This window comes from Paenibacillus sp. oral taxon 786 str. D14 (genome assembly GCF_000159955.1).
Taxonomy (GTDB): Bacteria; Bacillota; Bacilli; order Paenibacillales; family Paenibacillaceae; genus Fontibacillus; species Fontibacillus phoenicis.
Map to the genome: position 1 here is coordinate 1 of NZ_GG695988.1, position 51,508 is coordinate 51,508.

General features: G+C 55.2%; 45 protein-coding genes. 2 read left to right on the forward strand and 43 right to left on the reverse strand.

The window, feature by feature from the left end:
- Positions 1-108: 108 nt before the first annotated feature.
- The 33 genes from lysS to yabP all read right to left on the reverse strand — a co-directional run bounded on the left by lysS (position 109) and on the right by yabP (position 34,467).
- Positions 109-1,617: a lysine--tRNA ligase gene (gene lysS / locus POTG_RS18065; protein WP_009226296.1), complete on the reverse strand. Its 1,509-nt coding sequence runs from the start codon at positions 1,615-1,617 to the stop codon at positions 109-111.
- A 101-nt stretch (positions 1,618-1,718) separates the two neighbouring features.
- Positions 1,719-2,195 (reverse strand): transcription elongation factor GreA, encoded by a 477-nt coding sequence (gene greA, locus POTG_RS18070; RefSeq protein ID WP_009226297.1) that lies wholly within the window; start codon positions 2,193-2,195, stop codon positions 1,719-1,721.
- Between the two features lie 367 nt (positions 2,196-2,562).
- Positions 2,563-3,564 (reverse strand): tRNA dihydrouridine synthase DusB, encoded by a 1,002-nt coding sequence (gene dusB / locus POTG_RS18075; protein WP_009226298.1) that lies wholly within the window; start codon positions 3,562-3,564, stop codon positions 2,563-2,565.
- Positions 3,565-3,605: 41 nt separating this feature from the next.
- Positions 3,606-3,815, reverse strand: coding sequence for a helix-turn-helix domain-containing protein (locus POTG_RS23325; RefSeq protein WP_009226299.1), 210 nt, complete (start codon positions 3,813-3,815; stop codon positions 3,606-3,608).
- Positions 3,767-4,315 (reverse strand): 2-amino-4-hydroxy-6-hydroxymethyldihydropteridine diphosphokinase, encoded by a 549-nt coding sequence (gene folK / locus POTG_RS18085; protein ID WP_009226300.1) that lies wholly within the window; start codon positions 4,313-4,315, stop codon positions 3,767-3,769. Before folK ends, POTG_RS23325 begins: the two co-directional genes overlap by 49 nt.
- A 10-nt stretch (positions 4,316-4,325) precedes the next feature.
- The gene (gene folB, locus POTG_RS18090; protein ID WP_009226301.1) at positions 4,326-4,688 is read right to left on the reverse strand and encodes a dihydroneopterin aldolase; all 363 of its coding nucleotides are present in this window, start codon (positions 4,686-4,688) and stop codon (positions 4,326-4,328) included.
- A 30-nt stretch (positions 4,689-4,718) separates the two neighbouring features.
- Positions 4,719-5,555: a dihydropteroate synthase gene (gene folP / locus POTG_RS18095; RefSeq protein WP_036646185.1), complete on the reverse strand. Its 837-nt coding sequence runs from the start codon at positions 5,553-5,555 to the stop codon at positions 4,719-4,721.
- Positions 5,536-6,507 carry an aminotransferase class IV gene (locus POTG_RS18100; protein ID WP_009226303.1) on the reverse strand — a complete coding sequence of 324 codons (972 nt, stop codon included), beginning with the start codon at positions 6,505-6,507 and terminating at the stop codon, positions 5,536-5,538. The genes folP and POTG_RS18100 overlap by 20 nt, the downstream gene beginning before the upstream one ends.
- A complete protein-coding gene (gene pabA, locus POTG_RS18105; protein ID WP_009226304.1) occupies positions 6,504-7,085 on the reverse strand; it encodes an aminodeoxychorismate/anthranilate synthase component II in 582 nt (193 codons plus the stop codon). The genes POTG_RS18100 and pabA overlap by 4 nt, the downstream gene beginning before the upstream one ends.
- Before the next feature lie 51 nt (positions 7,086-7,136).
- The gene (locus POTG_RS18110; RefSeq protein WP_036646154.1) at positions 7,137-8,651 is read right to left on the reverse strand and encodes an anthranilate synthase component I family protein; all 1,515 of its coding nucleotides are present in this window, start codon (positions 8,649-8,651) and stop codon (positions 7,137-7,139) included.
- A gap of 168 nt (positions 8,652-8,819) precedes the next feature.
- Positions 8,820-9,758, reverse strand: a complete 939-nt coding sequence (gene cysK / locus POTG_RS18115) for a cysteine synthase A (protein ID WP_009226306.1) — start codon at positions 9,756-9,758, stop codon at positions 8,820-8,822.
- A gap of 286 nt (positions 9,759-10,044) precedes the next feature.
- Entirely contained in the window at positions 10,045-10,935 is an 891-nt protein-coding gene (hslO, locus tag POTG_RS18120; protein WP_009226307.1) for an Hsp33 family molecular chaperone HslO, read from the reverse strand.
- Between the two features lie 72 nt (positions 10,936-11,007).
- On the reverse strand, positions 11,008-11,772 hold the full coding sequence (locus POTG_RS18125) for a type III pantothenate kinase (RefSeq protein ID WP_009226308.1): 765 nt from the start codon (positions 11,770-11,772) through the stop codon (positions 11,008-11,010).
- Positions 11,773-11,779: 7 nt separating this feature from the next.
- Positions 11,780-12,646 carry a carboxylating nicotinate-nucleotide diphosphorylase gene (gene nadC / locus POTG_RS18130; protein ID WP_009226309.1) on the reverse strand — a complete coding sequence of 289 codons (867 nt, stop codon included), beginning with the start codon at positions 12,644-12,646 and terminating at the stop codon, positions 11,780-11,782.
- Positions 12,636-14,252 (reverse strand): L-aspartate oxidase, encoded by a 1,617-nt coding sequence (nadB, locus tag POTG_RS18135; RefSeq protein ID WP_036646156.1) that lies wholly within the window; start codon positions 14,250-14,252, stop codon positions 12,636-12,638. The genes nadC and nadB overlap by 11 nt, the downstream gene beginning before the upstream one ends.
- A gap of 36 nt (positions 14,253-14,288) precedes the next feature.
- Positions 14,289-15,227: a quinolinate synthase NadA gene (gene nadA, locus POTG_RS18140; RefSeq protein ID WP_009226311.1), complete on the reverse strand. Its 939-nt coding sequence runs from the start codon at positions 15,225-15,227 to the stop codon at positions 14,289-14,291.
- A 668-nt stretch (positions 15,228-15,895) separates the two neighbouring features.
- Entirely contained in the window at positions 15,896-18,025 is a 2,130-nt protein-coding gene (ftsH, locus tag POTG_RS18145; RefSeq protein ID WP_009226312.1) for an ATP-dependent zinc metalloprotease FtsH, read from the reverse strand.
- Between the two features lie 100 nt (positions 18,026-18,125).
- Entirely contained in the window at positions 18,126-18,665 is a 540-nt protein-coding gene (gene hpt / locus POTG_RS18150; protein WP_009226313.1) for a hypoxanthine phosphoribosyltransferase, read from the reverse strand.
- Positions 18,666-18,716: 51 nt separating this feature from the next.
- Complete coding sequence (tilS, locus tag POTG_RS18155; RefSeq protein ID WP_009226314.1) at positions 18,717-20,174, reverse strand: tRNA lysidine(34) synthetase TilS; 1,458 nt, start codon at positions 20,172-20,174, stop codon at positions 18,717-18,719.
- A 244-nt stretch (positions 20,175-20,418) separates the two neighbouring features.
- Positions 20,419-21,372, reverse strand: a complete 954-nt coding sequence (locus POTG_RS18160) for a serine/threonine protein kinase (RefSeq protein ID WP_009226315.1) — start codon at positions 21,370-21,372, stop codon at positions 20,419-20,421.
- Positions 21,344-22,087, reverse strand: a complete 744-nt coding sequence (locus tag POTG_RS18165) for a VWA domain-containing protein (protein WP_009226316.1) — start codon at positions 22,085-22,087, stop codon at positions 21,344-21,346. Before POTG_RS18165 ends, POTG_RS18160 begins: the two co-directional genes overlap by 29 nt.
- 151 nt (positions 22,088-22,238) lie before the next feature.
- Positions 22,239-22,721 carry a hypothetical protein gene (locus POTG_RS18170; protein WP_442852591.1) on the reverse strand — a complete coding sequence of 161 codons (483 nt, stop codon included), beginning with the start codon at positions 22,719-22,721 and terminating at the stop codon, positions 22,239-22,241.
- Between the two features lie 44 nt (positions 22,722-22,765).
- The gene (locus POTG_RS18175; RefSeq protein ID WP_009226318.1) at positions 22,766-23,731 is read right to left on the reverse strand and encodes an ABC transporter ATP-binding protein; all 966 of its coding nucleotides are present in this window, start codon (positions 23,729-23,731) and stop codon (positions 22,766-22,768) included.
- The gene (locus tag POTG_RS18180; RefSeq protein WP_009226319.1) at positions 23,724-24,707 is read right to left on the reverse strand and encodes an ABC transporter ATP-binding protein; all 984 of its coding nucleotides are present in this window, start codon (positions 24,705-24,707) and stop codon (positions 23,724-23,726) included. The genes POTG_RS18175 and POTG_RS18180 overlap by 8 nt, the downstream gene beginning before the upstream one ends.
- Positions 24,708-24,719: 12 nt before the next feature.
- Positions 24,720-25,655 (reverse strand): oligopeptide ABC transporter permease, encoded by a 936-nt coding sequence (gene opp4C / locus POTG_RS18185; RefSeq protein WP_009226320.1) that lies wholly within the window; start codon positions 25,653-25,655, stop codon positions 24,720-24,722.
- A gap of 17 nt (positions 25,656-25,672) precedes the next feature.
- Positions 25,673-26,626, reverse strand: a complete 954-nt coding sequence (locus POTG_RS18190; RefSeq protein WP_009226321.1) for an ABC transporter permease — start codon at positions 26,624-26,626, stop codon at positions 25,673-25,675.
- A gap of 81 nt (positions 26,627-26,707) precedes the next feature.
- On the reverse strand, positions 26,708-28,462 hold the full coding sequence (locus POTG_RS18195; protein ID WP_036646187.1) for an ABC transporter substrate-binding protein: 1,755 nt from the start codon (positions 28,460-28,462) through the stop codon (positions 26,708-26,710).
- A 239-nt stretch (positions 28,463-28,701) separates the two neighbouring features.
- Positions 28,702-29,613 (reverse strand): ArsR/SmtB family transcription factor, encoded by a 912-nt coding sequence (locus POTG_RS18200; protein WP_036646159.1) that lies wholly within the window; start codon positions 29,611-29,613, stop codon positions 28,702-28,704.
- Between the two features lie 112 nt (positions 29,614-29,725).
- On the reverse strand, positions 29,726-32,233 hold the full coding sequence (gene spoIIE, locus POTG_RS18205; RefSeq protein ID WP_009226324.1) for a stage II sporulation protein E: 2,508 nt from the start codon (positions 32,231-32,233) through the stop codon (positions 29,726-29,728).
- Between the two features lie 399 nt (positions 32,234-32,632).
- The gene (locus tag POTG_RS18215) at positions 32,633-33,103 is read right to left on the reverse strand and encodes a S1 domain-containing RNA-binding protein (protein WP_009226325.1); all 471 of its coding nucleotides are present in this window, start codon (positions 33,101-33,103) and stop codon (positions 32,633-32,635) included.
- 124 nt (positions 33,104-33,227) lie between these two features.
- A complete protein-coding gene (locus POTG_RS18220) occupies positions 33,228-33,584 on the reverse strand; it encodes an FtsB family cell division protein (RefSeq protein ID WP_009226326.1) in 357 nt (118 codons plus the stop codon).
- Between the two features lie 17 nt (positions 33,585-33,601).
- On the reverse strand, positions 33,602-34,189 hold the full coding sequence (yabQ, locus tag POTG_RS18225) for a spore cortex biosynthesis protein YabQ (RefSeq protein ID WP_009226327.1): 588 nt from the start codon (positions 34,187-34,189) through the stop codon (positions 33,602-33,604).
- Positions 34,186-34,467: a sporulation protein YabP gene (gene yabP, locus POTG_RS18230; protein ID WP_009226328.1), complete on the reverse strand. Its 282-nt coding sequence runs from the start codon at positions 34,465-34,467 to the stop codon at positions 34,186-34,188. The genes yabQ and yabP overlap by 4 nt, the downstream gene beginning before the upstream one ends.
- Positions 34,468-34,626: 159 nt before the next feature.
- Between yabP and POTG_RS18235 the strand changes: the two genes are divergently transcribed.
- Both POTG_RS18235 and hydF read left to right on the forward strand, forming a co-directional pair.
- The gene (locus tag POTG_RS18235) at positions 34,627-36,060 is read left to right on the forward strand and encodes an aspartate ammonia-lyase (protein WP_009226329.1); all 1,434 of its coding nucleotides are present in this window, start codon (positions 34,627-34,629) and stop codon (positions 36,058-36,060) included.
- Positions 36,061-36,075: 15 nt separating this feature from the next.
- On the forward strand, positions 36,076-37,338 hold the full coding sequence (gene hydF / locus POTG_RS18240) for a [FeFe] hydrogenase H-cluster maturation GTPase HydF (RefSeq protein ID WP_009226330.1): 1,263 nt from the start codon (positions 36,076-36,078) through the stop codon (positions 37,336-37,338).
- A gap of 1,218 nt (positions 37,339-38,556) precedes the next feature.
- On the opposite strand, the gene hydG is transcribed toward hydF, so the two are convergent.
- The 10 genes from hydG to mazG form a co-directional block, all read right to left on the reverse strand.
- Complete coding sequence (gene hydG / locus POTG_RS18245) at positions 38,557-39,993, reverse strand: [FeFe] hydrogenase H-cluster radical SAM maturase HydG (protein WP_009226331.1); 1,437 nt, start codon at positions 39,991-39,993, stop codon at positions 38,557-38,559.
- Positions 39,994-40,208: 215 nt separating this feature from the next.
- Entirely contained in the window at positions 40,209-41,957 is a 1,749-nt protein-coding gene (locus tag POTG_RS18250) for an NADH-dependent [FeFe] hydrogenase, group A6 (RefSeq protein ID WP_009226332.1), read from the reverse strand.
- An 18-nt stretch (positions 41,958-41,975) separates the two neighbouring features.
- Complete coding sequence (gene nuoF / locus POTG_RS18255; RefSeq protein ID WP_009226333.1) at positions 41,976-43,862, reverse strand: NADH-quinone oxidoreductase subunit NuoF; 1,887 nt, start codon at positions 43,860-43,862, stop codon at positions 41,976-41,978.
- Between the two features lie 16 nt (positions 43,863-43,878).
- Positions 43,879-44,382 carry an NADH-quinone oxidoreductase subunit NuoE gene (nuoE, locus tag POTG_RS18260; RefSeq protein WP_036646164.1) on the reverse strand — a complete coding sequence of 168 codons (504 nt, stop codon included), beginning with the start codon at positions 44,380-44,382 and terminating at the stop codon, positions 43,879-43,881.
- A gap of 37 nt (positions 44,383-44,419) precedes the next feature.
- The gene (locus tag POTG_RS18265; protein WP_009226335.1) at positions 44,420-46,711 is read right to left on the reverse strand and encodes a thiamine pyrophosphate-dependent enzyme; all 2,292 of its coding nucleotides are present in this window, start codon (positions 46,709-46,711) and stop codon (positions 44,420-44,422) included.
- Between the two features lie 63 nt (positions 46,712-46,774).
- A complete protein-coding gene (locus tag POTG_RS18270; RefSeq protein ID WP_036646166.1) occupies positions 46,775-47,767 on the reverse strand; it encodes a 2-oxoacid:acceptor oxidoreductase family protein in 993 nt (330 codons plus the stop codon).
- A gap of 100 nt (positions 47,768-47,867) precedes the next feature.
- The gene (gene hydE, locus POTG_RS18275; RefSeq protein WP_009226337.1) at positions 47,868-48,926 is read right to left on the reverse strand and encodes a [FeFe] hydrogenase H-cluster radical SAM maturase HydE; all 1,059 of its coding nucleotides are present in this window, start codon (positions 48,924-48,926) and stop codon (positions 47,868-47,870) included.
- 487 nt (positions 48,927-49,413) lie between these two features.
- A complete protein-coding gene (locus POTG_RS18280; RefSeq protein WP_009226338.1) occupies positions 49,414-49,695 on the reverse strand; it encodes an RNA-binding S4 domain-containing protein in 282 nt (93 codons plus the stop codon).
- Positions 49,695-49,967: an HU family DNA-binding protein gene (locus POTG_RS18285; RefSeq protein ID WP_009226339.1), complete on the reverse strand. Its 273-nt coding sequence runs from the start codon at positions 49,965-49,967 to the stop codon at positions 49,695-49,697. Before POTG_RS18285 ends, POTG_RS18280 begins: the two co-directional genes overlap by 1 nt.
- Before the next feature lie 195 nt (positions 49,968-50,162).
- The coding region (gene mazG / locus POTG_RS18290) for a nucleoside triphosphate pyrophosphohydrolase (RefSeq protein ID WP_083791527.1) at positions 50,163-51,508 on the reverse strand (1,346 nt) is incomplete at its 5' end.

Here is a 51,508-nt window from a genome sequence, read left to right on the forward strand (position 1 = left end):
TGGAAGTTTTTCTTGCGATATCAGGATGCCAATGCCCCGAAGTTTATACTTTCTGATATTATAAAAAACAAGCCCAGCCTATAGCCGGGCTTGTTCTATTCCAAACTCTTATTCCGCAGAACGCATATGCGGGAACAGCAGTACGTCACGGATAGAAGCCGAGTCGGTCAGCAGCATCACCAGGCGGTCCACCCCGATGCCCAAACCACCGGTCGGCGGCATCCCGTACTCGAGAGCACGGATGAAGTCCTCGTCCATTTCATGCGCTTCATCATTGCCTTGCTCACGCTCAAGCAGCTGTGCTTCGAAACGCTGACGTTGGTCGATCGGGTCGTTCAGCTCCGTAAAAGCGTTAGCATGCTCACGAGCTACGATAAACAACTCAAAACGATCCGTAAACCGCGGATCCTGCTCGTTCTTCTTCGCCAGCGGCGAGATCTCCACCGGATGTCCGTAAACGAACGTCGGTTGGATTAACGTCTCCTCCACAAATTGCTCAAAGAACGCGTTCAAAATATGACCGTACGTCATATGCGGCTCCACCGGAACATTATGCTCCTTAGCCAAACGATGCGCTTCTTCATTGCTCATTTGCACGCTGAAATCGACGCCGGTTACTTCTTTAACCGCATCAACCATAGACACGCGACGCCATTGCGGCTTCAAGTTAACCTCATGCCCTTGGTAGTGCACCACTTGAGTCCCCAGCACTTCCTGCGCGATATGGGAGATCAGATTTTCCGTGAGCGCCATAATATCTTTATAGTCGGCATACGCTTCATACAGCTCGATCATCGTAAATTCCGGGTTATGACGCGTCGAGATCCCCTCGTTCCGATAGACCCGGCCGATTTCATAGACTTTCTCCAAGCCGCCAACGATCAGGCGCTTCAAGTGAAGCTCGATCGCGATCCGCATATACAACTGCATGTCCAACGCATTGTGATGCGTAATAAACGGACGGGCGGCTGCACCGCCGGCAATGTTATGCAGCGTCGGCGTTTCCACTTCCAAATAGCCGAGGGAATCCAGGTAACGGCGCATCGATCGGATGATCTGCGAACGTTTGATAAACGTCTGCTGCACTTCAGGATTCACGATCAAGTCGACATACCGCTGGCGATAACGCAGCTCGACATCTTTCAAGCCGTGATATTTATCCGGTAACGGATACAGCGACTTCGACAGCACCTCTAGGTCCTTCACCTTGATCGTCGTTTCGCCGGTTTTGGTCTTGAACACCTCACCGGTTACCCCTACGATGTCCCCAAGGTCCAGAATGCTGAACGCCTGATACTTCACTTCAGGCACGCTGTCTTGACGGACATAAATCTGAATTTTGCCCGACAAGTCTTGCAGATGCGCAAAGCTGGCTTTACCCATGACCCGTTTAGCCATGATTCTTCCAGCGATGGTCACCTCGACGTGCTTCTCCTCCAATTCTTCCTTGGACAGCCCGTCATATTGCCGGAGAATGTCACCCGCCATATGGGTGCGTTCATATTTTTTGCCAAAAGGGTCGATCCCAAGCCCGCGCAGCTCGTCCAATTTATCACGGCGAATTTGCAGCAGCTCGCTGACCTCCATCGCTTCCTGGTTATTAATCTCTTCGCTCATTACCCTACTCCACTCCTTAATCCAGCTGAATTTGCTCGCCGACAAAAGAAACAGTGAAAGAAGCCTCCGCTGGGGAAGCTTCTTCTCTCGCTCATTCCGCCTTACTTCTTAATGTCCACGATTTTATATTGAATCACGCCTGCCGGAACGTTGACGTCCACGATGGCGCCTTTTTTCTTCCCAAGAATGGCTTTGCCGACAGGACTTTCATTCGAAATTTTGTTCTGCATCGGATCGGATTCCGCGGTCCCGACGATCGCATATTCCATCGTATCGCCGAATTCCAGATCTTCCACCGTCACGATCGAACCAATGCTTACCGTATCCGTGTCGATTTCATCGTTGTTGATGATCCGCGCGTTGCGCAGCATTTTCTCCAGAGTGATGATCCGTCCTTCAATAAATGCTTGCTCGTTCTTGGCGTCCTCATATTCCGAGTTCTCGCTGATATCCCCGTATCCGATGGCAACCTTGATCCGTTCCGCGACTTCACGGCGTTTCACGGATTTCAAGTTCTCCAATTCTTCTTCCAGTCTTTTCAGACCGTCTTGGGTAAGGATAACTTCTTTATCGCTCATCTCAACCGATTCTCCTGTCATGGAAAAAATTTTCGCACGGTACGTGCGGCACCTGAAAACTCCCCTGGAAAACGAACGATTCCCAAAAGGAATGGTTCCTTTGCCGTACCACTGCCGCCCAGGTGCATGGAAGCGCTCGCTTCCGGCCACAGTGATCACTTCGATTCTTGCTTGTTGTGTTAATTATATGCAATATGTGATAAGGGTCAGACCCTCATATGGGAGAGACTGGCACTTGAGGCGAATTTATATTGTGAAATTATAGGTGAACGATTCCGAAATGTCAATGACGCCCGATTTTACAAATGTAAACGTTTCATGTATAAGAGGTCCCCCCATGAGAGGACACCCCTCTCCACTTCAAACCTTAGGCGGACACCTCATCGCGCACCGTTCCCGCCGCCAAGTCGGCGACAAAATTCTCAAGAATCCGCACCATCTCATCCCGGTGGTTTTCTTCCATTATGAGGTCTTTGATGCGCGCCGCACCTTTCAACCCTTTCAAATACCAAGCCAAATGCTTGCGCATCTCGCGAACAGCAACAAGCTCGCCTTTCAGCGCCGCTAAACGGTCCATGTGCAGGATGGCAATGCGAATCTTCTCCTCCGCATCCGGCTCAGGAAGCAATACGCCTGTTTTCAAGTACTCGACGGTCCGGTACAGCATCCAAGGGTTGCCAAGCGCCCCGCGACCGATCATCACACCGTCGCAGCCGGTCTCATCCAACATCCGTTTCGCATCCTCGGGTGTCGCCACATCGCCGTTACCGATGACGGGAATCGACACCGCTTCCTTCACCTGGCGGATGTAACTCCAGTCCGCTTTACCGGTGTACAATTGCTCCCGAGTCCGGCCGTGAACGCTCACGGCTTTGCCGCCGGCTCGCTCAACCGCTTTGGCGTTGTCCACGACGTAGATGTGCTCCGCATCCCAACCAATGCGCATTTTCACCGTGACTGGCTTGCTTACCGCATCCACAACCGCCGCAACCATTTCGTATATTTTATTCGGGTCAAGCAGCCAGCGTGCGCCAGCGTCGCATTTCGTCACCTTCGGTACGGGGCAGCCCATATTAATATCGATGATATCGGCATTGGTTTCCTGATCGACGACTTTCGCCGCTTCTACGAGCGACGCGCGATCCCCGCCGAAAATTTGCAGGCTAAGCGGCTTTTCCCGCTCGTCCACAAAGAGCATTTCTCGAGTCCGCTTATTGCCGTGAAGGATTGCTTTATCGCTAACCATCTCAGCGCAGACAAGCCCTGTCCCAAATTCCTTGGCAATCAGACGGAAGGCCGGATTACATACGCCTGCCATCGGGGCAAGTACGACTTGGTTCTTCAATTCCACATCGCCAATCTTCAGCAAGATGGTTCCCTCCCATGCAATAAAATAGTTAAATCAGCGGTTCACTTCAGATCAGACTTTAGCTCCGCTAAGGATATTCCTAAACATTGTGCAATTTTAGTTAACATTTGATCATCTGCCCGGCGGTTCCCCCGTTCTACCGCGCCCAATAAGGCCAGGGATACGCCGGACTTCTCAGCCAGCTCTTGCTGGGTGAAGCCTTTTAGCTTTCGGAAAGCGCGGATGCGCTGTGCCAGTTGCATGTTTTCCAAAACCGGACGCCTTCCTTTCCATCTAAGTTGTCTAGGGCATTGTGAATCCGTTCAAACAGCCCGGAAGGCTCTCCTTCCGGCACGATGTCGGCCAAGGGAATGAGCACAAAAGCTCGCTCCATCATCCGCGGGTGCGGTAAGGTCAGAAGCGGTGTGTCCAACACCCTGCCGCCGGCCCATAACAAATCCAGGTCCACCGTCCGCGGCCCGAAGCGGATCGTACGCTCCCGTCCCAGCCGCAGTTCGATATCCAGCATGAAGGTCAGCAGCGCCTCAGGATCCAGCGACGTCCGGACAGCAACGGCCATATTCACAAAACAAGGCTGATCCAAATAACCTACCGGATCCGTCTCATATAGATTGGAGCAGCGCAATACCTCGATCTCAGGATGCTTCTGCAATTCCGAGATCGCCTGCATCAGGGTGGCCTCGCGGTCGCCCAGATTAGCCCCTAAAGCAATATAAGCCTCTGAAAGCTCAGAGGGAGATGTCGTAGTCATAAATATTAGCTCACTTTCTGGAACGATACAACTCGACCGTCACACCGTCAAAATGCACATCAAACGGCGGATGCGGCTTCGTAACTCGAACCGTTAACGCATCTACCCTAGTATAAGTGTCCAATACCGCAGATGCAATATGCTCCGCCAGGGCTTCGATGAGTTTGAAGCTTTTCTTCTCAACGATACCCTTGACCAGTTCATGCACTTCGGCATAATTTACCGTTTGAGTTAAGTCGTCGTTAACCCCGGCCTGCTGCAGATCCAGCGCGAGCTCCAAATCCACGTAAAAGCGCTGGCCGAGCTTACGCTCTTCCTCAAAAACACCATGGTACCCGTAATATTCCATGCGCCGCAGCACCATTTTATCCATTCATTTCAGCTCCCTTTACCGGCAAATGGGTCAAGCGTACACGATCGCATCACACATCTGCACGGTTTGCTTGATCTCCTTCACGTCATGAACGCGGACAATCTGACAGCCCTGCGCAATCCCCAGCGCCACGGTGGCCGCCGTTCCGAACACCACCTCATCGACCGGAAGGTCTAAGGCGGTACGAATAAATCGTTTACGGGACGTGCCAAGTAGCAGCGGGAACCCCAATGCCGCTAATTCGTCCAGCGCCTTCATCACGCGCAGATTCTCGAGATCGTCCTTGGCAAAACCGATGCCGGGGTCCAAAATGATATTTTCATCCTTAACGCCAGCCTTTCGAGCGATCTCCACACTCTCCCGCAAATCCGCAGCCACATCGGCAAGCAAATCGCGGTAATTGCGATCATGGCGGTTATGCATCAAAATCACCGGACAACCAAACTCCGCCGCCACTTCCGCCATCCGTGCCTCCGCCTTAAAGCCCCAGATATCATTAATGATATGCGCCCCGGCCTTCAACGCTTCGTACGCCACCTGCGCCTTGTACGTATCCACCGACAACGGAACGTGAGGAAGCTCGCGATGGAGTGCCTCGACGACAGGGATGACCCGTTCCAGCTCTTCCTGTTCACTTACGGGCACATGGCCCGGCCGCGTCGACTCCCCGCCGATATCAATGATATCCGCGCCCTCCGCAACCATCTCACGGGCATGCTGAACGGCAAGCTCCACATTATTGTAACGACCCCCATCGGAAAAAGAGTCCGGCGTCACATTCAAAATCCCCATCACCAGCGTGCGATCCCCTAATGTCAAAGAGGCCTCGCCCAGTTGGTAGCTTCGCTTATAAATGATCGGCTGCATCGCCACTCCTCGCTTTCTCCCTATATTTCCCCAACAACAGGCGCGTCATTGGTCCGATTTGCCCAGTCCCCACCGTGCGCCGCAACGTCCCTTGGCCGCCGGGCTGGCCGGGCTCTACCAGTTTCGTCACCGGCACGAGCTCCTGAATCGAATTCGTCAGGAAGACCTCGTCGGCCGCCAGCAGCTCGTCCCAAGTGTAGCGGCCTTCCTCCGCCGCAATCCCCTGCTCGGCCGCCAGCTCCAGCACCCTAGCGCGAGTAACGCCGGGGAGAATGCCGGTTTTCACATCCGGCGTATATAATCTACCATTTCGCACAAAAAATACATTGCTGACGATTCCCTCCGCCAGCCAGCCATCCGCCGTCAGCAACAGTCCCTCAGCGGGTGCAGCGGCAGGTCTACTCCCATGCGCATGCGCCGCAGGAGCATCCGCCGTGTGCTGTGCCTCGCGTTCCAACCGGGCGAGTTCGCGCTTCGCCAGCACGTTGTTCATATAATGCAGCGACTTGAAACGAACCTCGCCCTCCGGCGTATTCCGAGGCGTTGCCAGCCGCCACAACGGCTTCCCGTCCGTGTACAACGCCGCACTCGGCTCCGGCAGCGGCTTCACGTAGATCACGACCCTCGGCTTCTCGTAGTCGCCGGCAGGCAAGCCCAACGGCCCCTCGCCAGCCGTTACCGTATACCGAATGTAGCCTTCTTCCAATCCGTTCCGCTCGAGCAGCTCGGCAATTTCCGCTTCAACCCGGCCAAGATCAGCCTGGTACGCCATCCCGAGCGCCCTGCAGCCCGCCTCCAGCCGCTGTAGATGCCGATCCAGCAGGAACGGCCGCCCTCCGTACGTGCGGAATGTCTCGAATAACCCGATCCCGTACATAAAGCCGTGATCCATCACGGAGATCACGGCTTGATCGACCGGGGTCGGAACGCCATCCACCCCGATGTAATTCATGCTTTGGCTTCCGCCTTTCGGTTCAGGAAGTTACGGAGAATTTGGTGCCCATGCTGGGTAATGATCGATTCCGGGTGGAACTGCACGCCCTCGACGGCATACTCTTTGTGGCGCAGCCCCATGATCTCCCCTTCCGCCGTCTCTGCGGTAATCTCCAGGCAATCCGGCAGACTCTCGCGCTCCACAATCAGTGAATGGTACCGCGTAGCCGTGAAGGGCGACGGCAGGCCGGCAAACACCGATTCTCCCTGATGGTAAATGGGCGACGTCTTCCCATGCATCAGCCGCTCGGCACGGATCACCTTGCCGCCAAAGACTTGACCGATCGCCTGATGCCCCAGACAAACGCCAAAGATCGGGATAACCCCTTTAAAATGCTCAATCAAATCCAGCGTAATCCCGGCCTCATTGGGCGTACACGGGCCGGGGGATATTAAAATATGATCCGGCTGCAAAGCCTCAATACCCGCAAGATCGATCTCATCGTTGCGGCGGACAGTTACTTCCTCGCCTAACTCACCTAAATACTGCACCAGATTGTACGTGAAAGAATCATAGTTGTCGATCACTAAAATCATCTCATCTCATCTCCTGTCCTAGACTTTGTCCAGCTGGCTCTTCTTAAGTTCTTAAGTCTGTTGAACGGCCAGAGCAACGGCTCTGGCTTTGTTGAAGCATTCCCTGTACTCACGGTACGGGTCCGAATCGATGACGATGCCGGCACCCGTCTGCAAGTAGCCGACGCCGTCCTTCGCGACCAGCGTACGTATAATAATATTTAATTCGATATTCCCGGCATAGTCAATCCATCCCATCGCGCCGGTGTAGGGGCCTCTCGTAACAGGCTCCAGCTCCTCGATGATTTCCATCGTCCGCACTTTAGGCGCTCCGGTGATCGTTCCTCCGGGAAAAACAGCCGCAATCGCATCATAAACTGAATGATCCGAACTCAGCACCCCTTCAACCTCGGAGACCAAATGCATGACATGCGAGTACCGCTCCACGGCAAACAGCTCGCTGACCCGTACCGTCCCGTACTCCGCTACCCGGCCGATATCGTTGCGCAGGAGGTCGACCAGCATAATGTGCTCGGCCTGCTCTTTCTCGCTGGCAAGCAGCTCCGCCTCCATCTGCTGATCCTCCTCCGGCGTATGCCCCCGCCGTCTCGTCCCCGCAATCGGTCGGGTGCTGATCCGTCCTTGCTCCACCTTCACCAGCAGCTCCGGCGAAGCGGACACGAGCTGGAAGTCAGGGAACCGGAGCAGGCCCATATACGGCGAAGGATTCAACCTGCGCAGCTGCTCGTACACCCGCTCCGGCGAAGCGGCCAACGGAAAAGCCTGGCGCAGCGAAAGATTCACCTGGAATACGTCGCCGGCCGCGATATATTCCTGCACCCGAAGCACCGCCGCTTCAAACGCCTCCCGCGTCATTGAGACGGACATGCGGCGGCGTTCCATCTCCTCGTCGGTAAGCGAAGAAGGCTCTGCCGAACCTGCTGCGTCTACCGGGCCTGTCGCCGACGCATAAAAGCTCTTCCAACGGTCAGCCATTCGCATAGCCCGCGCTTCAGCGAGGTGATAGCTGTCACGCAGCTGATCCGGTGACGCCGACGCGATCGGGACATGGACGATGCAATACACGTCGCCTTCCGCTTGATCGATCACCCACAGCTCCTCCAACCGCATCCAGACGTAATCATCCAGGCCAAGATCGTCCTGCGCCAGGTTCGGCAGCCGCTCCAGCGATCGCGCTACGTCATAGGCGAGATAACCGACGGCCCCGCCGCTGAACTTGGGCAAACCCGGCCAACCTGGAGAACGGAACGGTTCCATCCAGTCCCGCAACAGGTCGAGCGGCTTGCCCGACACCACCGAAACTTCTCCTGAAGCGAGATCCTCCACCACGGCCTGATCGCCCTTGCCGCGAAGGACGGAGACCGGATTTAACCCCAAGAAGGTATAGCGTCCAACCTTGCCGCTTTCCAATACAAAGGCATACGGCCCGGCTTCCTCCCAAGCCCTGGACCAGTCCTCAGGCAAGCCGGCAGCCGCCAGCGGAATTTTGACCGCGAAGGGCAGCATCGTCCAGTTACCCGTGTCTGCCCATTCTTTCCATTGCTCCCAAGTCATTATCTTTTTCATCAAGCGCGCTGATCCCCCACATTTTCAGCCTGAAGAAGCTCTAGTCTTATTGGAAGCTAGTATACTAGAAGACGCCCTATAAGGAAAACACCTATCGCGAAAAATAAAAGACCCCAGACCGTTCGGTTGGAACGGCCGGGGGTTGTCATCGCTCTTACCGCGAAACGATTAAGCTTCGAAATTGTACAGCGGCGTGCTGAGATAGCGTTCGCCGTTACTTGGAATGACGGCAACGACACGTTTGCCTTTACCCAGTTGCTTCGCAACTTTTAATGCAGCAAATACGGCAGCGCCGGAAGAAATTCCGGACAGAATCCCTTCTTGTCTTGCTACAATACGCGCTTGCTCAAACGCTTCTTCGTTCTCGACATGAATGATTTCATCATAAATTTCACGGTTCAAAATTTCCGGAATGAAGTTCGCGCCAAGGCCTTGGATTTTGTGAGGACCTGGTCTACCGCCAGCCAAAATCGGCGATGCTGCCGGTTCAACTGCGTAAATTTTCAGATTCGGGAACCGTTTCTTCAATACTTCGCCTGCACCGGTAATCGTACCGCCTGTACCGATCCCTGCAACAAATGCATCCAGGCGTCCGTCCAGCGATTCGATGGCTTCAACGATTTCCGGCCCCGTCGTCTCGCGGTGGATCTTCACGTTCGCCTGAGTTCTAAATTGGTCTGCTAGGAAGTAATCCGGATTAGCGGCCAGCAGTTCTTCTGCTTTCTTCACCGCACCGTTCATACCTTCAGCCCCCGGCGTGAGGACAAGCTCTGCCCCATAAGCGCGCAGCAAGTTGCGGCGTTCCAAGCTCATCGTTTCCGGCATGACGATTACGGCTTTATAGCCTTTGGCTGCCGCCACCATCGCGAGGCCAATCCCTGTGTTACCGCTGGTTGCTTCGATAATCGTGCCGCCTGGTTTCAGCTTGCCGGCTTTTTCTGCTTCTTCTACAATGCTGATCGCAATCCGGTCCTTCACGCTGGAGCCTGGGTTTTGGTATTCCAGCTTCACGTAGATTTCGGCGCTGTCCTCCGGTACAACCCGGTTCAAACGGACCAGCGGCGTATCTCCGATCAATTCCGTAACATTGTTCACGACTTTTGCCATATCAAATATCCTCCCTTTGGATAAAAATAACCAAGTCGATCTGGCTGCCCACAAATGAAAGCTGAGATAATTTAGGATGCACGATTCATCGACTTTCATTTATTTCCGAGTAAATAAGTTGGTTTTCTAATTATAATCTTAACAACGCCGATCGGAGTTGTCAAGAAAAGTCACAAAAAATACTTTGCTTTCAAGGGACTTTTGCCCCCCGATCGCAAAGTATCTTGGACCTACCCAGCGGGTTAAGGGATACAGGCTCCCAGTATATATTTTTCTCTTGGCAATCTTATTTCTCGGTTTTGGCGATCAACTGGTCGATTTCCTCCGGCGTAAACAAGTACGGCTCATTGCAGAAATCGCACACAACCTCCGTCTCTTTTCCTTCATCCCGCAGCTCCTCCAGCTCCTGCTTGCCCAAGCTGATCAACGTGCGTTCAACCCGTTCCCGGGAACAGTTGCAGGAGAATACGATGTCCATCTCCTCCAGAACCTGCACATCCTTCACAATCCAACGAAGCATTTCGTCCAGCTCCAGCCCTTGGTCAAGCAAAGCCGTAACCGGCGGAAGCTGTCCAATAGCCTTTTCGATCGAATCAATCTCCGAATCGCTTAAGCCTGGCAGCAGTTGAATGATAAAGCCGCCGGCCACGATCACCGAGTTATCCACGTCCACCAAGACACCGAGTCCAACAGCGGATGGAGTTTGCTCCGATACGGCAAAATAATAGGTGAAATCCTCGCCCAGTTCACCGGAAATCAGTGGTACGCTCCCGCGATAAGGCTCCTTGAGCCCCAAATCCTTCGTGATATGGATAAACCCTTCGGTGCCGACTGCCCCGCGCACGTCCAGTTTCCCTTGGCTGTTGCTTGGCAAATGGACATGCGGGTTCTTGACGTAGCCGCGCACTTCGCCCTTGGCGTTCGCATCGGCAATGATTTGTCCGATCGGTCCGTCGCCCTTCACCTGAACGGTCAGCTTATCCTCGCCCTTGAGCATCGCACCCATCATGGCAGCAGCGGTCACCGTCCGCCCCAAAGCTGCGGTTGCCGTCGGATAGGTATCATGCCGGCGGCGCAGTTCCTCCACCAGCTGGGTCGTCCGCACCGCGAAGGCGCGCACTTTCCCGCCCATGGCGATCCCGCGGATTAACCGGTCTTGCTTATTGTTTTGGTCCATGTTGCGAAGGACCTCCTTTCATCCCTTAAAGGTCAATCAAACCCTTATTCTTCCCATGATCTATTATCCGCATTATTGATTGCGCTCGTAAATAATTCGAAGACCCTCCAAAGTCAATTGCGAGTTAACCTCCTCGATGGTGCGCGTTTCGCTGGCGATCAGCTCGGCTAACCCTCCGGTGGCAATAACCTTTGGTTTCGCGCCCATCTCCCGGGCAATCCGCTCAACAATGCCATCAACCTGGCCGGCATAGCCAAAAATAATCCCCGCCTGCATCGCATGCACCGTGTTGCGGCCGATCACCTTCTTCGGCTTCTCCAGTTCGATACGCGGCAGTTTGGAAGCGCGCTGATACAGCGCTTCGGTCGAGATGCCGATCCCCGGCACAATCGCGCCGCCAAGGTAATTGCCCGCAGCATCGATACAGTCAAACGTAGTGGCTGTGCCGAAGTCAACAACCACCAGCGGCCCGCCGTATTTCTCGATGGCAGCCACCGCGTTGACGATCCGGTCGGCACCAACCTCGCGTGGATTTTCGTAGCGCAGGTTTAGCCCGGTTTTGATGCCCGGACCCACGACCAGCGGCTTGTGATGCAAATATTTATCGCACAGCTCTTCCAGCACGTGCATTAACGGCGGAACAACCGAAGAGATGATCACGCCTTCCATCTCACTTGCCCGGATGCCCACCATATCAAACAGATTATGGATCAATACGCCGTACTCGTCCACCGTGGCTTGACGGTTCGTGCTGATGCGGAAATGATGGAGCAATTCCTTGCCCCGGTAAATCCCCAGCACGATATTCGTATTGCCTACATCGACTACAAGGAACATGCGCCTGTTAAGCCTCCTTTTTGCCGTTCAGGTCCAAACTGATATCCAGGCTTTCAAAAGAATACGTCAACCGTCCCACGGAAATGACGTCTACGCCGCTCTCAGCAATGCCGCGGATCGTTTCCAGCGACACGTTGCCCGACGCTTCCACCGTCACATGCGGCGCTTTCGCCTTGATTCGGCGCACCGCTTCCTTCATCAGATCGGGCGCCATGTTGTCAAGCATAATGATATCCGCTCCAGCTTGCAGCGCTTCCTCGACCTGCTCCAGGTTTTCCGTCTCCACCTCAATGGTCATCGTGTGCGGAATCTGAGCGCGGGCGCGGCTGACCGCTTGGGTGATCCCCCCGGCCCCTTTGATATGATTATCCTTGATCATCACCGCGTCATACAACCCGAAGCGGTGATTCGAACCTCCGCCGGTGCGGACAGCATACTTCTCCAGCATCCGATGTCCCGGCGTCGTCTTGCGCGTGTCCACCAAGCGGGTTGGCAGGCCGCCAAGCGCCTCGACGAACATGTTCGTCCGCGTAGCGATACCGGACAGACGCTGCAGCAAATTCAGCGCTAACCGCTCCCCGATTAATATGCTATGCGTGCTTCCTTCGACTTCAGCCAGAATCGTACCTTTCTCGATGCGTTCGCCGTCCTTCACGTGCGGCGTAAACGTCAGGCTCGGGTCCACGATCTCAAAGACGAGCTGAGCCACCGGCATTCCGGCAACGATGCCGCCCTGCTTGGCGTGAATGATCCCTTTGGATTCATGGCCGGCAGGGATCGTGACGGCGGTCGTCACGTCCCCGGAGCCTACGTCCTCCTTCAGCCAGCCGCGGATGGACTCCACGAGCCCTTCATGATATCCATTAAACATCATCGCTAATTTCCTCCAACATTCCTTGATCCCGCTGCCACAACAAATGCTTGCGCCACTTCGCGTCATTGCGTTCCGGGAAGTCCTCGCGGTAATGTCCGCCCCGGCTCTCCTCGCGGGCCAGCGCCGCTTTGGCCAGCAGTAGCGCGCAGGTCAACATATTGGCATACTCCCATTGGTCACGGGTATGCAGCGCCTGACTAAAAATCGCCTTGTGATTCTCCAGCTCCTCGATGCCCTTGGCAAGCCCCTCTGCCGTGCGGCGCAGGCCAATGCGGCGCACCATCGTCTTCTGCAGGTCGAGGCGGCGTTCCACCAGAGAGAACGGAGCAGGCGCCATGCGGCCGCCATGGTAAGCAACCGTCTCGCCCGTTCGAGTGCGCGGCGGCAGCTCCTGAATCCGCTGGATAATCCGGCGGCCGAACACAATCGCTTCCGACAACGAGTTGCTGGCGAGCCGATTGGCGCCGTGTACGCCGGTCGACGAAACCTCACCGCAGGCGAACAACCGTTGCACGCTCGTCTCGCCATAATGGTTGACGCGAACGCCTCCCATCATATAATGCGCTGCCGGAGCGACCGGAATCCAGTCACTTGTTAAATCGAGCCCATAACGCAGGCAGGTTTCGTAAATCGTTGGAAAACGGGCCTTGATCTTCTCCGGATCTTCATGCGTGATATCGAGATAAACGATACTTGCCCCCGCCGCTTCCATCTCGCTCACGATCGCCCGCGCTACGATATCCCGCGGCGCCAGCTCCAGCAGCTCATGGTATTTGCTCATGAACCGCTCGCCTTTAATATTCCGCAGCACGGCCCCTTCGCCGCGAACTGCCTCGGAAATGAGAAACCGCGGGGCGCCCGGGTAACATAACGAAGTCGGGTGAAATTGAATAAACTCCATATCACGCAGCACCGCTCCCGCCCGGTAAGCGATAGCAACACCGTCCCCCGTGGCTACCTCGGGATTGGTCGTATAGCGGTACAGCTGCCCGGCTCCGCCGGAGCATAAAATCGTAGCATTTCCGCGTAAGAACACACGCTGCCCGTCAGGCCGCTGCACGAGCGCCCCCAGGCATTCGTTCTCCTCCGTAATCAAATCGATCACATAATGATTGTCCCAAACCTCGATGTTAGGATGGGCGTCCGCCTGCTCGGACAGGGCTCGCACGATCTCATACCCCGTCGCGTCCCCATGCGCATGCAAGATGCGGCGATGGCTATGCGCTCCCTCTTTCGTCAGAGCCAGCTCCCCGTTTTCCAGATCGAAGGCCGTGCCCAGCTTCATCAGTTCTCTAACGCCTTCCGGCCCTTCATTTACGAGAATGTCAACCGCTTTGGAGGAGCATAATCCCGCGCCGGCCAGCAGCGTATCCTGACGGTGATAGGCCGGGGAATCGTCCTCAGAGATCACGGCGGCAATCCCGCCCTGCGCATACCGGGTATTGCTTTCCAGCATGGATTTCTTCGTGACTAGGATTACGCGATTCTTTTCACTTGCTTTGATAGCCGTAAAAAGACCAGCAATCCCCGAACCGATCACAATCACATCCGTATCCACGACCGTCAATCGGCTTGCCTCAAAATCAACCAAATATTGTGGAATCACGTTCGTCACCTATCTTGAACAAGAGAGTAGCGCATGCTACTTAACTTGTAACATGCGCTCTAAGGATAATCTGGCTTTGTCGGCAACGACGGGTGGTACGTAAATTTGCGGTTGCATCGTTTCCAGGCATTTCACCAGTTTCTTCAGGTTATTGACTTTCATGTTCGGGCATACCAGATATTTCGTGGCAAAATGGAACGTTTTGTCCGGGCTGTCTTTACGCAGCTGATACCCCGTTCCATCCTCCGTGCCCACGATAAACTCCTTCGCGGAGGAATTTTTGCAGTAATCGATGATCGCCGTGGTGCTGCCCACGAAATCGCCCATCGCCACCACTTCCGGACGGCATTCCGGATGCACGACAAACTCGGCGTTGGGATATTTCGCTTTCATCTCAACGACGTCTTTCACGGTCAGCATATCATGCGTGTTGCAGTAGCCTTCCCAAATAATCAGCTTCTTGTCAGTATGTTGCTGCACGTAATGGCCAAGGTTCTTATCCGGCACCCAGATAATTTCGTCCGCATCCACGGAGTTAATTACCTTCACCGCATTGGAGGAGGTGCAGCAGATGTCCGTTTCCGCTTTAATTTCTGCGGAAGAGTTAATATAGGTCACCACTTTGGCGTTCGGGTGTTGAGCCTTTAGCTTGCGCAAGCCTTCGACGTTCACCATATCGGCCATTGGGCAGCCCGCACGTTCGTCAGGAATAAGCACCGTCTTGTTCGGCGCCAAAATCTTAGCGCTTTCGCCCATGAAATGCACGCCGCAGAACACGATCGTATCCGCATCCGTCGAAGCGGCCTTCTGAGCGAGCAAAAAAGAATCGCCCCGGAAATCCGCTACCTCTTGAATTTCATCCCGCTGATAATAATGCGCCAGTATGATGGCATTGCGTTCTTTCTTGAGCTGAACCAGTCTTTCCCGCAATTCGCGGTTCATTTCGGCTTTACGCTCAAGCGCTAGAGCCTCCACTTGAATTCCTCCCCCATAAGCTCATGTATCGTCTGTTGCTGTATTAACCCCATCCTGGCTCTCTATCTCTTCGCGTCGTCCGGGATTCTTGCTGCGTTGTATGACAATCCTGCGTGAAACGGCAAGAACGTATTAAATTTCACACGGTGTTTACCAACTAATTTACACAAGGTGAAAGGCACTGTCAATGCGCCGTCCGGGTGCGTATAGCCCCAATAGCCTTTGATAATGCAGGAAAAATAAGGATTACCGAGGGGATACGCGCGTTCAGGAATAACTAAAATTTTAAGAAAAAGACCTTTGATTTCTCGTCCCCATCAATGTATTCGATTTTTCGCATACAAAATACGGCTTACGCCAATATTCCCGGATTCTATTCGGTTTTTCATACAGAATTTAGGTATACCTCAGCTTATGGTGCAAATATATACGAAATTTCATATAGATTCCGTTAAAATCACCAGATCCGCCAAACTGTATTCGATTTTTCGCATACATCTGAACGTAAGAAAAACGTCTATCGACGTACATTCAATGTAGCCAGACCGCGTTTAGCGGAAGTTTTTCTTGCGATATCAGGATGCCGATCCCCCGAAGTTTATACTTTCTGATATCTAAAAAAATCCGGGAAACTTGAGGTTTCCCGGATTAGGTCTTTGCTGGTATGGTTACACGGTTGGCGTGCTGCCACCATTGTTTGGATCCTTGCCTTCGTCCGCCGAATCGGCTTGACCAGGCGTATCGCTGACGGTACCTTGCGGTGCGTCAACAACCGGATCGTTCGTCCGATCGCTGGCGGTGCCGCCCGGAACGTCATTTGGGATATCCCCGACCGGAGCAGCAGGCGCCGAATCCTCGGTTTTGCCTTGAATGCGAACGCGAACGTCACCCACGCTGTCGATCGACGGCTCACCCGGCTCGGAGGAACCGCTGCCGCCATCTTGGCCGTCTTTCTTCAAGCCGTCCAGCGTACCGGTTTCGATCAGCGACTTGATTTGCTCGAGCTCCAAGGTTTCCACTTCAAGCAGCGTTTCCGCAATGAGGTGAACTTCCTTGGCGTGCTCGGTCAGCAGCTGCTTACAACGTTCATAACATTCGTTGATGAACCGCTGCATTTCCTGATCGATCTCGTAAGCGATTTGATCACTGTAGTTCTGCTCGTGCCCGATATCGCGGCCCAGGAACACTTGGCCTTGCGATGTGCCGAACTGCATCGGACCGAGCTTCTCGCTCATCCCGTATTCAATGATCATGCTGCGCACGATGTTGGTCGCTTGCTGGAAGTCGCTGTATGCGCCGGTTCCGATCTCGCCGATAAACAGCTCCTCGGATACGCGGCCGCCAAGCAGACCGGTTACCCGATCCAGCAGCTCGTTCTTCGTGGCCAGCATACGGTCTTCCTTCGGTAACATAATGACATACCCGCCGGCGCGGCCGCGTGGAATGATCGTTACCTTGTGCACCATGTCGGCATGCTCCAAGAAGTAACCCACAATCGTATGGCCCGCTTCGTGGTAAGCCACGATGCGCTTCTCGCGGTCGCTGATAACGCGGCTGCGTTTCTCAGTACCGACAATAACGCGGTCGATCGCTTCGTCTACTTCCGTCATGGAAATATCTTTGCGGTTCCGCCGTGCTGCCAGGAGGGCCGCTTCGTTCAGCAGGTTCTCCAGGTCAGCGCCGGTAAAGCCCGTCGTACGCTTCGCGATCACGTCCAACTTGACGTCTTTAGTCAGCGGCTTGTTGCGCGCATGCACTTTCAAGACCGCTTCGCGGCCCTTCACATCCGGACGGTCCACCGTGATTTGACGGTCAAAACGTCCCGGACGCAGCAAGGCTGGGTCCAGAATATCTGCACGGTTCGTCGCAGCGATGATGATAATGCCCTCGTTGCCGCTGAAGCCGTCCATTTCTACGAGCAATTGGTTAAGCGTTTGTTCGCGTTCATCATGACCGCCGCCAAGTCCAGCGCCCCGCTGACGACCTACGGCGTCAATTTCGTCGATAAAGATGATACAAGGCGCATTCTTCTTCGCGTTCTCGAACAAATCCCGCACGCGGGAAGCGCCGACCCCAACGAACATTTCCACGAAGTCAGAACCGGAAATGCTGAAGAACGGAACCCCTGCTTCACCGGCAACAGCGCGGGCAAGCAAGGTTTTACCGGTACCCGGAGGGCCTACAAGCAGAACGCCTTTCGGAATTCTTGCCCCCACGGCCGAGAACTTCCGCGGATCTTTCAGAAACTCAACGACTTCGACAAGCTCCTGCTTCTCTTCATCGGCACCTGCGACATCCTCAAACGTAACTTTCTTCTTCTCTTCATTATAGAGGCGCGCCCGGCTCTTGCCGAAGTTCATCACTTTGCCGCCGCCGCCCTGCGCTTGATTAAACAAGAAGAAGAACAGAATGAACATGATCGCAAGCGGAACGATCGAAGTTAGGAAGGTGAGCCAGATGCTTTCGCCCTGCATCTTCTTCCATTCTAAACTAAAACCGTTCTGTTCGCTGTATGCGATGATCTCTTTAACGACATTCTCGTCAAAAGGCACATACAAAGAGAAATTCTTCGTCTTGTCGTTTCCGACAGCTTCCTTATACTTACCGGTTACCAGATAAGCGTAACCGTCAAATTTAACGGTTAGATCAGCAACATTATTATCCTTCAGTTCCTGACGTAAGTCCGAATACTTAGGGGTGACGGTTGCTTCTTGTCCGCCATTGAGGAATTGGACGATGCCCACCACGACTAAGAAAAGTATTAAATAAAAACCAGAATTCCGGATGAACCGATTCATCCCCTACCTCCTCTCAAGACCTTAAGTTATTTTACCATAGCCAATCTCGCCATTTCAAAATTCCGGCAAGGGTGGTCCTTCGTCCAAGCGGACGACGAAATCAACTGGTGTAAATCTCCGGCTTCAGAACTCCGATGAATGGGAGGTTACGGTATTTCTCGGCATAATCCAGACCGTATCCGACAACGAAAGCGTCCGGAAGAACGAACCCTGACAGGTCCGCTTGCAAATCCACCGTACGCCGCGCCGGTTTGTCAAACAGCGTAACGATTTTAACCGATTTGACCTTGCGCCGTTCAAGCACATCAATCAAATAGCTGAGCGTCAGCCCGCTATCGATAATGTCCTCCACGATCAAGATATCGCGGCCTTCCACGGAGGTATCCAAATCCTTGATGATCTTCACTTCCCCGGAAGAACGGGTTCCCGCTCCATAACTGGAGACAGCCATAAAGTCGAGCTCGATCGGTACCGTAATTTCCTTCACCAGATCGGCCATAAAAATAAAAGCGCCTTTCAAGATACAGATCACGAGCGGGTTACGCCCTTCGTATTCCGCACTCAGCTGTTTGCCCAACTCAGCAACCTTCTCTTGAATTTGTTCCCGCGTAATCAAAATTTCCTGGATATCGTTTAGCAAAATGAGTGAACCTCCTACGTTATTCTATGAATGCCGATCTTTCGCTAATCCTCAAGGTGTGCGCCCCGGATCTGGACGCGGCGTTAGAACCATATGCACAACTGTGGTCGTGCGCGGGTTCACCGCAGCAACTGCGGAACGGCGAACGCCGGGAATCCACAGGATCCGGCCTGCGGCATCCGTGACCATCGGGATGCGGGAGCGGAGGGATGGCGGTATTTTCGCATCGATGAAAATATCTTTTACCTTTTTGCTGCCGTTTAATCCCATAACTTTCATCACGTCTCCCGGTAATCGGGAACGCACGGTAAGCGGATAGACCAGCTCATCCGCATCAAATTTCGCTTCGTTATTTCCTTCTGCCTTAACGTGAAGCTCCCTGCCGGCGCCATACCGCGTGATTCGCAAGCTCTGGCTCAGGCCCTCGATCGGCACCTCTGCCGGAAATTGTTCCACCAAATATGTATAATGAGGAATCCGACTTTCTACTGCCGGGGGGATAAAGCGTATCCTGTCATATTCGCGTACGCACTTGACGCCGCCGCCGAGATCTAAGCTCCACGTCGTGGGCCGATCTTGAATCGTCCCTTGACGAATTGCCTCGACCTTGACAAAATCGCGATCCTCCGTACTTAAAGGCAGATAATTTAATATTAGTTTAATCAACCTCCGTTGTAAAGCAACATGTAAACCGGAGAAAAGAGGGGCTTCAAACGAGAGAATCCCGTCCTCCGTCCGCACAAGCTCAGCGTACAACCTCATCGCTTCCTGATGCAGGTAATCGTCTTCTGCTGCAGTCAGCACCGCCAACCGGTTCAGCGATTCCGGCAACTGACCATTATATTGCCCTAAAAATGGCAACACATCCAGCCGAATCGAATTTCGCGTCATCTCTTTATCCAGGTTGCTGCTGTCTTCGACGTAAGCCAGCCCGGATTCGCGGCACGCCTGGAGCAAATCCGTCTTGTATATACGGAGCAAGGGGCGGATAAGTTCCACATTTTTTTCGCGGCGTTTGGGTCGCATTCCGGCTAATCCGGAGGGCCCGCTGCCCCGCAGCAGCCGCATCAGCACCGTCTCGGCCTGGTCATCGGCATGATGGGCAAGCGCGATGGACGATGCCCCATAACGCTCGGCCACCTGATGCAAATATTCGTACCGCTTCTCCCGAGCCGCCAGCTCCAGGCTTTGCCCCGTTTCCTTCATATAAGCACGCACATCCGCGTACCCCAATTCAAAGGGGATACCAAGCCGCTCGGCGAGCTCACGGACAAATTCCGCATCCCGATCCGCCTCGTCGCCGCGTAAGCCGTGATGCAGGTGCGCGCAGATCAGTTGGAGTCCCAGCGCCTTGTCCCCGGCGATTTCCTTCATTATATGCAGCAGCACCGTAGAATCGACCCCGCCGGACACCGCCACAACGATAACATCTCCGGGCAACCATAACTGTTCCTGCCTGCCAAAACGGCGAACCTGCTCCGTTAATCGGTACAGTGTGGTTTCTTTCATCGGATACCCCCTCTCCCTTCCCTCAAAAATGAGTTCGTAAACGTAACGGACTGGAAGGACTCTATTTGCCCATTTCCCGGCAATTTCCCAACCTAACGGACCCCAGTGACCTTAAGTGGCCTTTTAATGGACCAGATTGCCGCTGTTATCCGAAATAAGGTCTCCTCAGTCCGTTAGAATCGGAGGAAGTCCAATCGCAAGCGAATAGCGTCTCTGGTGTCCGTTAGCTTCGGAAGCCCACCGCCTAAAACCTAAAAGTCAAATAAAGCGCACAGGCAAGCAACGTCAGCGATACCGCAAACGCCCCGACGATCCATCCCGGGGTCGTAGACCGCGTCCGGCGCCGCGGAGTGAAACGGCGGGTGACCATCTCCTTCCACAACCGGCACGCTTCCGCCGTATCCCGGAACTCCCCATGGAGAGCCCGCTTCAACCAGGCGCGGTACGGCGCCAACGTCTCATACCCGTCGACGATGGCGATAAGATCGCTGCGGCTGCGCGTTTGCGGCAGCTGAGTCGCCGCTTTCTTTAACGCACTCTCAGCAAGCAAATGAATGCAGACAACCGCGAAGGAGAACCAGTCATACGCGGGATCCGCTGTACGGCTTCCCGCCCCCCAGAAACCGCGGTCGTACCACTCCGTAAACTGCTTTACGCTGTGCCCTTCACTTGTTACTCCGCCGTAATCGATCAGCTCGACTTCGCCATAAGCCCCTACGAGCACGTTCTCCGGCTTAAGGTCACCAAACACCCAGCCGGAATGGTGCAGCCGTCCGAGCTGTTGCAGCAGCTGAAGGCCAGCCACGTCCAGCCAGCGCGGCCCCCGCCGGGCCAAAAAGGCGCGCAGCGGCTCCCCTTGCACATAGCGCATAACGTAGAAAGGAATCTCCCTTCCCTGGTAAGTGAAGTCGTCCACCTCCACCAGGTAATTGAGATCCCGTTCCGCCGCACCCCGCCGCCGGCCTTGACGCTGCAGCGCTTTCAGCACATTGATTTCCGATTGAATATCCAGCGTATCGAAGCCCAGCTTCAGAGCGTATAATTTTCCGTTTTTCTCCCGTTTCACCAGGAATACAACGCCGTTAGCCCCTTGCCCGAGCAAACGCTGGATCACATACCGACCGCCGTTCCAGCGTCCGATAATCCGCGTTCCCTGCGGCAGGGGAATTTTAGACGACGTAGTCGCCGAGGATTCCATCTTGTCCCTCCGTCTTCTCACGCCAAGACTTACCATGTTCATTCAGTGTACCATATCGCATAAAATCCATCACCTTCAGAAGCGCAGGTCCGGTTGGCGTTGCCCCTCTCATGACGAGGCGTTGGAAGATGGAACGGGCAGACCCCAGATCGCTGGTCCATTCCACATCCAGGACGGCATCCTCTCCGCTGTGCGAGCCGGGAAAATGGAAGACGGCCAGCTGGCTCTCCCCTTTCCGCGAGCTCAAGCTCAACATCATATCCCGAATCGCTTCCTCCACGGCCCGGAGCTTCGGCTTCATGCTGGCGCTGGCATCAATGAGAAGCGCCACCTGCAGCGAGCTGTTCTCGCTCAGCTCGTCGATCACCTCGACGACCTGCGAGCGCTGCTCTGGCGGCAAGTCACTAACCGTCTGATCGCCTAGGATCTGCCGGATCTCTTTATGAACCGCCTGTTGAATCGTCTGGACGACCGTTTTTCGCGTCATCATCTGCATCGTCTGAGCCAGGTTCTCGGTTCCGACAATCCGGCTCATCCCGCCGCCGGCCTTGGCGATTTCAGCGATCTCCAGACTCCCCAGCTCGCCAATCGTACCGTAATCGACAATCCCCACCACATTTACGGTGATTCCTTCCTGCCTTGCCAGCGCCGCAGCCATCACCGGACTTTCCCCGACATTGGAACACCCGTCCGTAATCAACATAATCTGTTTCATCTCATCATCCCGCCTTTCAAATAGATAGAGTTCAACATTCTCGTATCTATCATTTCCAGCTAGGATAGAATTCAAACCAGCTGCGCGAAGAAAGACCCGGCCCGAGGCCATCACTTCCTTATAAAAAAGAAAGGAACCTAAGACAGTCGCCTTAAGTTCGATAGAATCCAGAATTATCTGCATATTTATGCACAATGCGCATTTCGAGAATCCCCATATCCGGGTCCTCCTTATCCATCAGGATCTCCCAATAGTCAGGAGCCAGGGCTCTGAGTTGTTGATAGTCTTCCCGATGTAGCCTTACGCCGGCAAAGCGGTTGTTGTCAAAAACATAATCCTGCTCCGCCCGCAGCCCGAATTTGATCTCCAGCAAGCTCCGCAGTCCGCCCACTGTCATGAACTTAAACCGGTAGCCTTCCGATAGAGCTTGCTTGACCTCATCCAAATGCTCCTGGAGGTATTCCACAAATCCGTCCCACTGCAGCTCCGGATTAACTCGCTGCTGCAATTCAGCGGCATCCTTGCGCTCCAGCAGCTCCACGAGCTCCGCGCCTTGGATGCCCTTCGCCCGAATCATCTCCAATCGCAGCGCATAGAGCTGCGGCAAGCTGGCTTTTGGTGCTGTCAAAAGCATGACCTCCCTACCCATATAACTAACTCATACTAGTCTATCTCAAACTATACCAAATGGCACGCCACAAAATGCCCTCCGCCCACGTCGCGGAATTCCGGCACCCGCTGCTTGCACTCTGCCGTAGCAAACGGGCATCTGGTATGGAATTTGCAGCCGGAAGGCGGGTTCGCCGGACTCGGAATATCGCCCTTCAAAATAATCCGCTCCCGCTTCATGCGCGGGATTGGCAGCGGCACGGCAGACAGAAGCGCCTTAGTATAGGGATGCAACGGATGGCGGAACAACTCATCCCGCGAGGCCATTTCAACCATTCCGCCCAAATACATCACCCCAACCTGCGTGCACAGATGCTCCACGACGCTCAAGTCATGCGAGATAAACAAATACGTTAATCCGCGAGTCTCCTGCAGTTTACGGAACAGGTTGATGATTTGCGCTTGGATCGATACGTCCAGCGCAGACACCGGTTCATCGGCAATCATCAGTTCGGGGTTCAGAATCAGCGCGCGAGCGATTCCGATCCGTTGGCGTTGCCCGCCGGAGAACTCGTGCGGATAACGATCGATATGATAGGAGGACAGCCCGCAGGAAGCCAGCACCTCCAGCACCCGGTCGCGGATCTCCGCCTTCGGCAGCAACCCGTGGTCGAGCAAAGCTTCGCCGATTGCGTCGCCAACCCGAATCCGGGGATTCAAGGAACCGTAGGGGTCCTGGAAAATCATCTGCAGCTTCGGTCTCAACCGGCGCAGCTCTTCATCCGCTAGCGAGTAAAGATCTGTGCCTTTAAACAGAATGTCGCCGTCCGTCTTCTCTGTCAAACGAACGATGCTGCGGCCGACCGTACTCTTCCCGCTGCCCGATTCACCCACCAGGCCGAAGGTTTCCCCGGGCTGAATGGTGAAGCTGATGTCGTCCACGGCCTTCACCTGTCCGGTTGTCCGCTGCAGCAGCCCTGTCTTAATCGGAAAATACTTTTTCAAATGCCGTACTGTCAGCAGCGGCTCACCCATGGCGTTTCTCCTCCTCATACAACCAGCAAGCGGCTTTCTGGCCGCCTCCAAGCGATTTCAATGCCGGCTCCTTCGTGCGGCAAATGTCCATGCAGTGCGCGCAGCGGTCCTGAAAATAACAAGAAGGCTGCAATTCCAGCAAATTTGGCACTTGGCCCGGAATGGAAAACAGCTCATCCTGACGCTGTCCGAGCACCGGCTTCGACTTCAACAACCCTTGCGTGTAAGGGTGCTTCGGCGATTCGAACAGCGCGGTCACTTCCCCTTCCTCAACCACTTTGCCAGCATACATCACGACCACGTAATCGGCCATTTCCGCGACGACGCCAAGATCATGGGTGATCAGCAGAATCGACATGTCCGATTCCGCCTTAATTTGCCGCAGCATATCGAGGATTTGCGCTTGAATCGTCACGTCGAGCGCCGTCGTCGGCTCGTCCGCGATCAGCAGCTTCGGCCGGCAGGAGATGGCGATAGCGATCATGATCCGCTGCAGCATCCCGCCGCTCAGTTCATGCGGGTAACTCTTCATAATCTGCTCCGGCCGGGAGATCCCGACCTGCTCAATCAATTCTATGGCACGCTTGCGAGCTTCCTTCTTGCTCAGCTTCAAGTGAAGCACCATCGGCTCGATCAACTGCTCTCCGATCGTCAGCACCGGGTTCAGCGAAGACATCGGCTCCTGAAAAATCATCGCGATTTCATGCCCGCGAATGGCGCGAAGATGATGTTTATCTAAAGACAACAGATCGGTATCTCCAAATTGGATTCGCCCGCCGATCTCCACCTCGGGTCCGCTTTGCAGCAACCCCATGATCGACATCGCCGTCACGCTTTTGCCGCAGCCCGACTCTCCGACGATACACACGGTTTCCCCCGGCTTGATCCGCAGGCTGACTTCATCAACCGCCTTGATACGTCCTTCTTCGGTATGAAAATGCGTGCTTAGCTGGTCTATCTCCAGCAAAGTTGACATAAGCTTCTTCACCTACCTGTTCATTTTCGGATCCAGCACGTCCCGCAGACCGTCGCCAAACAAATTGATAGCAATGACGGTGGCAAAAATAGACAGCCCTGGCGGAATCCACAGCCAAGGATGCTGCTGGAAGTCGATCAAATTGTTCGCAGCGTCGATCATATTGCCCCAGGTCGGCGTCGGCGGCATCACGCCCAGCCCAAAGAAGCTGAGCACCGACTCGCTAAGAATCGCCCCGCCGATGTTCAGGGTGGCAATCACGATAATCAGCGGCACGAGATTCGGCAGCAGGTGATGGACCAGCTTGCGCCGGTCGCGAAGCCCCAGCACCTCCGCCGCCTGCATGAACTCGCGCTCCCGCAGGCTCAGCATCTGCCCGCGGATCATCCGCGCCAGCCCCGGCCAGTTCACCAGACTGAGCATAATCATCACGATGTACATGCGGTAGTCGGTCGGCACCTTCCACTCCGATAGCAGCGCCCCGGCAATGAACAGCAGCGGTAGACCAGGAATTGTTAACAGCAAGTCGGCAAGCCGCATGATGATTTGGTCCACAATCCCGCGATAATACCCGGCAATCGCGCCAAGCAGCGTGCCCAAGAAGACGGACAACACCATGGATGCCAAGCCAACGGTCAGCGAAATGCGTCCGGCCTGCAGAACCCGGGTTAATACGTCCCGGCCCAGCTTATCGGTCCCCAGCCAATGCTGCCAGCTCGGCGGCTTGTTCATCATCGACATCTGAATTTTGTTATCCGCATACGGCGAGAACAGCGGACCCAAGAAGCAGGCAAGAAACATAAAAACAACAACAACGAGCCCCGACATGGCCAGTTTATTGCGAAGCAGCCGGCGCAGCGACTGGCGCCACAGCGACGGCTTCTTGGACACGGCGGTACGGGCAGCCTCTTGGCCCGGCTTCGATAGATGTTCTGGAATTGAGTTCATGGTTGCTTAACCCCCTATTACAACCGGACACGCGGGTCGGCGATATGGTACAGCAAGTCCGATAACAACGTCCCGATCACAGTCAAGATCGCAATCAGCATCGTAAATCCCATCAATAACGGATAATCCCGAACAGAAAAAGAGGACATATACAACTGCCCAATCCCCGGCCAGTTAAAGATTTTCTCAATGATCAACGAACCGCCAAACAACGCAGGCAGCTCAAAGCCCACCAGCGTAATCGCCGGAAGCAACGCGTTTCGCAGCGCATGGCGGTACAGCACCTTGCTTTCCTTCAACCCTTTGGCGCGAGCCGTTCGGATATAATCCTGCTTAATCACGTCGATCATGTTGGTCCGGAAGTAACGGGTCAGCGAACCGACGCCCAAAATGGTCATTACGATCACCGGCAGGGTCATATGGTGAATAACCTCTTTTACGTAAGCAAATCCAGTGGCACTGCTCCCCGTTGTGATCATCCCGCCCGGCGGCAGCCATTTCAAATCGACCGCGAGAATCTTGATCAGGAATAGTCCGATAAAAAAAGACGGCAGCGACATCGCAGCAAAGATCAGCACCAGCACAAGTGTATCGAACCAGGAATACTGCTTGTAAGCCGAGATGACGCCAACGATCACGGCAATAAACCAGGTAAAGAACGTCGATACCGCCGCCAGCAGGAACGAGTTCCAGATATAGTCGTTAAACAACGCCAGCACCGGCTTCTGCTGGGCTAACGAATAGCCAAAGTCGCCGTGAAAAGCATTCTTCATCCATATGAAGTACCGTTCCAGCACCGGCTTGTTCAAGCCGTAGATCTCCCGCAGCTCGGCCTTGCGCTCCGGCGTCAGCTTGATGTTCCCGCTGATGAAGTCGCCGGGCGTCAGCGCGTAAAGGCAAAAGATCAGCAGCGAGGCCGCCAGCAAAATCGCCGCCATATAAATCAATCGTTTGGTGATATAGGCGCTCATCGCGTCGCACTCCTTAGACAAGCCATCCCCTCGCATGCAGGGCACACGAGGGGAGCGGCTGATTTTTCAAAGATTCAGATTCTATTCCAACGTCCAGTTTGGCAAGCTGGAGGACAGGCCGGTAAACGGACTGACCGTCAGGTTTTGAATGCGGCCGTTATAGGCATATACCGTCTTCTTGTAGTTCGTGAAGATAATCGGCAATTCGTCGTTCAGCAGCTGGAACAGCTCCTTATAAGTGGCTTTACGTTGTTCGATGTCGCTGGTGCTCAGCGCTTTGTCATACAACTCTTTGACCTTCGGGTTGTCATAACCTTTGATCTCTCCATCCACGAATTGCAGTACGCCGTCGGACGGGTCAGCAAGCATTGGAGTAGAGAAGGAAGCCATATCGTAGTCGCCGCCTTCGACCTTGGAGACCAGCGCGTTAAAGTCCGCGAACACCTCCGGCTGGAAGTTTACGCCGATCGCAGCGAAGTTCTCCGTCGCTACAGCAATAAAGACGTCGGTTTGGGCGTTCTTGGAACCAAGGTAATGGATGGTCAGCTTCTGACCGTCCTTCTCACGGATGCCGTCTGCCCCTTTCACCCAACCGGCTTCGTCCAGCAGTTGATTGGCTTTGTCCGGATCATAGGCATATTGGTTGATGCCTTCTTCCGTGTAAGCCCAGGAAATTGGCGAAGCTGGAATGTTGGCGACTTGCCCTGCGCCTTGGTTCGCTTCCACGTAAATGCTTTGACGATCCAATCCATACGTCAGCGCCTGTCTAACTTTCTTATCCTTCAAAGCTTCATGTTCGAGATTTAATTGCAGATAACCATAAGTGCTTGGGGTATACGGCAAAATATTGACGAAGCCCATGCTTTTCAGCTTATCGATGTTCTCGGTCGTGGCGCTGAAGGAAGCGTAGTCCACTTCACCTGTCTCCAGGTACTGCCATGTGTCACCTTCAGAGGTTTTATAGATAAACTTCTCGGTTTTTGGCTTACCCGCATAGTAGTAAGGGTTGGCGACATAACGCACCTCTTGCCCCGGAATGAACTTCTCCAGGATATAAGGGCCGTTGCCGACCGGCTTCTCGTGCAGCTTCTTAATGTAATCGAGCTGGCCGAACTTGTAGTCCTTGCCGTAATAAGCTTTGGACAGGATATCGCCGCCAAGCAGCACCAGGGCGGTCGCATTTGGCTGCTCCAGCGTCACCGAGATGGTCTGCGGATCTTTCACGGTAATGCCGGAAATGCTGTCCGCCTTCCCTTCCTTATAAGCTTCACCGCCAACGATATGCAGCGTTGGGATTTGGGAGTCCCCGTCGTAAGCTTTGTCATGCAGCAACGTCCAGGTAAAGGCCACATCGTCTGCAGTCATTGGCGAACCGTCGCTGAACTTCAAGTCCTTACGCAGATGGTACGTATACGTCAGCTGATCATCGGAAACCTCCCAGCTTTCGGCGAGGCCCGGGGTCGGCAGCCCATTGTCATCCACCGTTACCAGCGGCGTAAACAATAGCGACGATACATTGCCGTCATATCCGCTCTGCTGGAAGTACGGCGTAAACGCGCCGCTCGGGTCGGTTAAGCCAACGATAATCGTATCGGTGCGCTCTTTGGCTATCGCTGGAAGCTTGGACATATCGCTGGCCGGAATGAACTGCAGCGCGCCTCCTGCTTCTGCGCCTGCGTTGTTCGCACCAGCCTCGCTTTGGCCATTACCCGCCTGAGCCGATGTCGAATCCGCTCCCTGCGCAGTATTGTTGCCCCCGTCCCCGCCGCAGGCCGTCAGTACCAAAGCCCCGGACAACAATAAGGTCAGAAGCGCAGTCACTCGTTTTTTCTTCATTTGCATGATTTTCTCCCTCCGAATTGTCTTTTTTCAGGTGGAACCTTACAATAGACATCAATTCCGATAAGTTAAGTAGAGTTTTAACGCTCCTATTATACGATCGGGATGCGGTTCTGTAAATAGAGAACTTAATAATTTTTCTTTATTCAGAGAATTTAATATTTATGCCACAAAAAAAGACCCCGCCCCCGTTCACACGGTGCGGAATCCTTATGACTGCCATGGCTGGCACTGATTTAGTTGACGATATAATCGACCAATTTCCGGTGCATCACATCCAGCATTTCCGGACGCAAGCTGTATTCGGATATCGTTTCCCCATCGATATGGGCACGGATAAAGCCGCCGCTGCGAAGCTTGGACACATGATCATGCGTAATCCCCTTGGAAATCTGCAAGTGACGGACGATCTCCGTAAATGTTCGGGGACCGCCGCTCAAATAACGCAAAATTTTCAGTCGGCTCTGCTCGGCGAGCGCCCGGAGCATCCGGTATTCATGGGGAGGAAAATCCGTTTCGTCGTCCAGATAGAATCGCGCCGAATAATGACACTGCGTGATCCGGCCAAAGTGATAAATGATATTCATCGGCTGAAAATGATAGTGCGGCACAAGAACCAGCTTCTCCAGCCCTTCCTTTGGCATAAACGTTAATCCGTTCGTCGTCTCCTCGATAAACGCCGACAACTCGGTTTGGTTGGCCAGCTCCGCCGTACGCGCCTGAGCTTCGGAACGCAGCCCGCCGATCACTTTCGGCTCCAGCTTACGGAAATATTGCTCATGCCAGCTGGACAACACGGTCAAGGTACGGGAGCGGAATTGCCCCATATCCTTCGGAAATTGCTGACTGTACTCGGCGATCAGCTCATACAGATCTCCCGGCGTCTTCTTCTCCAGCCACGCCAGAAACTCCTCAGGCGACGCCCCGTCCGGGCACAAGTAAGCAAGCAAATACGTGGTTTTCCAGTCGCTGTCCACTTCCATTTCGCTGAGAAGGGAGCTCAAATCCGGCGTAATTTGTTTTAACGTATCCTTCACCCATGCCGGGCTCAGGTCGATTTTCTTATGTGATTTGCGGCATATCATCGTATGTAGGCTGCTAAGCAGCTCGTACCGGGGTTCAAAGGTAACCTCCACACGGTAATCCAATATTCCACTCCCCTTTCTCACCCCCTATTATAACGCGCTTTCCCCCAGTTCAGGAAAAACAAGATTTTTCCGCCAAAAAAAGAACCTGAGGTTCTCACCTCAAGCTCTCTGTTTAACTCACGGTACGCGGCCGCTCCAGTCGGCTGATGCCGGGGATATGCAACGTAGCCCACTCCGGCTGGAGATGGTCGATATTTGCCACAACCACGGTCATATCATCGTGAATGACGTTCTTCTGATACCGGATGACGGACTCCAGCAGACAATCGGCAATCTCCTGCGGATCCTCGGCCTGGATCTCCTGGATCAGCCGCTTGATCCACAGCTCCTTGTTGACCGCGGGGCCCGGCGCATCATAGATACCGTCCGTCATCATGATCAGCGTATCTCCCGGATAGAGCTGAACGGACACCAGATCGACCTCGATATCCTGGATGATGCCGATCGGCAGGTTGCTGGCCGTCACCGGGATGACCTCTGAACCTCGCTTGATGAAGCTAGGGGAGGAGCCGATCTTCATAAACGTTGTCCGCGCCGTATATTGATCAATCAGCGCCATGTCCACCGTCGCGTACACCTCATCGGGCGAACGCAGCATGAGAATTGAGTTCACCGATTTAATTGCCAGCGTCTCCTCCATGCCGGACTGCAACAGCTGCTCGAGGATGTTCAGCGCCGTACTGCTCTCCAGCCGCGCTCGCTCCCCGTTGCCCATCCCATCGCTGATCGCCACAGCGAACGTGCCGTTGCCCAGCTCCTTGGCGCTAAAGCTGTCACCGGAGAGCATGTCCCCGCCTTTCGCGGTGCCGGCAACCCCGGTCGTGATCTCAAACGCTTTCGCCGAGCCGAAGGTGACGGTCGCCAGGCCTTCTCTGCCTCCATGATGAATTTCATTCATGACTGCGATATGCTCGCCGAGGATATCGGACAGCAGCGGAGCAATAATCTTCCGACATTCATCAAAACCGCGGGTGTACGCATGTACGATTTCGATCTCTACGTTTCCGTGGTCCAGACTCACAATGTCGATGCTATGAATGGACAAGCCCATTTTCTCCAGCGCTTCGCGGATTTGCTCCTCCTGCTTATACATGGCTTGTCCTTCGCGTTGGATCTCTCGGGCCAAATCCTCCATCACCTGCGAGACCCCCGAGAGCTGTTCGGCCACCAACTGGCGGCTGTCGTAGATTTGCCGTTTCCAATGCAGATCATGCTGATACAGATCGTACTCGTGTTTCATAATATCCAGCACCTGGTCGGTCTTCGCGCACATCTTCAACCATCTTGCCGGCAACTCGTCCGCAGTAATGTCCGGCTTCTCCTCGATCGCGGTCATCATTTCTGTCATCAGCTTGTACGTTTGATAGAATCGTCCGTCCCAGCACGTATTCTTGCGGAAGCAGGTAGCGCAAGCGCCCTGGGTCACCGCATTCATAAAATGGTCGATCTCCTCGCCGCGCTTAGCGATTTCCCCGGTGCTGGACACTTGTCCGAAGCTTCGCGCCAGCTGCTTGAAGACTTGGGAGAACTGCGCCACCCGGCCAGCCGTAATATCGCGTACCCGTTTGGCGTACTCATGCTGGGTTTTGGCATGCTCCTGCGTACCGGGTACGTATTTGGCAATAATTTGGACCATCTTTTTGGGGGTCAGCAGGAAGAGCAGAACTGCGGTGCAGCTCTCCCAAGTGGAGGACATCACATCCGCCGGGCCGGCGATATAGATGGACAGAATGGACGAACCGAGCAACATGCCGAATCCGACCGCCCATTTGCGCCCTTCCCGAAGCATCCCGGCCAGCATCCCGGAGAACGCCAGCAAGCTCATTTGATACAAGGCCGACGTATCTGCAAGGCTGAGGATCAATCCGGTGATCACGCCAACCGAAGCTCCCAAAGGTGCACCGCCTGCCAAGGCGAACAGCAGGATCAGGTACCTCGACAGCACGTGCTCGGCCGATAACCCTTGAATCTCCCACCCGACCGTTCCGGTCATCACTGAAGCCAGCAGGATCACGAGGCATAAAATTTCCTCGCCGCGCAGCTGGTAATGCTTCTTCCGGTAGGTAAACACCGGGACCGCCTGAATGAAGACAAGCGTCAATACGAAGCTGAGCAGTGCATCCATCACGGTCATCGCGAGTGCGTACCAAGTCAGGGAAGGGCCAATCACCGCCCCGAACATCCCAACGAAGAACGTACTCGTAAACACCATAATCGGCGCATAGGAGAGATCTGCCCGTTCAAAAGACTCCAGCCCCTTTTGCAGCAAAGTGAAGATCAAAAGCTCCACGGCGATTTCCATGGCATGAAGATGCGCACCCGGCGTCAGCAGCGCTCCGCAGACCATCGCCGCCCCTGCGAACCACGCGATATCCCGCCGCATGAATCGAATCACCGCAAAGAAAGCGACGGCAAAAGGAGCCAGCTCGTCCAAGATCGTCGCCCGGCCCAGCAGGAAGCTCATCACTAGAAGCAGTCCGGTCCACTTGTTGACCGCGAACAGCCGCCCAGCCCGCTGGATGATCGGCTGGTTTAGCAGCATTTTCCGCATCGCTCCCTTGTCCCATGCCTTCGCCTTTCTCATCCCTGGAAACAGGGTGACATTCCACTTATTCAACATCCTGGCACCGCCTTTTCCAAATTAGTAAGGTATGTCCCATTATAGGAGGCTAGAACCGGAAAGTTTGTCAGATACCGGAGCCGGTGCCAAAGAAATTTCCGACAAATTGAGAGAGAACGCCGACACCGCGCGAATCCAGGCCCCCCATAGCGATGGACCTCATCAGGGGTTTCTATGTTCGCATGGAAAATCCCAGGCTGTGTCTGTGAACAACGGCTATTTGAACGCGCTCCTCGTAAAAAACCGTAAGAACCTGTCGGCAAAAAGCCCAGAGGCGACAAAACCTGTTTAATCGCATAGGCAAAAGTCAACTTGTGAAGATTGGAGCGCGAAACAAAACAAAAAACCGCAGGCGAGCGATTCGCCTACGGTGGGTTTGATTAATTAAGTTTTCAGGGATTACATTCGTTTGGCTCCGCGACCTCCGCGTTTGCCTTCCGTATTCTTCTTCAACGAAGAAATGCGCTCCTCGCTGTCCTTCAGGAAACGAGAAACTTTGTCTTCGAATGAGGATTTGCTGGCTGGGGGCTTGAAAGAGCGTCCTCCCCGGTCCCGGTTAAATCCGCCGCCAGGACGGTCTCCGCCGATTGGCCGGTCCGTTCTCGGTGCACGAGGCGGTCTGGCTTCGGCCGGTTTGTCAACAGCCTGCTTGATGGAAAGTCCGATCTTGCCGTCCTTATCGACATTGATTACCTTTACGGTAACCATATCGCCGATCTTCAGATGATCGTTAACGTCTTTCACGTAATTGTCGGCGATCTCCGAAATATGAACGAGACCCGTGACACCTCCTGACAGATCCACAAATGCTCCGAAATGCGTGATGCCTGTCACTTTTCCTTCTAACTTGGTGCCCACTTCAATTGCCATAAAATAAAATGATCCTCCCTTAAAAATATACAGCCAGGCCTCGAAATCTTGACTGCGGTGATTTGATTATACCGAATGACTGAAACAAGGTCAACAGACGGATGTCCCGTCAACCCGCATGGGGTCAGTCATTTCCGGCTTCGGACTCGGATACCCGGACAGGGATTTCACCCGGTTTGTACAGACCATATTTCTTCATGGCAATTTGTCCAATGTATTCGGGGTCATTCAAACGGTCAATCTCATATTTGAGCTGGTTCAAGCTCTGCTCACTGGCTGCCTTGGCGGCTTGCCGTTCCGCCAGCTCTTGCGATTTGCTGCCGATCTCCCCGGCTTGAGAAATGAACGTATATCCGGCCCAGCTTAAAAACAGGACCATAAATCCCATCCAAATCCGCAGCCTGCGCTTAGCGAAAGCAGATCCGTTTCCGGCGGATGAAGTTTTGTTCGATGGTTTCGGATTTGTCGACACTTCGCGCACCAGGGCACCTCCCAGCCTTATTCTTTGTAGAACCAGCGTAATAGACGCAAAACACGCTCTCGCCACACAGCCGCCCAACGCCGAATCTTGTCCACCCCCTGCGGAATCCGAAGCCTTGTCCATATAGGTGTAAGCACCCACACGAGCAGCTTCCAGATCGGCAACAAGGTGATCCGGCCTAGGAACAGCAGCACAATCCAAACGAATCCGAGCAGAACACGGATCATTTTGACCAGCCATTGTAACGGAGCGATGATGAAAATCTCAATCGTTCGTACGATAAAATGATAAATTTTGTTAGCTATCCTCATTAACATTAACACAAAACGCTCGGTGAGAACACTAAGGAACAAAAAATAAATCCAAATACCTAGAAAAAGTCCTAAAAAAACATAGAACCTTAGTTCCCCCTGGTTGCTGTGATACAACGTGCGGAAGACGAATAAGGCGGCAGCCAACCAGTAGAGCAAATCGAGGGCATGGACACCCCAGCGGGGAAACCGGAGCTGTCCCGAGACGACGCGATAGCTGTCAAAGGCGATACCCATGATCCCCCCGGATGCCAGCATCCAGAGCAGGGTCGCCCATTGTGTCTCCAAATTCATCGGAACAGCTTGCCGAGCAGGCCCTTACTGGACGAATTGGACCCCGGATCCAAATACGAAAGCGAGTTCACCGTACCTTCGATGCTGACCAGTCCCTGCTCCAGGTTCAGGTTTTTGATATGTAAATTATGCCCTCGGATCGTCATCGCACCAAGTTCGGTTTGAAGCAAAAACTCCTCGCTGTCGAAGCTTTCCACATTGAGGACCCCCGTAATGTCCAGCAGCTTGCGATTTAGCAAATGCAGCTCCTGATGCTTGGCTTTATTTGGTTCGACCATGGCATGTACCCCTCCTTCTTATCCCTAGCTTATGGACGAAAAATCGTCTTTAGAACAAGTTCCTTCCGGCCTTTCACGTGATCTTCTTTACTGTCTCGAGAAATCGCTTTCAACTACGATGGAAAGGAAGAGATTGACATTTGTCGGAGGCGAACCCGAATGCGTCAAGAATTTCCGAATGAACCCGATTCCGATCAAAAATATCGCATGGAGACCGACGCGCTAGGCCCCAAAGCGATCTCGGCAGAAGTCTATTACGGCATTCATACGGCGCGGGCGATGGAGAATTTTCCGGTCAGCGGGCGTCCAGCCCATCCCCGGCTGATCGAAGCGATCGCCGTGGTCAAGAAAGCGGCGGCGCGGGTCAATGGCAAGCTGGGCCTGATCCCGGCTGAGGTCGCGGAAGCGATTGAATGGGCGTGCGACAAGATTGCCGAGGGCGCCTTGGTCGATCAATTCGTGGTTGATGCCCTACAGGGAGGCGCGGGCACGTCCACGCATATGAACGTCAACGAGGTGATCGCCAATTTAGCGATTGAACGGCTGGGAGGGACAAAAGGCGACTACCAGCTTGTCCATCCGTTGGACCACGTCAACCGATGTCAATCGACCAACGACGTGTACCCCACCGCGCTTCGAATCGCGGCGATCCGGCTGCTGCGCCCGCTCAGCGACGCTTATGCCTCCCTGCAGGAGGCGCTGCAGGAGAAGGAGCGGGAATTCGCGGATGTGCTGAAGCTCGGACGCACGCAGCTGATGGACGCCCTGCCGATGATGGCCGGCCAGGGCTTTGGCGCTTCCGCCAAGGCGGTCGCCCGCGACCGGTGGCGGCTGTACAAAGCCGAGGAGCGGCTGCGCGAGATTCATCTCGGCGGCACGGCGATCGGCACCGGGTTGGACGCGCCCCGGGCTTACATCTTCCAGGTCACCGACACGCTGCAGGAGTTGACCGGGCTGGGCTTAGCGCGCAGCGAATTTCCGATGGACGGGACGCAGAACATGGACGTCTTCGTCGAGGTGTCCGGGCTGCTGAAAGCGGCAGCCGTGACGTTGTTCAAGATCGCCGGCGACCTGCGGCTGCTGGCGTCCGGCCCCGCCGGGGGCATCGGCGAATACACGCTGCCCGCCGTCCAGGCCGGCTCGTCGATCATGCCGGGGAAGGTGAACCCCGTCATGGCGGAAATGGCCGGCCAAGCGGCCATGCGGGTGATCGCGAACGATGCCGCGATCACTTGGGCCGCCGCCGGCGGCCAGCTCGAACTGAACGCGTACGGCCCGCTGATCGCCGATTCCCTGCTGGAATCGCTGGAGATTCTGGGGCGGGCCGTTCCGCTGTTCGAGCAGCGCTGCATTCGCGGCATCGCAGTCAACGAGGGCGTATGCCGCGAGCATCTGCGGCGTTCCACCGTGCTGGCCGCCGCGCTGGTCCCGCATCTCGGCTACGAGGCGGCCGCCGAGATTGCCGGGATCGCCCGGCGCGAGGGGCTGTCGGTGGAGCAGGTCGCTGTGAGCGGCGGCTGGCTGACCGCCGAACGCGCTGCCGCCATCCTGAATCCGCTGCAGGTCACGAAGCCGGGCATCCCCGGCGAATAGAGGGGGAATGGTTAGATGAGTCTGAACGCAACGCCGCGCGGGGAGCGGACGCATATCGCCGTCTTCGGCCGGACGAATGTGGGGAAGTCCAGCGTGGTGAACGCTTTAACGGGGCAGGAGATTGCCGTCGTCTCGCCGGTGAGGGGGACGACCACCGACCCGGTGTACAAAGCGATGGAACTGCTGCCGCTGGGACCAGTGGTGCTGATTGATACCGCCGGGCTGGACGACGAAGGCGAGCTTGGCGAGCGGCGCAAGCAGAAAACGCGGGAGCTGATCCACCGCGCCGACCTCGCCTTGTTGGTGATTGATGCGTTGGCGGGTCCCGATGATTTTTATCGGGAGCTGTTGGCCGAACTGAAGCAACGGAAGATCCCTGTCGTAGGCGTGGTGAATAAAGTCGACGCGCTGTTGGATACGGACGCGAGGGCGGCTGTACTTGCCGAGGTGAAGGCCCAGCTTGGCCTGGAATGCGTGGCATTCAGCGCTTTGGACGGGAGCGGCGTGCCGGAGCTGAAGCGGGCCATCGTCGCGGCGCTTCCGCACGAGGAGGAGCGCTTCCGGCTCGTCGGCGACCTCGTGGCGCCGGGCGACCTGGTCGTGCTGGTCGTGCCGATCGACAAAGCCGCGCCCAAAGGCCGGCTGATCCTGCCGCAGCAGCAGACGATCCGCGACCTGCTCGAGAGCGACGCCATCGCCGTTGTGACGAAGGAGCACGAGCTCCGGGCCACGCTGGATCGGCTCGGGACGAAGCCGCGGCTCGTCATCACCGACTCGCAGGTCTTCCTTAAGGTCGCCGCCGATACGCCGCGGGACGTGCCGCTGACCTCGTTCTCCATCCTGTTCGCCCGCCATAAAGGCGACCTAAATGAGCTCGTCCGAGGCGCGCGGGCCGTGGAGAACCTGCAGGACGGCGACCGCGTACTGATCGCGGAAGCCTGCACGCACCATCAGCAGTCCGACGACATCGGCACCGTCAAAATCCCCCGCTGGCTGCGCCAAACCACGGGCAAGCAGCTGCAGATCGAGCACGTCTCCGGCTACAGCTACCCGCCGAACCTGTCCCGCTACGCGCTGATCGTGCATTGCGGCGCCTGCATGCTCAACCGCCGCGCCATGCTGCACCGCCTCGGCGAAGCCGAAGCGGCCGGCGTCCCGATCGTCAACTACGGCGTGCTGATCGCCTACCTTCACGGCGTGTTCCCTCGCGCGATCGAGCTCTTCCCCTCCGCCATGATGGCGTGGGATGAGGCGGCTCGGGGGTCTCAGTCGCAGTGAGAGAAACTCGGCTCCTGTGATCTGATCGGCTCCGGTGATGGCTGTTGAGGCGAAACGAACCTCTAACGCTTGCCAGCAACGCTATTGGGCCCAAAATGGGGATTTTCAAAATGTAACGCTTATGAGAGAGCTTATTTTCCTGTTTCGCCCCCGAAACGAGGCCATTTGATGCCAATAAGCTCGCTAACAAGTGTTAGAATTGAAATCCCCCTCATTTGGCCCAAATAAGCGCTCTGACAAGCGTTAGCCGCACGCCGGAGTCCGCAGGCGAAAGCAAGAGAAATAGTTACTCCAAAAGCAAGGTGTGCAGGAGCTTTAAACGTCGCAGGTGTGTTAGGGCAGTTGGGAGTAGTTAGAGTAGTTAGAGTAGTTAGAGTAGTTAGAGTAGTTAGAGTAGTTAGAGTAGTTAGAGTTAGCAGAAGTTAGGTGCAGTTAAGGTAGTTTGAGTAGTTAAGCACATTTAAGCGCAGTTAAGCACAGTAGTAACTTTCGCGTCGGCAGCGTCAATAGTGACAACAGTGACACTCACGGATCAACAACATTAGCGTCAGCAATAGATACTGAAAGAGCACAATAGTAGTGTCAGCAGAGATTGGCAAAACAAAAACAGTAGCAAACAGCACGGACATTGGTAGAATAACAACAGTAACTAACAGTACGGACACTCGCTGAGTAACAACATTAGCGACAGCAGGGACACTCGCTGAGTAACAACACTAGAGACAGCAGAGACACTAGCAGAGCAACAACACTAGAGACAGCAGAGACACTAGAGGAGCAACCACGGCGAAACGAACCTCTAACGCTTGCCAGCAACGCTATTGGGCCCAAAATGGGGATTTTCAAAATGTAACGCTTATGAGAGAGCTTATTTTCCTGTTTCGCACCCAAAACGAGGCCATTTGATGCAAATAAGCTCGCTGACAAGCGTTAGAAATGAAATCCCCCTCATTTGGCCCAAATAAGCACTCTGGCAAGCGTTAGCCGGAGTCCGTAGGCGAAATAATGGGTTAGCCACACGCCGCACGCCGGAGTCCGCAGGCGAAATAAAGCACTAGCCGGGGGTTGAGCGCAGTAAGTGTACCCTGTACCGTGGCAAGCGGAATGGAGTTGGCAACTGGGCGAGATGCCGAATAATCAGCATATCGGCGCCAAAAAAACCTTCAACGCCACCCGCTAAGGTGGCATTGAAGGTTTTTGATTTCCGCGGGCCCCGGGCTAGAAGTACAAATCCCGCTCGCCTTCCTTGAGACGCTGCAGGCGGTTGATCGTCGCATCGCGGGCGGAGGTTTTGGGGATGCGGCGGAGATTGTTTTTGATCAGCGTGGCTCCCATCTCCCGGGCTTCGTCATCCCCGTAGTCCAGCAAATACTCCTGCAAAGTGAGCAGAGCGTTGGGATGACAGATGTTATGGATCTGGCCCGATTTGGCCAGCCGCATGAAACGGTCGCCCGTCCGCCCCTCCCGGTAACAAGCGGTGCAGTAGCTCGGTATATACCCGTCCCGGCACAGCGACTTGATCATCTCCAGCGGCGAACGGTGGTCACCTACCTCGAACTGGGCGGTATCGCTGCTTGAGATCGCTTGGCCCTCGCTGCCGTACGTGTTGGTATAACCGCCAACGCCGGTGCACGAGCCTGCGCTGATCTGGGAGATCCCCAGCTTGATGACCTCGTCGCGGAATTTCGAGTCCTCACGGGTGGACAGAATCATGCCGGCATAAGGCACCGCGAGCCGTAACACGGCCACGATCTTCTTAAATTCATGATCGTTCACGAGATACGGGAAGCTGTTCAGATCCACGCCGTCCGCCGCCCGCAAGCGAGGGACGGAAACCGTGTGTGGCCCGCAGCCATACGTCGCTTCCAGATGCTCGGCATGCATCAGCATGGCGATCGTCTCGTATTTGTGATCATACAGCCCGTACAACACCCCCACGCCAACGTCGTCGATGCCGGCTTGCATCGCGCGGTCCATCGCCGTCGTATGCCAGTCGTAATCGCGTTTTGGCCCTTTGGGGTGCATGCGGCTGTAGGTCGGGCGGTGGTACGTCTCCTGGAACAGGATATACGTGCCGATCCCGACGCTCGCCAGCTTGCGGTAATCCTCCACCGTCGTCGCTGCGATATTGACGTTAATCCGGCGAATGCTTCCGTTGTCGACCTTCACGGAGTAGATCGTTTCAATGCATTCAAGAATGTAATCGATCGGGCAATGCTCCGGATCCTCCCCGGCCTCCAGTGCCAGCCGCTTATGCCCCAGTTGCTGCAGCACCTCGACTTCTCGGATCAGCTCCTCCCGGTTCAACCTCCGCCGAACCATGCCCCTATTCGACTGCTTATAGCCGCAATACTCGCAGTTATTGACGCAATAGTTGCTGACATATAAAGGAGCAAACAAGACGATCCGATTCCCGTAAATGCGTTCCTTCACCTCGCGTGCCGCATGGTAAATCTCCTCCAGCAATACATCGTCCTCCACGTTCAACAGAACGGCGGCTTCCTCCGCACTGATGCCTTTGGCGGTCCGGGCACGCTCCAGAATCGCCAGCACTTTTTTACGGTCGCGGGCTAGCCGCGACCCGTAAGCGAGCGCTGACACAATGGTCTCATCCCGGATGAAGTCCGCTGCCTGCCTTTGATCTGACCTGCTCATCCCCATCCCTCCCTGTGAGATGCCAAAATGACTTCTGAACCCCTTCGAGACTGTATGGACAAAAGCAACTTAACACTTAACGCTCAACGATGAACACTCAATACTCAATACTCAATGCTCAACACTCAACACTCAACACTCAACACTCAACACTCAACACTCAACGCTCAACGCTCAAAGCGCAACACCGATACCCCACACGCAACGGCAAAAAGCTAATAACGAGAGCGCACCAAATAATGTGTATGCAAATACTTATGGCTCTTATGGCTGTTCGGCTTCTCCAAAAACTCGCGATAAATTTGCTGGATATACGGGTTCTTGTGCGATTTCCGAACCGTAGACGCTTCGTCCTCGTCATAAATCGCCTTGGCTCGGGCCGCCTTCACGTCGAGGGTATCCCGGAGGGTATCCCGCAGGCTCGCACCCACGATCGGCTGCCCGCCGCCGCAGATACAACCGCCCGGACAAGCCATCACTTCAATAAACTCGTATTGGCGCTGACCGGACTGAATCATCGACATCAGCTTACGCGCGTTGCCGAGCCCGTGAACCACCGCCGTGCGGATCATCCGGCCGTCCGGCAGCTCCACCGTCGTCTCCTTCATGCCGTCCATTCCGCGTACTGCGGTATATTCCACCGTCTCCAGCTCTTCGCCGGCGACGAGCTCGAATACCGTGCGTAGCGCCGCTTCGGCCACCCCGCCGGTCGCGCCGAAGATCACGCCGGCCCCCGAAGCTTCGCCAAACGGGTTGTCGAACGTCTCGCCCTTCAAGTTCACAAAATCGATCCCCGCCTCTTTGATCATCCGCGCAAGCTCCCGGGTCGTCAGCACGTAATCGACGTCCGGTAACGACTCGTGAGCCAGCTCCTCGCGCTGTGCCTCAAACTTCTTAGCCGTACACGGCATAATCGACACCACCACAATGTTCCCCGGATCGATCCCCATCGTTTGGGCGAAATAGCTCTTGATCATCGCCCCTTCCATCTCATGCGGCGATTTGCAGCTCGACAGATTCTCCATCATATCCGGGAAGAAATGCTCCACAAACTTCACCCAGCCCGGACAACAGGAGGTCATCAGCGGCAAGTTCTCCCCGGTGGCCAAGCGATGCACCAGCTCGGTGCCCTCCTCCATAATCGTTAAGTCGGCGGCAAAATCGGTATCAAACACCTTGTTGAAGCCAAGCCGGCGCAACGCGGCGACCATCTTGCCCGTCACCCGCGTCCCGATCGGCATCCCGAACTCCTCGCCCAAGGCGACGCGCACCGCCGGAGCCGTCTGCACAACGACGAATTTATGCGGGTCAGCGATTGCCTGCCACACGTCGCCCACATTCTCCCGCTCCTGCAGCGCGCCAACCGGGCAAGCCATGATGCACTGCCCGCAGTTCACGCAGACCGATTCGCCGATCGGCCGCCCCAAAGCCGGCCCAATCACCGTGTTGAATCCGCGGTTCATGAACCCGATGGCCCCCACAGTCTGCACCTCGCTGCACACGGAGACGCACCGGCCGCACAGCAGGCATTTTGAAGTGTCGCGCACGATCGACGGCGACGAGATATCAACCGTCGACCGCGCCTTGCCTCCCGCATATCGCACATCGCGCACCCCAATTTGATTCGCCACCTCCTGCAGCTCGCAGGTTCCGCTGCGCAGGCAGGTGAGACATTCCCGATGGTGATCCGACAGAATCAGCTCAACCGTCGTTTTGCGGGCTTTCCGCACCCGCGGCGTATTCGTCCGAATCCGCATGCCGTCCTCGGCCACCAGCGTGCACGAAGCGATCAGGCGGGGGCCCGACTCCACCAAGCAGACGCGGCAGCTGGACGGGTGGTTCATGCCCTGCAGATGGCAAAGGGTAGGAATGTGAATGCCTAGTCCGCGGGCAGCCTGGAGCACCGTTGTTCCCTTCGGCACTTCCGTTTCCATATCGTCAATCCATAATTTCACCGTATCCATGCTCGAACTCTCCCCCCTTCAGCTCTTATAGATCGCTTCAAATTTGCAGCTGTCGAAGCAAATTCCGCATTTGATGCACAGCTGCGGATCGATGACATGCGGCTCTTTCATCTCGCCCGAGATCGCTTCCGCCGGGCACTTCCGGGCACAAAGGGTACAGCCGCGGCATTTCTCCGGATCGATCGTGTACGTAATCAGCGAGCGGCAAACGCCGGCAGGACATTTCTTGTCGACCACATGGGCGATATATTCCTCGCGAAAATACTTCAGCGTGGACAGCACCGGATTCGGCGCCGTCTGGCCGAGCCCGCACAGCGAAGCCGCCTTAATTTGCTCAGACAGGTCCTCTAGCGCATTCAGGTCCTCCATCGTTCCTTTGCCTTCCGTGATTTTCTCCAAAATCTCCAGCAGGCGTTTGGTCCCGATCCGGCAAGGCGCGCATTTCCCGCACGATTCGTCACGCGTAAAGTCGAGGTAATACCGGGCCACGTCGACCATACACGTCTCTTCGTCCATCACGAGCATGCCGCCCGAGCCCATCATCGACCCCAAGCTGAGCAGCGTATCGTAATCGATCGGCCGATCGAGATGCTCGCTCGTTAAGCAGCCGCCGGACGGCCCCCCGGTCTGCACCGCTTTAAACGCTTTGCCGCCGGGAATCCCGCCGCCGATTTCGTAGATCACATCGCGCAGTGTAATCCCCATCGGCACCTCCACCAGCCCGGTGTTGACGACTTTGCCACCCAAGGCGAAGACCTTGGTGCCTTTACTCTTTTCCGTCCCGATGCTCGCATACCACGAAGCGCCCTTGAGCATAATGATCGGCACGTTAGCCAGCGTCTCCACATTATTGATCACCGTCGGCTGCCCCCATAACCCGCTGACGGCCGGGAACGGCGGTTTCGGGTTCGGCATGCCGCGCTTGCCTTCGACGGAGTTCATCAGCGCCGTCTCTTCCCCGCAGACAAACGCCCCAGCTCCCAGACGGACGCTGATATCAAAGGAGAAGCCGGTGCCAAACAAATCCTCGCCCAGCAGCCCGTAATCCCGGGCCTGCTTAATCGCCGCCTGCACCCGGCGCACGGCGATCGGATATTCCGCCCGTACGTAGATGAAGCCGTGATTCGCTCCGATGGCGTAGCCGGCGATCGCCATGCCTTCCAGTACAGAGTGCGGATCGCCCTCCAGGATCGAGCGGTCCATAAACGCGCCCGGGTCGCCCTCGTCGGCGTTGCAAATCATGTATTTTGGCCCCGTCTGCTGCTTCGCCGCCGTCTCCCACTTGATTCCGGTCGGGAACCCGCCGCCCCCGCGTCCGCGAAGGCCTGCTTCCTTCACCTCGGCGACAACCTGCGCCGGCTCCATCGTCGTCAGGACCTTATGCAACGCTTTATACCCATTCATGGCGATATATTCGTCAATGTCCTCCGGATCGATCGTCCCGCAGTTACGCAGCGCGATCCGTTGCTGTTTGCGGAAGAAGTCGACCTCATGCAGCGGCTTGATCCGCCCGTCCTTCTCCAGCGACTGTCGGTAGACGAGGCGATCGACGATTTTGCCCTGAAGCAGGTGCTTGTCGACGATCTCCGCTACGTCCTTCACCTTCACCCGGTTGTAGAATACCTCCTCCGGGTAAATGATCACGACCGGCCCCAGCTCGCACAGCCCAAAGCAGCCCGTCCGGACAATCTCGATTTTGTCCTGAATCCCTTGGCTGGCCACCGCTTGCTCAAAGGCTTCCGCAATGAACATCGAGTCCGAGGAGGTACAGCCTGTGCCGCCGCAAATCATGACAGAACGCTCGGCAACGCCCCCTTCAACAGCCTCGACCTTGCCCAGCTTACGGCGGACCAGCCGGCTAAGCTGCGACGTTCGAATGCCCTCGAGATCCAACAACGTTTTCATCGTTCCACCATCCCTTCTAATGCGTCTGTACAGGTGTGCGCATCTGCTTCAGTATTTTCGGTATCTCGTTTGGCGTCAGCCGGCCATGCACTTTCTCCCCAATGGTCATGACCGGCGCTAAACCGCAAGCCCCCAGACACCGGGTCGCATCCAGCGTGAATTTCCCGTCGGCCGTCGTCCCTTGGACCGGAACGTTCAGCTCCTGGCTCAAGCGATCCAGCACCCCTTGCGCGCCCTTAATGTAACAAGCCGTCCCCATGCAGACGCGGATGATATGCTCTCCCTTGGGCTCCAGCGAGAAAAAAGAGTAGAACGTCGCCACCCCGTAAATCTCAGCCATCGACATTCCCAGCTCCCGCGAAACGATCTGCAGCGCTTCCTCCGGCAGATAGCCATACAAATCCTGAATTTCGTGGAGCACCGGGATCAGCGCGCCCGGCAGCTGGCGAAACTGATCGATGATTTCCCCCACCCGGTGCAGCCGCTCCTCATCCTTCGCACAACGGCAAGTCTCTTCCATCTTCGCTTTCTCTCCCTTCATCGTCCGAATGCTGACCTTAAAGCAGCGGACTTTCGTGCTTCAGCTTGAGCCGTTCCCAACGCCGGTTGACCTCTTCCTCGAAGGCATCCAGCAGTTCCTGGTCATGCAGCATGTGCTTCGTTTTACCCATCAGCTTCAACCATTCCTGCGGCGAGATCCGCTTGTTTTTCGCCTCCGGATTGTAGGTGATGTTCGTCACGCCATGCTCGACTTCGTACAATGGGAAGAAGCAGGAGTCTACTGCCGTTTTCAGGATTTTCGTACCGAGCTGATCCTCAGACCGCCAGTTGAGCGGACAGGTACTAAGCATTTTTCCGTAAACCAAGCCTTCATGTTGTGCGTACCACTGCGCTTTGGCCGCCTTCATAATCAGGTCCTGCGGGAAAGCTTCCGCCCCGGTAAACACGTACGGGATATTCGTCGCCGCCATGATCTGCGGAGTATCCTTGTGATGGAACGCTTTCCCCTTCTGCGCCTTGCCTACGCCGGACGTGCTGGTCTGATGCCCCAGCGGCGTGGAGTAGGAGAGCTGTGAGCCGGTGTTCATGTACCCTTCGTTGTCGTATTCCAAAATAATCATCTTGTGGTTCCGCAGCGCCGAGCCAATCGCCGGCCCCATGCCGATGTCCATCCCGCCGTCACCGGTCACCATGATGAAGGTCACGTTATCCGAAACGTCGATCTCCCCGCGGCGCTTCCGCTCCCAGAATGCCTCAACGACACCGGCTACAGTGGCAGCCCCGTTCTGGAACAGGTTGTGGATGAACGTTTGCTTATGCGAGGTATAAGGATAGCCAGCTGTCACGACGTACGAGCAGCCGGTCTGGAACAACGTAACGACATCGCCTTCAATCCCTTTGAAAAACAGCTCCAACGAAGAGATCGCGCTGCAGCCCGGACATGCCCCATGGCCCGGCGCCAGCCGCTTCGGCTTCGCCGTCAGGCTGCGCAGCGGCGGCAGCTTCACCTTCAGCTTGCCGGTTGCCTCATCCGGCGTTACTTGAATCAGCCCGCTGTTAAAGGCATCGCCGTACTGCGGCGTCAAGATCGGTTTGAGCTCGTGCACCGGATCCCCGGGCACCTGCCCAAAATAATCGAACGGCACCGCAGCTTCGCCTTGGTTCATCGCCTCAATGGCCAGGTTAAAGAACGCTTCCGCTTCATCCGGATAGAAGTCTTTACCGCCCAGGCCAAACACGCGGGACAAGACGATCGTTTGGTTCGCCGGGTCCAGCTTCAGCGCGGAGCGGATTTCATGCGTCATATTGCCGCCTTTGCCGCCGTAGGAATCGGCGCGTTCCCCCACCAGCAGCGCTTTGACGCCCCGCAGCGCGGTGCGGATCTCCTTCGCCGGGAAAGGCCGGATGACGTTCGGCCGAATGAGCCCCGCTTTAATCCCCTGACCCCGCAGCTTATCCACGATGATCTTGGCCGTTTCCGCCGCCGAGTTCAGCAGAAATAAAGCGACCTCCGCATCCTCCATTTGATACAATTCGAGCACCGGGTAATCGCGTCCCGAAATCGCCTTATATTCGGCAGCGATTTGTTGATACACTTCGGCTGCCCGCTCCTGAGCCAGGTGCAGCTGGTAGTGGTTATTCAATAGGTCATCGCCGTTCATATGCGCGCCAACCGAGATCGGCCGCGACGGATCGACTACGTTATCAAATCCGACCGGCGGCGTTTCACCTACGAACGCCCGGACCGTCTTGGCGTCCTTGAAATAACTTAACTTCCGTTTCTGATGAGACGTGAAGAACCCGTCATAGGCAACGATCACTGGCAGACGAACCTCTGGATGCTCCGACCACTTCAGCGCCATGATGTTCATGTCGTATGCCGCTTGCGGGGTGCTCGCCGTCAGGATCAACCAGCCGGTGTTCAGCGCGAAATACAAATCGGAGTGGTCGCCGCGAATATCCAGCGGACCGCTGATCGCGCGCGTGACCAGGTTCAGCACCATCGGGAACCGCGTCCCGGACTGCACCGGCAGCTGTTCGATCATGTACATGAACCCGTTGGCGCTGGTCGCATTGATCACCCGAGCCCCAGCGAGTGCTGCCCCGTAACAGATCCCCGCCGAGCCATGCTCCCCATCCGCTGCAATCAGCTGGATATCATGCAGGCCTTGCGACTTCTTCTGGTCCAGTATTTGCGCGATCTCCGTGGACGGCGTGATCGGAAAATACCCCATCACATGGTAATTGATCTGAGCCGCCGCCATGGCTGCCGCTTCATTGCCTGACTCGAAGGCCGTCGTTTGTTCCGCCAGCGTCATTTTCGTGATTTTCTCTTCGGTTATAGACATCGATAAAGTCCTCCTTTAGGCTCTTCTGCGAGTTCAAAATACCTTGACCTTGGAAAAAAACCTCTACTGAAAGACGTGAGCGACGCGGTGGCTGTCGGCATATCCGGGTTCCTCCCGACGCATGCTAAGCGCCCCCGTTGGGCAGATTTCCACGCATTTCAGGCAACCTTTGCAATATTGGTAGTCGATTCCGCTCAAGAACATTTGCGGGCGCCCCTTCTTGTCCTCCCCAGCTTCCCACACGAAGCAAAGATCGGGACAAACCGAGTCGCAGTTAGCACAATGGATGCAGCTGTCCGTATCCAGCTCCGGCACAAAACCCTGTCGGGAGCCGCTCAAATCCTTCAGCAGGCTGTTGCCCTGCGCCCGGATAATGCCGCCCGGCGCCTGCGTCTTATAGCCGAGCAGCGGCTGCGGCCGTTCGAATTGTATCCCTTGTACCCCCTCGGGAGCCGGGATCGTCTGGAAGCGCACCTCATGATACCCCCGGTCGAACGTACGCAGATTGGGCTCCACCAAGTGCGGGTATTTTTTCTGGAATGTATGCTGAATCACTTCGCGCATCGAATCTGGATCCAAAAAATCGCATATCCGGAACAACGCCCCCAGCATCGAGGTGTTCACCTTCGTATGCTCGTCAATGGCAATCCCCATCGCGTCCACCACAGCGAGCGTCCCGTAAGGGAACATCAGGTCGCGCCGAATTTCCTCAAAATCGCGGGTTGAGTTCACCAACACGATTCCGTCCGGCTTCAAGCCGCTTAGGACATTGACCGTCTTGTGCAGCGCTTCATGGAACACGCCGATGACGTGGGGTTCCTCGATTGGGCTGTGGTCATGGATCTCCACGTCCGGCTCGCAAAAGCGGATAAAGCTCTTCACCGGGGAGCCCTTCTTCTCCGAACCATAAGACGAGAAGCTTGCTCCATTTAGGCCGAGCCCAAGCACCCCGGATTCCGCCAGCATCTTCCCGGCCAGGTTGGCGCCGAGCCCGCCGATAGATTCCAGCCGAATTTCAAAAAAGCCAAGGTCATTGGTTTTGGTCAATATGCTCATTCGCCATGTCTCCTCTACGTTTTTTGTGAAATAATTCACGAATAATAACGAAATAAAAATGCCTCATCTCTTGACTCAACCGACTTCTGTGCAACGATGACTAAGCATGACGGCGGCTTGCCAGCGCCTTCAGGCTGTCCCCCCTTCCCATATCTACGGAAAAGCCCGCGGCTTCAATCCGGAGCTCAAGGCAATGCCTGCACTGGGCGGATTCATCACCCGTGCAGATTTTGTTGTTGTACAAAGCGTATTTCTTGCGGACGGCAACGGGTGACAGATTGGGCATGACCACATTGGCCCCGGCCTTCAGCGCCAACTCCCTTCCTTCCGGGTGTAACGTACCAAGCGCGGTTGTCGCGGGAATTAAGGCTTCGGGAAGGAACAGGCGGGCCAGCGCGACCATAACCAGTGTATCCTCCAGCGATCCGGCCTTCGCATTGCCAAGCGGGGTCTGATCATGGGGAATAAACGGGCCAATGCCAATCATGTCTGGGTTTAGCGTTTGGAGATAGTTCAAGTCCTCCGCTAAATCCTCCGCGGTCTGGCCGGGCAACCCGACCATAAAGCCTGCACCAACTTGATAGCCGATCGACTGCAGCGTCTCCAAACATTGGCGCCGGTGATCAAAGGACATCGAAGGATGCAGCGCCTGGTACAACCTTCGGGAAGCGGTTTCATGACGCATCAAAAAGCGATCCGCCCCCGCTTCATACAGCAATCGGTAGGTTTCCGCCTCCCGCTCGCCGATGGATAAGGTGATGGCCGCATCCGGAAACTCCGCTTTGATCTCCCGGATTAAGGCAGCCAGCAGATCGGCCGTATACCAGGGATCCTCCCCGCTTTGGAGCACAAACGTGCGGAAGCCCAGCTCGTATCCTTCCCGGCAGCATTCGAGAATCTCCTCCGGGCTGAGCCGATAACGCTCCGCTTCGCGATTCCCGGCCCGCAGTCCGCAATACAAGCAGTTCCGCCGGCAGTAGCTTGAAAATTCAATCAAACCGCGCATATACACCTTGTCCCCGTAAGCCTGCTCCCGCCTTAGACGGGCCAATCGGAAGAGCTCCTTGCGCGTTTCGACATCCATATGCTCCAGTAGATCGACGAGCTCCTCCTTGGAGAGCTCTCCCCGCGCATAGAGCTTGTGCACGAGCTGTTTCATCAGGCAATCATCCTTTGGATAGACTGGATTATGGACCTTGGTATACCCCATGGCTGTCGTGAAAAACGATGAACGAAATAGTTGTGAATATTTTCACTTTGTAAGCGTTTTAAATTATCTTCATTGATTGGATCACCCCGGTTTCTGAATAGTGAGCTGCAGCCTGAACGACGATAGGATCTGTTGTTAAGTTGGATGGTTACAGCGTCTGTTGGTGGTTTGATGATCCGAAGATGGTTAGTTCGATGGTTCGTTCGATGGAAAGTTGCTTGATCGTTAGGTGCGCTTGTGATTCGTGGATGTGTGCCGTGTGCGCAGCGTCGATGATTTCGACATGAGGTTGATACAAGAGGAGTTTTCTAAGAAGTGCATTTACTATATTACCATGAATTCACAGTTTGGCTAGGACTTTTTTTACACTCTTGTGAGGTAAAAAAAAGAGCATGCCCCGCCCGAAGAAACGGAACATGCTCTGAGCGTCACTATGTCAGGACCAGTCCAGACCGGTCTCTTTGGCGATCGGCTCTTCCTTGATTAAGGTATACATCGAAGCAGCTTCATCCTTACGAGTCGTTTCGACCAGACGTTCGACGCGCACGGTCACCAGCTTCTGGCCGAATTGAACCGTAATTTCGTCGCCCACCTTCACCGTACTGCTCGGTTTGGATTCGCGCCCGTTGATCAGAACTCTGCCTTGTTCGGAGACGTCCTTCGCCACGGTGCGCCGCTTGATCAGCCGCGATACCTTCAGGAATTTATCGAGACGCATTATTTTACAGCTTCTTTAAGTTTGTTGCCCGCTTTGAATGCCGGAACTGTGGAAGCTGGGATTTCGATTGTTTTGCCGGTTTGCGGGTTGCGGCCCGTACGACCGGAGCGTTTGCGAGTTTCGAATGTACCGAAGCCGATCAGTTGAACTTTGTCGCCGCTAGCAAGTGCATCGGTAATTTCGCCGAGAAAACCATTCAATACGGATTCAACGTCTTTTTTCGTCAAACCGCTTTTGCTGGAAATGTTGTTGATCAGATCTGTTTTGTTCATTAATAATGCCTCCCAATAATTAAAGAAATAGGTGATACCTTGGCACTATAGGCTTCAGGCCTGCCTTCAAGCCTACCCAGCGCCAGATGGTTATCTTTGTATGAGTATTCTTGCTTGATTTGAAAAATCCTGCACTCTCAGGGAACTTTTTTTGCTTTTTTCGCAAAAAAACTGAAATTTAGTCCTTTTCTCCCATCATTCCCGTTCTTTCGACTTAGCTTCGTCCCATAAGGCGTCCATTTCGGCTAATGTGCTGTCGCCAGGTGTTTTGCCCTGTTCGCGAAGCCGTTCCTCGACATAATGGAACCGCTCCGTAAATTTGCGGATCGTCCGCGAGAGGGCTTGCTCCGGATCAACTCCGATGTACCGGGCAGCATTCACCACCGAGAACAGCACGTCGCCAAGCTCCAGCTCCTGTGACTCAGGATCTTGCTTCTGCGCGACGGCTTCCCTCAGCTCGCGGATCTCTTCCTCCAGCTTAGACCATACCCCGTCGATGTCCTCCCAGTCGAATCCGGCCTTGGCCGCCTTCTTCTGAAGCTTGTACGCCTTCATCAAAGCCGGCAAATCGCGCGGCACCCCGCTGATGACTGATTGGCGCTCCGGCTGGATGCCTTTGCGTTTCTTCTCCTCGGCCTTCATCGCTTCCCAGTTGTTCAGCGCCGCCTCGGCATCCTCCGCACTCAAATTGCCGAAGACATGCGGATGGCGGTAAATCAGCTTCTCATTTAGCTCCTGGATGACATCATACACCGTAAAAGTGCCGGTCTCCTCCTCCATCTGGGAATGGAGCATGATTTGCAGCAGCAGATCGCCAAGCTCCTCGCGCATGTGGTCGGGATCGTCGTCGTCGATCGTCTCCAGCACCTCGTAGGTTTCTTCGATCAGATTTTTGCGAATCGATTCATGCGTCTGCTCGCGATCCCACGGACATCCACCCGGACTGCGCAAAATCGACACGATCTCATGAAGCCGCTGGAAGCTGCGGTTGCGAAGCGTATCGTCCTCGCTGGCCGGCACATAGACCAGGGACAGGTTCCCGTAGCCGGTCATACGATCCAGTTCAAACAGCGGAACGCGCTCGATCCGCTCCTGGCCCGCCACCCCAAGGGCATGTCCCACAACGACCGGATAATCGTCAGGCAGCAGCTCCATTAACCCCAGCTTGACTTCCGAAGCAGTGATCTGGTCATAAACTTGCCCTATTAACGTATGCCGTCTCGGATCGATCGCTTCCCCCCGGACCTCCGAGGCGTCTAACAGGAGGAACCCTTCGATCGGATCGAAGCCCAGACGAACGAAGGCCTCGTCCAGGAAGCTCTCCCCGCCGATGATATCGAGCGAGATTCCATGCTCCGGACAGCGTTCCCGCAACAGCTTCACCGTCGCTTCGGCAACCAGCGGATGCCCAGGAACAGCGTATACGATATTCTCTCCCTGTCGCCCTGCTTCAGCCCGCGCTAACAGTCTGGAGGCAATCTCCTCATAAACGGAAGGAAAATCGTCCTTCGCTTCATACACCTCGTCGAACGAAGTAAATT

Bases quoted from the DNA above. Each gene is read 5' to 3' on its own strand.
- lysS (WP_009226296.1), bottom strand. From the start codon at position 1,617: ATGAGCGAAGAGATTAATAACCAGGAAGCGATGGAGGTCAGCGAGCTG.
- greA (WP_009226297.1), bottom strand. From the start codon at position 2,195: ATGAGCGATAAAGAAGTTATCCTTACCCAAGACGGTCTGAAAAGACTG.
- folK (WP_009226300.1), bottom strand. From the start codon at position 4,315: ATGACTACGACATCTCCCTCTGAGCTTTCAGAGGCTTATATTGCTTTA.
- folB (WP_009226301.1), bottom strand. From the start codon at position 4,688: ATGGATAAAATGGTGCTGCGGCGCATGGAATATTACGGGTACCATGGT.
- folP (WP_036646185.1), bottom strand. From the start codon at position 5,555: ATGCAGCCGATCATTTATAAGCGAAGCTACCAACTGGGCGAGGCCTCT.
- POTG_RS18100 (WP_009226303.1), bottom strand. From the start codon at position 6,507: ATGAATTACATCGGGGTGGATGGCGTTCCGACCCCGGTCGATCAAGCC.
- pabA (WP_009226304.1), bottom strand. From the start codon at position 7,085: ATGATTTTAGTGATCGACAACTATGATTCTTTCACGTACAATCTGGTG.
- POTG_RS18110 (WP_036646154.1), bottom strand. From the start codon at position 8,651: ATGAAAAAGATAATGACTTGGGAGCAATGGAAAGAATGGGCAGACACG.
- cysK (WP_009226306.1), bottom strand. From the start codon at position 9,758: ATGGCAAAAGTCGTGAACAATGTTACGGAATTGATCGGAGATACGCCG.
- hslO (WP_009226307.1), bottom strand. From the start codon at position 10,935: ATGGACCAAAACAATAAGCAAGACCGGTTAATCCGCGGGATCGCCATG.
- POTG_RS18125 (WP_009226308.1), bottom strand. From the start codon at position 11,772: ATGTTCCTTGTAGTCGATGTAGGCAATACGAATATCGTGCTGGGGATT.
- nadC (WP_009226309.1), bottom strand. From the start codon at position 12,646: ATGATGTTTAATGGATATCATGAAGGGCTCGTGGAGTCCATCCGCGGC.
- ftsH (WP_009226312.1), bottom strand. From the start codon at position 18,025: ATGAATCGGTTCATCCGGAATTCTGGTTTTTATTTAATACTTTTCTTA.
- tilS (WP_009226314.1), bottom strand. From the start codon at position 20,174: ATGAAAGAAACCACACTGTACCGATTAACGGAGCAGGTTCGCCGTTTT.
- POTG_RS18160 (WP_009226315.1), bottom strand. From the start codon at position 21,372: ATGGAATCCTCGGCGACTACGTCGTCTAAAATTCCCCTGCCGCAGGGA.
- POTG_RS18165 (WP_009226316.1), bottom strand. From the start codon at position 22,087: ATGAAACAGATTATGTTGATTACGGACGGGTGTTCCAATGTCGGGGAA.
- POTG_RS18170 (WP_442852591.1), bottom strand. From the start codon at position 22,721: ATGCTTTTGACAGCACCAAAAGCCAGCTTGCCGCAGCTCTATGCGCTG.
- POTG_RS18175 (WP_009226318.1), bottom strand. From the start codon at position 23,731: ATGGGTGAGCCGCTGCTGACAGTACGGCATTTGAAAAAGTATTTTCCG.
- POTG_RS18180 (WP_009226319.1), bottom strand. From the start codon at position 24,707: ATGTCAACTTTGCTGGAGATAGACCAGCTAAGCACGCATTTTCATACC.
- opp4C (WP_009226320.1), bottom strand. From the start codon at position 25,655: ATGAACTCAATTCCAGAACATCTATCGAAGCCGGGCCAAGAGGCTGCC.
- POTG_RS18190 (WP_009226321.1), bottom strand. From the start codon at position 26,626: ATGAGCGCCTATATCACCAAACGATTGATTTATATGGCGGCGATTTTG.
- POTG_RS18195 (WP_036646187.1), bottom strand. From the start codon at position 28,462: ATGAAGAAAAAACGAGTGACTGCGCTTCTGACCTTATTGTTGTCCGGG.
- spoIIE (WP_009226324.1), bottom strand. From the start codon at position 32,233: ATGTTGAATAAGTGGAATGTCACCCTGTTTCCAGGGATGAGAAAGGCG.
- POTG_RS18215 (WP_009226325.1), bottom strand. From the start codon at position 33,103: ATGGCAATTGAAGTGGGCACCAAGTTAGAAGGAAAAGTGACAGGCATC.
- yabQ (WP_009226327.1), bottom strand. From the start codon at position 34,189: ATGAATTTGGAGACACAATGGGCGACCCTGCTCTGGATGCTGGCATCC.
- yabP (WP_009226328.1), bottom strand. From the start codon at position 34,467: ATGGTCGAACCAAATAAAGCCAAGCATCAGGAGCTGCATTTGCTAAAT.
- POTG_RS18235 (WP_009226329.1), top strand. From the start codon at position 34,627: ATGCGTCAAGAATTTCCGAATGAACCCGATTCCGATCAAAAATATCGC.
- hydF (WP_009226330.1), top strand. From the start codon at position 36,076: ATGAGTCTGAACGCAACGCCGCGCGGGGAGCGGACGCATATCGCCGTC.
- hydG (WP_009226331.1), bottom strand. From the start codon at position 39,993: ATGAGCAGGTCAGATCAAAGGCAGGCAGCGGACTTCATCCGGGATGAG.
- POTG_RS18250 (WP_009226332.1), bottom strand. From the start codon at position 41,957: ATGGATACGGTGAAATTATGGATTGACGATATGGAAACGGAAGTGCCG.
- nuoF (WP_009226333.1), bottom strand. From the start codon at position 43,862: ATGAAAACGTTGTTGGATCTCGAGGGCATTCGAACGTCGCAGCTTAGC.
- nuoE (WP_036646164.1), bottom strand. From the start codon at position 44,382: ATGGAAGAGACTTGCCGTTGTGCGAAGGATGAGGAGCGGCTGCACCGG.
- POTG_RS18265 (WP_009226335.1), bottom strand. From the start codon at position 46,711: ATGTCTATAACCGAAGAGAAAATCACGAAAATGACGCTGGCGGAACAA.
- POTG_RS18270 (WP_036646166.1), bottom strand. From the start codon at position 47,767: ATGAGCATATTGACCAAAACCAATGACCTTGGCTTTTTTGAAATTCGG.
- hydE (WP_009226337.1), bottom strand. From the start codon at position 48,926: ATGAAACAGCTCGTGCACAAGCTCTATGCGCGGGGAGAGCTCTCCAAG.
- POTG_RS18280 (WP_009226338.1), bottom strand. From the start codon at position 49,695: ATGCGTCTCGATAAATTCCTGAAGGTATCGCGGCTGATCAAGCGGCGC.
- POTG_RS18285 (WP_009226339.1), bottom strand. From the start codon at position 49,967: ATGAACAAAACAGATCTGATCAACAACATTTCCAGCAAAAGCGGTTTG.